The 55,098-nt window shown below is 71.8% G+C and carries 58 protein-coding genes (1 of these 58 only partly in view); 39 read left to right on the top strand and 19 right to left on the bottom strand.

The features are described from left to right. Both DEJ35_RS07740 and DEJ35_RS07735 read left to right on the top strand, forming a co-directional pair. On the top strand, positions 1-93 hold the final stretch of the coding sequence (locus DEJ35_RS07740) for an efflux RND transporter permease subunit (RefSeq protein ID WP_111192505.1). The gene continues 2,022 nt to the left of window position 1, outside the view; the window shows 93 of its 2,115 coding nt (coding positions 2,023-2,115); the start codon falls outside the window, past its left edge; its stop codon occupies positions 91-93. 12 nt (positions 94-105) lie between these two features. Next, a complete protein-coding gene (locus DEJ35_RS07735; RefSeq protein ID WP_111192503.1) occupies positions 106-756 on the top strand; it encodes a GntR family transcriptional regulator in 651 nt (216 codons plus the stop codon). 97 nt (positions 757-853) lie between these two features. On the opposite strand, the gene DEJ35_RS07730 is transcribed toward DEJ35_RS07735, so the two are convergent. Genes DEJ35_RS07730 through DEJ35_RS07720 form a run of 3 tightly spaced genes read right to left on the bottom strand, consistent with a single transcriptional unit; the run spans position 854 to position 5,375 of the window. Next, positions 854-1,630 (bottom strand): IclR family transcriptional regulator, encoded by a 777-nt coding sequence (locus DEJ35_RS07730; protein ID WP_027467181.1) that lies wholly within the window; start codon positions 1,628-1,630, stop codon positions 854-856. A 26-nt stretch (positions 1,631-1,656) separates the two neighbouring features. Then, positions 1,657-3,084 (bottom strand): hypothetical protein, encoded by a 1,428-nt coding sequence (locus DEJ35_RS07725; protein ID WP_111090119.1) that lies wholly within the window; start codon positions 3,082-3,084, stop codon positions 1,657-1,659. 38 nt (positions 3,085-3,122) lie between these two features. After that, positions 3,123-5,375, bottom strand: coding sequence for an FAD-dependent oxidoreductase (locus tag DEJ35_RS07720; protein WP_111192501.1), 2,253 nt, complete (start codon positions 5,373-5,375; stop codon positions 3,123-3,125). 107 nt (positions 5,376-5,482) lie between these two features. On the opposite strand from DEJ35_RS07720, the gene DEJ35_RS07715 reads away from it, so the two are divergent. The 3 genes from DEJ35_RS07715 (at position 5,483) to DEJ35_RS07705 (ending at position 9,237) form a co-directional block, all read left to right on the top strand. Continuing rightward, positions 5,483-6,835 carry an MFS transporter gene (locus DEJ35_RS07715; protein WP_111192499.1) on the top strand — a complete coding sequence of 451 codons (1,353 nt, stop codon included), beginning with the start codon at positions 5,483-5,485 and terminating at the stop codon, positions 6,833-6,835. 78 nt (positions 6,836-6,913) lie between these two features. Next, on the top strand, positions 6,914-8,416 hold the full coding sequence (locus tag DEJ35_RS07710) for an LCP family protein (RefSeq protein ID WP_110858599.1): 1,503 nt from the start codon (positions 6,914-6,916) through the stop codon (positions 8,414-8,416). A gap of 38 nt (positions 8,417-8,454) precedes the next feature. After that, complete coding sequence (locus DEJ35_RS07705) at positions 8,455-9,237, top strand: endonuclease/exonuclease/phosphatase family protein (protein WP_111192497.1); 783 nt, start codon at positions 8,455-8,457, stop codon at positions 9,235-9,237. Between the two features lie 6 nt (positions 9,238-9,243). On the opposite strand, the gene DEJ35_RS07700 is transcribed toward DEJ35_RS07705, so the two are convergent. Continuing rightward, positions 9,244-9,981: a hypothetical protein gene (locus tag DEJ35_RS07700; protein WP_111123795.1), complete on the bottom strand. Its 738-nt coding sequence runs from the start codon at positions 9,979-9,981 to the stop codon at positions 9,244-9,246. Between the two features lie 199 nt (positions 9,982-10,180). Here DEJ35_RS07700 and DEJ35_RS07695 point away from each other — a divergent pair, with 199 nt between their 5' ends. Further along, positions 10,181-11,107: an SDR family oxidoreductase gene (locus DEJ35_RS07695; RefSeq protein ID WP_110858602.1), complete on the top strand. Its 927-nt coding sequence runs from the start codon at positions 10,181-10,183 to the stop codon at positions 11,105-11,107. 150 nt (positions 11,108-11,257) lie between these two features. Here DEJ35_RS07695 and DEJ35_RS07690 read toward each other — a convergent pair whose 3' ends face one another. Next, positions 11,258-11,575 (bottom strand): hypothetical protein, encoded by a 318-nt coding sequence (locus tag DEJ35_RS07690; RefSeq protein ID WP_111123793.1) that lies wholly within the window; start codon positions 11,573-11,575, stop codon positions 11,258-11,260. A gap of 169 nt (positions 11,576-11,744) precedes the next feature. On the opposite strand from DEJ35_RS07690, the gene DEJ35_RS07685 reads away from it, so the two are divergent. Both DEJ35_RS07685 and DEJ35_RS07680 read left to right on the top strand, forming a co-directional pair. Then, complete coding sequence (locus DEJ35_RS07685; protein ID WP_027467173.1) at positions 11,745-12,428, top strand: TetR/AcrR family transcriptional regulator; 684 nt, start codon at positions 11,745-11,747, stop codon at positions 12,426-12,428. A 91-nt stretch (positions 12,429-12,519) separates the two neighbouring features. Next, complete coding sequence (locus DEJ35_RS07680; protein WP_111123792.1) at positions 12,520-12,714, top strand: DUF2795 domain-containing protein; 195 nt, start codon at positions 12,520-12,522, stop codon at positions 12,712-12,714. 125 nt (positions 12,715-12,839) lie between these two features. On the opposite strand, the gene DEJ35_RS07675 is transcribed toward DEJ35_RS07680, so the two are convergent. The 3 genes from DEJ35_RS07675 to DEJ35_RS07665 all read right to left on the bottom strand — a co-directional run bounded on the left by DEJ35_RS07675 (position 12,840) and on the right by DEJ35_RS07665 (position 15,207). Next, positions 12,840-14,357 (bottom strand): threonine/serine exporter ThrE family protein, encoded by a 1,518-nt coding sequence (locus DEJ35_RS07675; protein ID WP_111123791.1) that lies wholly within the window; start codon positions 14,355-14,357, stop codon positions 12,840-12,842. Positions 14,358-14,415: 58 nt separating this feature from the next. Then, positions 14,416-14,670, bottom strand: a complete 255-nt coding sequence (locus tag DEJ35_RS07670) for a hypothetical protein (RefSeq protein ID WP_110858604.1) — start codon at positions 14,668-14,670, stop codon at positions 14,416-14,418. A gap of 96 nt (positions 14,671-14,766) precedes the next feature. Further along, a complete protein-coding gene (locus tag DEJ35_RS07665) occupies positions 14,767-15,207 on the bottom strand; it encodes an OsmC family peroxiredoxin (RefSeq protein WP_027467170.1) in 441 nt (146 codons plus the stop codon). A 253-nt stretch (positions 15,208-15,460) separates the two neighbouring features. Here DEJ35_RS07665 and DEJ35_RS07660 point away from each other — a divergent pair, with 253 nt between their 5' ends. Then, on the top strand, positions 15,461-16,504 hold the full coding sequence (locus DEJ35_RS07660) for an NAD(P)-dependent alcohol dehydrogenase (protein WP_071245854.1): 1,044 nt from the start codon (positions 15,461-15,463) through the stop codon (positions 16,502-16,504). Between the two features lie 106 nt (positions 16,505-16,610). Here the strand turns inward: DEJ35_RS07660 and DEJ35_RS07655 are convergent, their stop codons facing one another. Beyond that, positions 16,611-18,491: a gamma-glutamyltransferase family protein gene (locus tag DEJ35_RS07655; RefSeq protein ID WP_111192495.1), complete on the bottom strand. Its 1,881-nt coding sequence runs from the start codon at positions 18,489-18,491 to the stop codon at positions 16,611-16,613. 248 nt (positions 18,492-18,739) lie between these two features. On the opposite strand from DEJ35_RS07655, the gene DEJ35_RS07650 reads away from it, so the two are divergent. From DEJ35_RS07650 to DEJ35_RS07595, 12 genes are all read left to right on the top strand, one after another. Continuing rightward, on the top strand, positions 18,740-19,930 hold the full coding sequence (locus DEJ35_RS07650; RefSeq protein WP_111192493.1) for a peptidoglycan DD-metalloendopeptidase family protein: 1,191 nt from the start codon (positions 18,740-18,742) through the stop codon (positions 19,928-19,930). Positions 19,931-20,001: 71 nt separating this feature from the next. Beyond that, the gene (locus tag DEJ35_RS07645; protein WP_110858607.1) at positions 20,002-20,460 is read left to right on the top strand and encodes an RNA polymerase sigma factor; all 459 of its coding nucleotides are present in this window, start codon (positions 20,002-20,004) and stop codon (positions 20,458-20,460) included. Next, a complete protein-coding gene (locus tag DEJ35_RS07640) occupies positions 20,457-21,293 on the top strand; it encodes a hypothetical protein (protein WP_111123788.1) in 837 nt (278 codons plus the stop codon). The genes DEJ35_RS07645 and DEJ35_RS07640 overlap by 4 nt, the downstream gene beginning before the upstream one ends. Positions 21,294-21,489: 196 nt before the next feature. After that, on the top strand, positions 21,490-22,293 hold the full coding sequence (locus DEJ35_RS07635; protein WP_111192554.1) for a sulfite exporter TauE/SafE family protein: 804 nt from the start codon (positions 21,490-21,492) through the stop codon (positions 22,291-22,293). Continuing rightward, positions 22,290-22,925, top strand: a complete 636-nt coding sequence (locus tag DEJ35_RS07630) for a DNA alkylation repair protein (RefSeq protein ID WP_181435542.1) — start codon at positions 22,290-22,292, stop codon at positions 22,923-22,925. Before DEJ35_RS07635 ends, DEJ35_RS07630 begins: the two co-directional genes overlap by 4 nt. Positions 22,926-23,073: 148 nt before the next feature. Further along, entirely contained in the window at positions 23,074-23,967 is an 894-nt protein-coding gene (locus tag DEJ35_RS07625; RefSeq protein WP_111192491.1) for an aminoglycoside phosphotransferase family protein, read from the top strand. 146 nt (positions 23,968-24,113) lie between these two features. Continuing rightward, on the top strand, positions 24,114-25,307 hold the full coding sequence (locus DEJ35_RS07620) for a zinc-dependent alcohol dehydrogenase (protein WP_111192489.1): 1,194 nt from the start codon (positions 24,114-24,116) through the stop codon (positions 25,305-25,307). Then, the gene (locus DEJ35_RS07615; protein WP_111192487.1) at positions 25,307-26,356 is read left to right on the top strand and encodes an NAD-dependent epimerase/dehydratase family protein; all 1,050 of its coding nucleotides are present in this window, start codon (positions 25,307-25,309) and stop codon (positions 26,354-26,356) included. The genes DEJ35_RS07620 and DEJ35_RS07615 overlap by 1 nt, the downstream gene beginning before the upstream one ends. Before the next feature lie 196 nt (positions 26,357-26,552). After that, entirely contained in the window at positions 26,553-26,909 is a 357-nt protein-coding gene (locus tag DEJ35_RS07610) for an SHOCT domain-containing protein (RefSeq protein ID WP_111192485.1), read from the top strand. A 14-nt stretch (positions 26,910-26,923) separates the two neighbouring features. Next, on the top strand, positions 26,924-27,160 hold the full coding sequence (locus DEJ35_RS07605; protein WP_146244765.1) for a hypothetical protein: 237 nt from the start codon (positions 26,924-26,926) through the stop codon (positions 27,158-27,160). A 9-nt stretch (positions 27,161-27,169) separates the two neighbouring features. Beyond that, positions 27,170-27,580, top strand: a complete 411-nt coding sequence (locus tag DEJ35_RS07600) for a DUF6314 family protein (RefSeq protein WP_111192483.1) — start codon at positions 27,170-27,172, stop codon at positions 27,578-27,580. Positions 27,581-27,615: 35 nt separating this feature from the next. Further along, positions 27,616-28,281, top strand: a complete 666-nt coding sequence (locus DEJ35_RS07595) for a pentapeptide repeat-containing protein (protein ID WP_111192481.1) — start codon at positions 27,616-27,618, stop codon at positions 28,279-28,281. 60 nt (positions 28,282-28,341) lie between these two features. On the opposite strand, the gene DEJ35_RS07590 is transcribed toward DEJ35_RS07595, so the two are convergent. Continuing rightward, positions 28,342-29,331, bottom strand: a complete 990-nt coding sequence (locus DEJ35_RS07590) for an NAD(P)/FAD-dependent oxidoreductase (RefSeq protein WP_111192480.1) — start codon at positions 29,329-29,331, stop codon at positions 28,342-28,344. 58 nt (positions 29,332-29,389) lie between these two features. On the opposite strand from DEJ35_RS07590, the gene DEJ35_RS07585 reads away from it, so the two are divergent. Then, the gene (locus tag DEJ35_RS07585; protein WP_110858619.1) at positions 29,390-30,010 is read left to right on the top strand and encodes a helix-turn-helix domain-containing protein; all 621 of its coding nucleotides are present in this window, start codon (positions 29,390-29,392) and stop codon (positions 30,008-30,010) included. Between the two features lie 20 nt (positions 30,011-30,030). Here the strand turns inward: DEJ35_RS07585 and DEJ35_RS07580 are convergent, their stop codons facing one another. Then, the gene (locus DEJ35_RS07580) at positions 30,031-30,780 is read right to left on the bottom strand and encodes a glycosyltransferase family 2 protein (RefSeq protein WP_110858620.1); all 750 of its coding nucleotides are present in this window, start codon (positions 30,778-30,780) and stop codon (positions 30,031-30,033) included. Between the two features lie 147 nt (positions 30,781-30,927). Between DEJ35_RS07580 and DEJ35_RS07575 the strand changes: the two genes are divergently transcribed. The 9 genes from DEJ35_RS07575 (at position 30,928) to DEJ35_RS07535 (ending at position 37,597) form a co-directional block, all read left to right on the top strand. Then, positions 30,928-31,749, top strand: a complete 822-nt coding sequence (locus DEJ35_RS07575) for a hypothetical protein (protein ID WP_110858621.1) — start codon at positions 30,928-30,930, stop codon at positions 31,747-31,749. Further along, complete coding sequence (locus DEJ35_RS07570; protein ID WP_051597109.1) at positions 31,746-32,189, top strand: phage holin family protein; 444 nt, start codon at positions 31,746-31,748, stop codon at positions 32,187-32,189. The genes DEJ35_RS07575 and DEJ35_RS07570 overlap by 4 nt, the downstream gene beginning before the upstream one ends. Continuing rightward, positions 32,186-32,758: a DUF3618 domain-containing protein gene (locus tag DEJ35_RS07565; protein WP_110858623.1), complete on the top strand. Its 573-nt coding sequence runs from the start codon at positions 32,186-32,188 to the stop codon at positions 32,756-32,758. The genes DEJ35_RS07570 and DEJ35_RS07565 overlap by 4 nt, the downstream gene beginning before the upstream one ends. Before the next feature lie 79 nt (positions 32,759-32,837). Beyond that, positions 32,838-33,263: a MarR family winged helix-turn-helix transcriptional regulator gene (locus DEJ35_RS07560; RefSeq protein WP_111192479.1), complete on the top strand. Its 426-nt coding sequence runs from the start codon at positions 32,838-32,840 to the stop codon at positions 33,261-33,263. 58 nt (positions 33,264-33,321) lie between these two features. Next, entirely contained in the window at positions 33,322-33,963 is a 642-nt protein-coding gene (locus DEJ35_RS07555; RefSeq protein WP_110858625.1) for an MBL fold metallo-hydrolase, read from the top strand. A gap of 54 nt (positions 33,964-34,017) precedes the next feature. Beyond that, complete coding sequence (locus DEJ35_RS07550) at positions 34,018-34,707, top strand: HAD family hydrolase (protein WP_111192478.1); 690 nt, start codon at positions 34,018-34,020, stop codon at positions 34,705-34,707. Positions 34,708-34,759: 52 nt separating this feature from the next. Further along, positions 34,760-35,242, top strand: a complete 483-nt coding sequence (locus DEJ35_RS07545; protein ID WP_110858627.1) for a GNAT family N-acetyltransferase — start codon at positions 34,760-34,762, stop codon at positions 35,240-35,242. A gap of 52 nt (positions 35,243-35,294) precedes the next feature. Next, positions 35,295-35,915 (top strand): TetR/AcrR family transcriptional regulator, encoded by a 621-nt coding sequence (locus DEJ35_RS07540; RefSeq protein ID WP_258369758.1) that lies wholly within the window; start codon positions 35,295-35,297, stop codon positions 35,913-35,915. After that, positions 35,912-37,597, top strand: coding sequence for an MDR family MFS transporter (locus DEJ35_RS07535; RefSeq protein ID WP_111192477.1), 1,686 nt, complete (start codon positions 35,912-35,914; stop codon positions 37,595-37,597). The genes DEJ35_RS07540 and DEJ35_RS07535 overlap by 4 nt, the downstream gene beginning before the upstream one ends. 168 nt (positions 37,598-37,765) lie before the next feature. On the opposite strand, the gene DEJ35_RS07530 is transcribed toward DEJ35_RS07535, so the two are convergent. Continuing rightward, on the bottom strand, positions 37,766-38,764 hold the full coding sequence (locus DEJ35_RS07530; protein WP_258378446.1) for a LacI family DNA-binding transcriptional regulator: 999 nt from the start codon (positions 38,762-38,764) through the stop codon (positions 37,766-37,768). Between the two features lie 162 nt (positions 38,765-38,926). Here DEJ35_RS07530 and DEJ35_RS07525 point away from each other — a divergent pair, with 162 nt between their 5' ends. Genes DEJ35_RS07525 through DEJ35_RS07510 form a run of 4 tightly spaced genes read left to right on the top strand, consistent with a single transcriptional unit; the run spans position 38,927 to position 43,246 of the window. Then, the gene (locus tag DEJ35_RS07525) at positions 38,927-39,958 is read left to right on the top strand and encodes a nucleoside hydrolase (RefSeq protein WP_110858629.1); all 1,032 of its coding nucleotides are present in this window, start codon (positions 38,927-38,929) and stop codon (positions 39,956-39,958) included. Positions 39,959-39,965: 7 nt separating this feature from the next. After that, entirely contained in the window at positions 39,966-41,396 is a 1,431-nt protein-coding gene (locus DEJ35_RS07520; RefSeq protein ID WP_111057977.1) for an MFS transporter, read from the top strand. Continuing rightward, positions 41,393-42,253, top strand: coding sequence for a ribokinase (locus DEJ35_RS07515; RefSeq protein WP_111090132.1), 861 nt, complete (start codon positions 41,393-41,395; stop codon positions 42,251-42,253). The genes DEJ35_RS07520 and DEJ35_RS07515 overlap by 4 nt, the downstream gene beginning before the upstream one ends. A gap of 51 nt (positions 42,254-42,304) precedes the next feature. Beyond that, positions 42,305-43,246 (top strand): Ppx/GppA phosphatase family protein, encoded by a 942-nt coding sequence (locus DEJ35_RS07510; protein ID WP_110858632.1) that lies wholly within the window; start codon positions 42,305-42,307, stop codon positions 43,244-43,246. Between the two features lie 12 nt (positions 43,247-43,258). Here the strand turns inward: DEJ35_RS07510 and DEJ35_RS07505 are convergent, their stop codons facing one another. After that, positions 43,259-43,867 carry an antibiotic biosynthesis monooxygenase gene (locus DEJ35_RS07505; RefSeq protein WP_111090133.1) on the bottom strand — a complete coding sequence of 203 codons (609 nt, stop codon included), beginning with the start codon at positions 43,865-43,867 and terminating at the stop codon, positions 43,259-43,261. A gap of 81 nt (positions 43,868-43,948) precedes the next feature. Between DEJ35_RS07505 and DEJ35_RS07500 the strand changes: the two genes are divergently transcribed. Next, positions 43,949-44,458, top strand: a complete 510-nt coding sequence (locus DEJ35_RS07500; RefSeq protein WP_111090134.1) for a DUF6328 family protein — start codon at positions 43,949-43,951, stop codon at positions 44,456-44,458. Between the two features lie 42 nt (positions 44,459-44,500). Here the strand turns inward: DEJ35_RS07500 and DEJ35_RS07495 are convergent, their stop codons facing one another. Further along, complete coding sequence (locus tag DEJ35_RS07495; protein WP_111090135.1) at positions 44,501-45,526, bottom strand: Ku protein; 1,026 nt, start codon at positions 45,524-45,526, stop codon at positions 44,501-44,503. 135 nt (positions 45,527-45,661) lie between these two features. Here DEJ35_RS07495 and DEJ35_RS07490 point away from each other — a divergent pair, with 135 nt between their 5' ends. From DEJ35_RS07490 to DEJ35_RS17265, 3 genes are all read left to right on the top strand, one after another. After that, positions 45,662-46,552, top strand: a complete 891-nt coding sequence (locus tag DEJ35_RS07490; RefSeq protein ID WP_111192476.1) for an SDR family oxidoreductase — start codon at positions 45,662-45,664, stop codon at positions 46,550-46,552. After that, entirely contained in the window at positions 46,549-49,083 is a 2,535-nt protein-coding gene (locus DEJ35_RS07485; protein ID WP_111123775.1) for an ATP-dependent DNA ligase, read from the top strand. Before DEJ35_RS07490 ends, DEJ35_RS07485 begins: the two co-directional genes overlap by 4 nt. A gap of 157 nt (positions 49,084-49,240) precedes the next feature. Then, positions 49,241-49,396 carry a hypothetical protein gene (locus tag DEJ35_RS17265; RefSeq protein ID WP_155896954.1) on the top strand — a complete coding sequence of 52 codons (156 nt, stop codon included), beginning with the start codon at positions 49,241-49,243 and terminating at the stop codon, positions 49,394-49,396. A gap of 292 nt (positions 49,397-49,688) precedes the next feature. Here DEJ35_RS17265 and DEJ35_RS17260 read toward each other — a convergent pair whose 3' ends face one another. From DEJ35_RS17260 to DEJ35_RS07465, 5 genes are all read right to left on the bottom strand, one after another. Continuing rightward, complete coding sequence (locus DEJ35_RS17260) at positions 49,689-49,865, bottom strand: hypothetical protein (protein ID WP_181419934.1); 177 nt, start codon at positions 49,863-49,865, stop codon at positions 49,689-49,691. 9 nt (positions 49,866-49,874) lie between these two features. Continuing rightward, positions 49,875-50,849 carry a sugar phosphate isomerase/epimerase gene (locus DEJ35_RS07480; RefSeq protein WP_181435541.1) on the bottom strand — a complete coding sequence of 325 codons (975 nt, stop codon included), beginning with the start codon at positions 50,847-50,849 and terminating at the stop codon, positions 49,875-49,877. Between the two features lie 153 nt (positions 50,850-51,002). Further along, positions 51,003-51,686, bottom strand: a complete 684-nt coding sequence (locus DEJ35_RS07475; protein ID WP_111192474.1) for a fumarylacetoacetate hydrolase family protein — start codon at positions 51,684-51,686, stop codon at positions 51,003-51,005. A gap of 350 nt (positions 51,687-52,036) precedes the next feature. Then, positions 52,037-52,243: a hypothetical protein gene (locus tag DEJ35_RS07470; protein WP_111192473.1), complete on the bottom strand. Its 207-nt coding sequence runs from the start codon at positions 52,241-52,243 to the stop codon at positions 52,037-52,039. A gap of 93 nt (positions 52,244-52,336) precedes the next feature. Then, the gene (locus DEJ35_RS07465; protein ID WP_110858641.1) at positions 52,337-54,793 is read right to left on the bottom strand and encodes a phosphoketolase; all 2,457 of its coding nucleotides are present in this window, start codon (positions 54,791-54,793) and stop codon (positions 52,337-52,339) included. Positions 54,794-55,098 lie beyond the last annotated feature (305 nt).

Raw genomic sequence — 55,098 nt, 5'->3', positions numbered from 1 at the left:
GTCCGCTCGCTGCTCGTGCCGGCGCTGGCCTACGACCTCGGGCACCGGGCCTGGTGGCCGTCGCGCCTCTCGCGCACGAACCCTGACATGTGACACGCTGGACCCATGCCAGTTCCCTCGACGCAGCCCGCTGCCGAGCGCAAGCTCCTCCGTGACACGGTGCAGGACAAGATCCGCGACGCCATCATGGACGGCACGCTCGAGCCCGGGGAACGGCTCAACGACGACGACCTGATCGCCTGGCTCGGGGTCTCCCGGACGCCGATCCGCGAGGCCCTCGCCGAACTCGCCCGGGCCGGACTCATCGAGATGGCGCCGAACCGCTACACCCGGGTCGCGGCGCCGACGAAGGAAGAACTCCTCGACGCGTACCGCACCCTCGGCGTGATCTACGGTGGCGTCGTGCGGCTCGCGGTGCCCCGGTTCACCGACGCGCAGCGCAAGAAGATCGTGAAGATGCTCGACGACGTGCACGCGCGGGTGGGCGCCGACGAGCAGGACCAGGTCGCCCGCGACGGCGCCGGCATCTACTCGATGTGGGCCGACGCGTGCGGCAACCCGTCGCTCGTGCAGCTCTGCAACTCGACGACGGACGGGCTCTCCTTCAAGCTCCGCGTGCCGGAGCTCGCCGAGCTCCTGCCGGCCGAGGTGATCCTGCCCGAGCTGACCAAGCTCAAGGACGCCGTCGTCGCGAAGGACCCCATCGCCGCCGAGCTCGCCATGGAGGCGATCCACCTGCTCCCGTCGCGCGACTAGCGTTCCGGACGCGACCAGGCGACGGCCTGGAGGCGCGTGGCCGCCCCGCCACACGCCTCCAGGCCGTCACCGCGTCACCACGCGACCAGGCGAGCCGTCAGTGCGCGACGGCGCTGATCATCCCGAGACCGACGCTGATGCGGTCGGCGACCTCGATGAGGTCCTCGGCCAGGGACCCGAGGTCACGGTCGCGGAGCTGCGTGAGGCGTCCGGAGATCGAGAGCGCGGCCGCGGTGTCCCCCGAGGCGTTCCTGATCGGCGCTGCGATGCAGAACCGGCCGAGCGCGAGTTCCTGGTTCTCCTCGGTCCAGCCGCGCTTCGCCGAGACGGCCAGGTCGGCGGTCAGGGCGTCGTGCGACGTGATGGTGTGGTCGGTGTACCGCGCCAGGTCCGCACCGAGGAGCCGCTCCCGGTCCACCTGTGACAGGTCGAGCATGAGGGCCTTGCCGAGTGCCGACGCGTGCAGCGGCTGTCGCATCCCGATCATGGTGTGCGACTTCGGGGCCAGTGACCCCTCGAAGTGGCAGAGGTAGATGCACGAGGCGGCGTCGCGCACCCCGACGTTCGCGGTGAGGCCGATCCGGTGCGCGAGTTCCTGCGCCGCGGCCCGGCTCTCCCGGTGCACCGGGTTGTGGTTGAGCCCCTGGCTGGCGAGTTCGAGCACGGCGCGACCGACCGAGTACCCCTGCGAATCGGGATCGCGGCGCACGTACTCGAGCGACTCGAGCGTCGCCAGGAGCCGACCCGTCGTCGATGTGCCGAGGCCGATCGCCCGCGCGATGTCGGAGGCACGCATCGGCCCGTCAGCAGCACCGAGCGCGCCGAGGACCGCCGCGGCGCGCTCGACGCTCTGGTTCGGAGGGGTGGTCGTCATCCCCTCATTCTGGTCTGCGACGGCGATCAGGACACCGTGACGCCGCTGACGAACGCGTTCGAGCGCACCTGCGCAGCTGTCAGCGGCACCCCGCCGAGCACGACGTCCTGGAACGCGACGCCCGAGATCCCGTGGGCGGCGTCCCAGCCCGACAGCGTCACGGAGTCCGCCGTGACGTCGGTGAAGTGGCGGATCGTGATGCCCGTGATCCGACCGCGTTCGTCGCGGTAGCCGGTGTCGTTCGAGTACTGCCCCTTGAGGACCTGCAGCACGATCGCTCGCTTCCCGACCGGCTGCGACTCCACGTGGAAGCCGTCGACCGTGACGTCGGAGACCGTCGCCCAGTCCTGCACGTCGAACTTCAGGGCGACCTCCTTGGCGCGGAGCACGTACGACTGCGTGATCGAGATGTCGGTGAACAGCGACGTCTCCATCGAGGAGCCGAACCGGACGGGGTTGCCGCCGGTGACGTTCCAGAAGGTGGTGTCGAGGGCGTGCAGCCCGCGGGTCTCCGGCTCGCCGTTCGTGGCGGCGTCGAGGGCGTGCCAGCCGAAGCCGTCGTCGCCGCTCATCACGAAGTTGTGCTCGACCGCCATGTCCTGCACGCCGTCGGTGTCGATGCCGTCGTTGTTGATGAGCGTGCCCATCAGGTTCGTCCACGACACGTGGATGCCCGACGACCGGATGTACAGCGTCTGCCACCACTGTGCGTTCCGGACGCCGATGCCGGAGACCGTGACGTCGGAGCTGTCGCGGAACCGGATCGCCATCGTCTTCGCGGTGCGCGAGGTGTCGTCGCCGGCGTCGAGGATCCCACGGCCGAGCACCCGCACGCCGGTGACGCCGTCACCGTCGATGCGACCGTGCACCAGTGCACCGGGAGCCAGGTAGATCGTCTGCCCGGACGTCGGGCGGATGACTCCGGCGTCGTGCTCGCCCGGGCCGAAGTACCGGACCGAGGGGTCAGCGGCGGACGGCACGGTCGTCTCGGCCGGTGTGACGAAGAGGAACAGTGCGCGAACGCCGGGCGTCTCGATCACGAGCGGGTGTGCGTCGCGGATCGTGAACGTGATCGTGGAACCGGAGCGGGTCGTCGCGATCGACAGCGTCCGTGGTGTGACGACCGGTGTGGCCGACGCGGCGAGGCCGGGCATGGTGACGCTGACGGTCGCCGTACCGGCCCCCTTGGCGAACATCGCGACGTCGTGCGAGGTGCCGCTGACCGACTCGGCCCTGACCGGCACGGCCGTCCCGTTCGCCGAGACGGTGTGCGCGGTCGCGGTGGGCGAGGTGGGGTTCCCCGGGTTGGGCTGGATCGTGGCGGTGCCGGCGGTGACCGCTGACGGACTGGCGGCGGTGTCCGCGACCGCAGCCGCGCCTCCCGGCCCGGACGTGCCGACGGCGGCGAGTGACAGCGCGACGACCGTCGCGATGGTGTGTGCGCGCAGGCGCATGGCGATCTCCCTTGATCGTTGTGGGTGCTGCAGGTGGGTCAGTAGACCTTCACGGCGCTCGCCGTGACGAACGGCGACCCGTTCGTGGCGGTCACGACGACGCGGAGCGAGTCGGTCCGCACCGGGGCGAGGTCGTGGACGCGATGCCGGTGCCGGTTGTCCGTGACGGTCTCGAGCTGCCGCCACGAGCCGTCGACGGACACCTCGATGCGGTAGTCACGGGCGAGCGTCGGGACGGCGTCCCAGTGGGTGCGGTGGTGGTGCAGGTTGATGAGGTCGGCGTCGACGTCGTCGTTCCACACGATCCGCACCTGGCGCACGTCGATCGACTCCGTCCAGTCGAGTGTCAGGGCGGCTCGGCCGTCGCCGGCCTCGGACGACCACAGGTGCGGGCCGCCGAAGGGACGCTGGTACCCGTCGACCACCCTGGAGGCCCGCCACGCGTCCGATGCGCCGGCTGCGGTGAACGCGAAGGACCGTCCGCGCAGGGCGCGCGCTTCCCAGTCGGTCACGGGCTGGTCGGACTCCTCGGGGATGTGGTCGTCGAACTGCTCGTCGTCGGCCGTGCGGGCTCGGAGGGCCAGCACCCCGTACGGGTGCCCGTCGGTCAGGACCAGGCGGACGCCGGGGGCACGACGGACGACGACGACCGCGTTGCACGGCTCTCCGGGTCGGAACGCGAGGTCCACCACCGCTTCCCCGGATCCGGCAGCCACCGCAGCGGTGTGGGTGGCGACGTGCTCGATCGGGGCGTAGTTCTGCGGCTTGCCGGTCGTCCAGAGCTCGATCGTGAGCTCGGCCGCGGTGCCGTCGTCGTCGGCGACGGTCCGGAGCGCGAAGGAGCCGAGCGCCGGGTCGGCCGGCAGGACGATCGCGACGTCGCGATCGAGTGCGAAGGTGTCGGCGGTCGCCCACGGGGTGGTGTCGATCGAGGTGAGTTCACTGCTCGCGGTGATCGTCGCCCGGCGGGCCAGGTCGGCGCCGTCGACGGCCCGGACCCCGATGAGCGGGGCGTCCTCGCGGAGCAGTGTCTGCTGGAGCATCTCGACGTGGTCGGCGCCGAGCGTGCGGGGCGTCGTGCCGTGCCGGGCGACGAGGTGTGCGGCGGTGCCGGCGGCCTGGCCCTGGGTGGCGCACGTGGCCATCACCCGCGTGGAGCCGAACGCCACGTGTGACGCGGAGATGTTCCGGCCGGCGAAGAGCAGGTTCGCGACGTCCGCGGAGTAGAGGGAACGGAAGGGGATGTCGTAGGTGCCGTCCGTGTACCGCTGCTGCGCGCCTGCGGTCTCGGCGTACACGCCCTCGACGGGGTGCAGGTCGATCGACCAGCCGCCGAACGCCACCGCGTCGGGGAAGGTCCGCTGCGACAGCAGGTCCTGCTGGGTGAGCGTGTGGTCGCCGATGAACCGGCGGTACTCCCGTTTGCCGGGGATCGCACCCACCCAGTCGAGCGTGAGGGTCTCGGCGTCGAAGGCGCCGGAGTTCTTGATGTGGTCCCAGATCCCGTAGACGACGCCCCAGAGCTCATCGCGGATCCGCTCGTTCTCGGCGACGGTGTCGAGCGCACCGCCCCACTCGATCCACCAGTAGTTGCAGCCGTTGTCCCCGGTCTTGATGGCCCGGTTGGCCAGGATCGGTGTCGTCGTCAGGTCGACGGCGATCGACGGTGGCACGAACTTCTCGGGCCGACCGGTGTCGTGCGTCGAGAAGAAGATCGAGCTGCCGAGCAGTTCGTCGTCGGGCTGTTCCGGCGCCCACGCCTCACCGTGTTCGGCGCGTCCCTCGCGGCCGATCCGGAACGACGCCCCGGCGAGTGCGCCGACGAGGCCGTCGCCCGTGCAGTCCAGGAACACCGGCGCGGTGAAGGTCGTCTCGATCTCGGACCCCATCGTCCACCCCGTGACGGAGGTGATCCGGGTGGCGCCGTCGTCGTCGGTGGTCGTGACGATCCGGACGTCGGTGTTGAGGTGCAGGCGCACGTTCGGTTCGGCGCGCACGAGGTCGAGCACGACCTGGTCCCAGTAGATCGCGTTGCCCTGCGGGTTCCGGTACTGGTTCTCGAGGAAGAGCTCGCCCATGATCCCGGTCTCGCGGGCGAACCGATGGGTTCCGTGCGCGGTCGCCCCGACCACCCACACCCGGATCTCGCTCGAGGAGTTCCCACCGAGTACGGGGCGGTTGGTGACGAGGGCGACGCTGGAGCCGAGGCGTGCGGCGGCGACCGCGGCGCACACGCCGGCGAGACCGCCTCCGACGACCACGACGTCGTGGTGCTGTTCACGGGACTGCATGGCGGCGACGGTATCACTCTCTGGCGCTTCCTTCCCACTGTGTGGCAAAGTGTGCCCGACAAGTGCTATCGTCAACGAACTCTCGACAACGAAGTGTGAGGTCACCCATGAGCGACGGAACCCGAACGCGCACGAGCGCGGACGACGCCGGCCCCCCGGACGCCCAGGCAGCACTGGGCGACGACGCGCGCCGACAGGGCATGCGGAAGGTGATCGTCGCCGCGGGCGTCGGCCACTTCGTCGAGTGGTTCGACTTCGGCCTCTACGGCACCCTGGCCACGGTCATCTCGCTGTACTTCTTCAAGCAGGGCGACCCCCAGGTGGCGTTGCTCTCCGCGTTCGCCGTGTTCGGTGCCGGCTTCGTGATGCGCCCGCTCGGTGGTCTGTTCTGGGGCTCGCTCGGCGACCGGGTCGGCCGGAAGACCACGCTCGCGACGGTCATCCTCATCACGAGCGGAGCGACGGCCGTGATGGGCATCCTGCCGACCTACCAGAGCGTCGGCCTGCTCGCACCGATCCTGCTCGTGCTGGTCCGGCTCGTGCAGGGCTTCGCCGCCGGTGGCGAAGGTGCCGGCGCGACGACGCTCCTGGCCGAGTTCGCGCCCTCGAACCGACGGGGCTTCGTGACGAGCTTCATCGACGTCTTCGGGTTCGCGGCCTTCATCGTCGGTGGCGGGCTGGTGTTCCTGTTCACCGCGCTCGCGGGCGACGACGCGCTCGAGACGTGGGGGTGGCGCGTCCTGTTCCTCATCGCGGTCCCGCTCGGACTGGTCGGCCTGTACCTCCGGAGCCGGCTCGAGGACACCCCCGAGTTCCGGGCACTCAAGGCGAAGGGCGAGGTCGCGGCGAACCCGTTGCGTCGCTCGCTCCGCACCGGGTGGAAGGCCCTGCTGTTCTGCATCGGCTTCGTCGTCCTCAAGGCGGTCGGCCACTGGATCCTGCAGACCTTCATGCCGTCGTACCTGCAGGCCGACCTCGGGTACTCGCCGCTGGTGTCGTACGGGGTCGTCGTGATCGGCTTCCTCGTGATCGCGGGACTCGTGCCGTTCTTCGGTCTGCTGTCGGACCGGATCGGCCGGAAGCCCGTCATGCTCGCCGGCTGCACCGGCTTCCTGGTGCTGACCTACCCGACGCTGATGCTCATGGACGCCGGCAACTTCTGGGCGGCCGCGGGCGCGATGGTGCTGCTCGGCCTGTTCATGGCGGCGTTCGACGGTGCCGTCAGCGCGGCGATGGCCGAACTCTTCCCGACCGCGATCCGTTACGGGTCGATGGGCATCGCCTACAACATCAGCGTCGCGCTCTTCGGCGGCATCACGCCGTACTTCGCCACGTGGCTCATCAGTGCCACGGGCAACACGTTCGCGCCCGCCTTCTACGTCATGGCGGCTGCGGCGATCACGGGGATCACCGTGCTGCGGGCCCGTGAGACGAACAAGCAGGGCCTCGCCGTCCGGTGAGGGACGCGACAGCGGGCATGGGGTGACCTGCCAGGCGCATCCCATGTCCGTCGTGCGCGCGCCGGTTATGGTTTCCCGGTGAGCAACGAACCCGAGCAGACGACCGAGCCCGCACGCCGCGGTGCCGCGACGCCGCGCCACGGGCGCCAGAAGCGACGCGCTGGCGTCGTGTTCCCGGCGGTGGCGGGGGTGCTCACCATGGCCCTCCTGCTGAGCGGCGGGTACGCGGCGTACGCGTACAACCAGCTGTCCGACGGCGTCACGATCGTCAACGCGATCACCGGCGACAAGGACGAGAAGAACGACGTCGACGGCAAGGCGCAGAACATCCTGCTCGTCGGCGACGACCACCGACCGGACAACGCGACCCCGGAGCAGCTCGCCGAGCTCAGCACCGAGGACGACGGCGGCGCGACGAACACCGACACGATGATCGTGCTGCACATCAACGCCGACGGCAGCCAGGCGACGATGATCTCGTTCCCCCGCGACTCGTACGTCGACATCCCGGACGTCGGCAAGGGCAAGCTCAACAGCGCGTTCTACTACGGCACGCTCAACGGCGGTGGGGACACCGGCGGTGCGAAGATGCTCATCAAGACCATCGAGAACCTGAGCGGGCTGCAGATCGACCACTACGTCCGGGTCTCGCTGCTCGGCTTCTACCAGGTCGTGAAGGAACTCGGGCCGGTGGAGGTGTGCCTCAACCAGGCCACCAACGACCCGTTCTCCGGGGTGAACCTGCCAGCGGGCAAGTCCTCGCTGGACGCGAAGGAGGCGCTGTCCTTCGTGCGACAGCGCCACGGCCTGCCGAACGGCGACCTGGACCGCAACATCCGTCAGCAGTACTTCCTGTCCCAGGAGGCACGGAAGGTCACCTCGGCGGGCACGCTGCTCAACCCGGTGAAGATGGGCAACATCCTCAAGGCCGTCGGGGGATCGATCCAGACCGACACCAACCTGATCGACCTCGCCTCGCAGATGCGGAACCTCCGGCCCGCGAACATCCAGTCGGCCACCATCCCGACCCTCGGGACCCCGACGATCTACGTCAACGGATCGGCGCTCTCCATCGTCGAGGTGGACACCGTCGGGCTGCCGGCCTTCGTGCAGGGCCTGGTCGGTGAGCCCGAGGCCTACACCGCCGCCGGTCCGGCGCAACCGGCGAACACGTCCGTCACCGTGCTGAACGGCAGTGGTGCGCAGGGTGCGGCCACCGCCGCGGGGCAGGTCCTGACGGCTCGCGGGTTCCAGGTCGCACCGGCCGGGTCCTCGTCCACCACGAAGGTCACGCAGGTGCAGTACCCGGCCGGCCAGGAGTCGCAGGCGAAGGCCGTCGCGGCCGTCGTGCCGGGCGCCGTCGCCGTCCGGACCAACGCGGTCACCGGCGTCACGCTGGTGCTCGGCACCGACGGCAAGACCGCGAAGCCGGTCGCGACCGAGCCGAGCGCCGCGCCCTCGACGCCGGCGGACAGCGGCTCGGGCTCGGGCTCGAAGCCGGCGGAGCAGCCCGCGAAGGAACCGTCGCCGAAGTCGACCGACGTGCACAACTACGGCACCGAGGGCACCTGCATCAACTGATGGGAACCGGCCAGGCGAGGCGTCGGTAGGTTCGTGGAGTGACCAGCGCCGCACGCCCGATCGTCCTGATGACCTACAACATCAAGAACCCGGACCCCGCGCACGACTGGCCGGCCCGCCTGCCGATCGTGCTCGAGGTGATCCGCCGGCACGACCCAGACCTGCTCTGCGTGCAGGAGGCGTTCGCGCACCAGATGGACGACCTGCGCGCCGGGCTGCCGGACCACGCCGACGTCGGGCAGGGGCGCGAGGGCGGCGACGCCGGGGAACACGCGGCCGTCTTCTACCGTCGCGACCGGTTCCGCCCGTCGGACGAGGGATCGTTCTGGCTGTCGGACACCCCGGACGAGCCGGTCTCGAACACCTGGGGCAGCCTGTACCCGCGGATCGCGAACCACGCCCGGTTCCTCGATGCCGAGGGACCCGCGTTCACCCTGCTCACCACCCACCTCGACCACGAGCCCGGACCCCACGGTGACGAGGTCCGGGGCCGGAGCGCCGCCCTGATCGCGGAACGGCTCGCCGGGGAGACCGGTCCGGTCGTCTTCGCGGGCGACTGCAACGAGCCCGCGGGGAGCGGTACCGCGTCGAGGGTGTTCTCGGAGGCCGGGTTCGCCGATGCCTGGCTGACCGCGGGGGATCCGTCCGACCGGACCGCGACGTTCAACGACTGGCAGCCGCCGGTCGACTCCGGGGAACGGATCGACTGGGTGCTCACCCGCGGTGTCAGCGGCGTGGACCGCGTCGTGATCGACCACGACGGACCGGAGACCTGGTTCGCCAGCGACCACTTCCCGGTGGTGGCGACCCTGCGCATCTGACCCGCGTCAGCAGCTCCGGCGTGCGTGGACGGGCATCGGGGAACCGAGCACCGTGACCGTCGTCTCGTTCGTCAGCGCGGACACCCCGTTCGTGCCGACGTCTGTGGTGTCCTGGGCATCGTCGTCCGTCGCGGGAGCCTCGTTCCAGCCCTCCTGCAGCAGGAGCTGCCAGGCGCGGGAGTCGTCGGAGCCGTAGGACACCCGGTGCGACCGGGGCGCGTCGGCGATCTGCTCGTCCAGGTCGTCGCCCACCTGGATGCCGTCAGGGCCCGTCAGCTCGATCCGGGCACCCGAGCGGCTCCGCACCGAGTCACGCAGGATCCGGACCTCGACGGCGTTGCCCGCTCGGGCGTCGGAGCGCAGGGCGGCCACGCGGATGGCACCACCCCAGGTGTAGGTCGTGCCGGCGGGGAAGCAGGCGCCACCGTCGCCCTCGGCCGTCTGTGTCCGCGACGGCGTGCCGAGCAAGCGGTCGAGCACGGACACGGTGAGCCGGGAGTCGCGCATCGACGATTCCACGACCGTCTTGCCGCCGTTCCGGAGCACGAGGGCCTCGGCGTCGAGCTCGATCGAGTCGACCCGTCGGAGCTTCGCGTCCGACACCCGGACCGGTGCGGCATCGTGGGACGTCTCCGCCGCCACGGCTGCGTCCGCGCCCACCCCTGGCGTGCCGTCGAACGCGAGCGCACCGGCCGAGAAGGCCAGCACGGCGGCGCCGAGCGCGAGCAGGGTCCGAGGAGTCACCGTTCGACGGTAGGGCCTCCACCGGGACAGAACGACAGGTGTTACCGAATCGGAGCCTGCCCGTCACCGGACCGTGACAAACGAGCATCACGCACCTGCCGGCCCTGGAGCGGTGCGGCCGGCGGGCGCAGGCCGCTCCGCGCGGCGGGGGACAGCCTCCTGGACGGCCCGCAGTGACCCCCTGCGTACCGTCGGCGGCATGACGGACCAGCAGAACGACCAGACCGGGCCTGACCAGTACGTGATGCAGGACCCCACGAAGATGTACGCCGACAAGAAGCCCGACGAGCAGTACCTCGAGGGTGCCGGCACCGACGCGGAGATGGCGCAGAACGTCCCCGCCGACCACGGTGAGGACACCTACCGCGGCTCGGGTCGTCTGACCGGCCGCAAGGCGCTCGTCACCGGTGGCGACTCCGGCATCGGTGCCGCCGTGGCCATCGCCTACGCCCGCGAGGGTGCGGACGTCGCGATCTCGTACCTGCCCGAGGAGCAGGAGGACGCCGACCGCATCGTCGGGCTCATCGAGGCCGCCGGGCGCAAGGCCGTCGCGCTGCCGGGTGACATCACCTCGCTCGAGGTCTGCGAGCAGCTCGTCGCCGACGCGGTCGAGCAGCTCGGTGGCCTCGACATCCTGGTGAACAACGCCGGCAAGCAGCAGAACGTCGACGACATCACGAAGATCTCCGACGAGGAGTTCGACGAGACCTTCAAGACGAACGCCTACGCGACGTTCCGGATCACGAAGGCCGCCGTGCCGCACCTGCAGCCCGGCTCCACGATCATCAACACGACGTCGATCCAGGCGTACGCCCCGTCGCCGCACCTGGTGCACTACGCGGCCACGAAGGCGACCGTGAACAACATGGCGAAGGGCCTGGCGGCGCAGCTCGCGCCGAAGGGGATCCGTGTCAACGCGGTCGCCCCGGGGCCGATCTGGACGCCGCTGCAGCCGGCCGGTGGCCAGCCGCCGGAGGCGCTGCCGAGCGCGGGCGAGCAGACCTACCTGGGCCGCTGGGGGCAGCCGGCCGAGCTCGCGCCGGCCTACGTGTTCCTGGCGAGCGGGGAGTCGTCGTACGTCGTGGGCGAGACGCTGCACGTCGACGGCGGGATGCCGACGCCGTAGGGCGCCTGTTCCTGACGGGGACCTGACGGGAGGCGCGGTGCCGGTGGGTGCCGCGCCTCCCGTCGTCCGTGTGCTCCGGTCCACGGCTTGTGGTCGCGTCGACTGCTCCTGGTCACGTCGCCGGGTCCGCTCCGGATCCGGCCCGTGGCGTCAGCAGCTGACGGAGCGAGCCATCCGCTCGAGGAGCTCGCGTGCCGACATCGCGGCGGCCAGCTCGACCTCGACGGGGTTGATGCCGATCGCCTGCTCGAAGGCGCGACGGCGGGCCTGGTCGGCGATCGGCACCTCGGGGCGCTGGGGCAGCACGGCGATCGCTCGCGCCGCCGCCTCGAACGCACCGGCGGGACGTCCGAGCTGTTCCCACATGGCCCGGACGTCGTGCGCCACCTGATCGGGGTCGCTGCCGAACTCGAAGCCGGTCGAGGCCATGGTCGCGAGTCCCTGGGCAGTGGGGTCGTTCGGGGTCATGTCGGCATGGTCGCACGGACGGCCGCGAACGGGCTCGACGTCGTGGTCTGTCCCCCCTTGTGCCGACACCCGTACCGGGGATTCTGGTGTCCCCCGTTCTGCGTTTGGATGGAGGTGCCCCGGACCAGGGGTGACACGGACAGGACGTCCGGGGACGACGGAGGGCACGATGCTCGAACACACCAGCGCCGACACGCAGGCCGCGGCGGCCGCGGCGGCCACGCTGCACCTGCGGATCACGATCGTGGGTGCCACCGTCGACCTGCTCCGGGACGTCCCCTTCCACGAAGCCCGGCCCGTGCAGGTCGCCGAGCGGATGGGCATCAGCGTCGCCGAGCTGGAGCAGCACTTCCCGTCGTGGGACGGCCTGGTCCTCGCCGCGCTCGACCGCTGGAACGGCGCCCGGATGGACGAGGTCACGCACGAGGTCGGCGACGGCTCGACCGTGGACCTGCTCCGTGCCATCGTCGCCTCGAACGCCGAGGACCCGGCCCTGATGCGCCTGCTCGTCGCCCTGCTGTCCGTCGCGGGCAACCCGGCGCACCCGATGGCGACATACCTGCGGTCGCGGTACCAGCTCTTCTTCGCGCAGATCAAGCGCGGTCTGGAGCACGACGTCGCGATCGGCCGTGCCCCGCACACGATGGACCCCCGCCGCGGCGCCGAGCAGCTCATCGCCCTGTACGAGGGGCTGCAGCTGCAGGCCCTGCTGCGCGCCGAGCTCGACCTGGTGGCGGCGTTCGACCGCGCGGTCGCCCGGCTCGAGCGTGGCTGGATGGAGCGGTACGAGCCGCAGGCCGCCCGCCGTCTGGCGATGTGGGACGACGACGACTCGGGCAGCTGGGAGATCTGACCGGCGGTTCGTCCGCGGAGCGCGTTCCTTGCGCCGTCGTGCAGCGCCCCGCGGGTACTCCGGGAGTCGCAACCTGACGGAAGGAACCGACATGGCAGCACCGAACCCCATCCAGGTCCAGAAGTACCTGAGCGGCATCGACTACCCGGCGTCCAAGGAGGACGTGGTCTCGACGGCCGAGCAGGAGGGCGCCCCGGACGACGTCCTCGAGGCGCTCCGTGCGATCCCGGACGGCGAGTACGACGCCCCGACCGCGGTGTCGAGCGCGGTGTCCGACGCCGGCTGAGCGCGGCACGCCCACTCGGTGAGCAGAAGAGGTCGGGTGCGTCCATCGCACCCGACCTCTTCTGCTCACGAAGCGCAAGCGCAGCTCACGAAGCGCAAGCGCAGCTCACGAAGCGCAAGCGCAGCTCACGAAGCGCCGCCGGAGCGCGATCCGCGCGGCACCGAGCCGTCGCCGGGGTCGTACCCGGTGTCACGGATGACGCGCAGCGCCGTGGTGTCGTTGTGGACCGAGTGCACGACGACCCGACGCGTCCGGCGGAGCGCTCGCCGGGCACCCGGTGTCGCGAAGAGTCCGCCGAGCACCAGGCCCGCGCCGATCCCCAGTGCCACGGACACCGCCGCCACGAAGTCGAGCGCGGCGCTCGACGACCCGGACATGAAGTTCAGCAGGGCGTTCGAGACGGCGACACCGGGCAGCAGCGCCCCGCAGAACGCCGGCACCGCGATCGCCGCCACGGCCGTGCGCATCCGGACGGCCGCGTAGGTCGAGAGCACCCCGAGCAGCACCGCCGCCAGGAACGTCGCCCCGAGGAGCGGCAGCCCGGCCTGCCGCAGCGCCCACAGCGCGGCACCGGCGGCGACCGAGAACACCACGGCGACCGGGATCACCCGGGCGCTCGCCTGCTGCACGAAGCAGTTCGCGCCCGCCGACACCACGGTCAGCGACAGCGACGCCCAGAGCGGCAGGGTCTGCGTCACGATGCCGGACGGGTCGACCTCGATCTGCAGCCAGTGCGTCATCGCGATCCCGGCCGGCACCCCGACCACGATCGCCGCGATGACCAGCCCGATGTAGAACGCCCGGGCCACGGCCATCGCCCGGAACCCCGAGATGGCGTCCTGCGCCCAGGTCACCAGGGACGGGTGCGGCAGCAGGAGCACCACGAGCGCCGCCACCATCGTCGCGGCGCCGTTCGCGTTGAGCACTCCGGCCCAGATGGCCAGCGTGCCGATCGCCGACGCCACCGCGCCCTGCGCCCCGGACACGAAGAACTGCGGGTAGCCCCGGTCGGTGAGCCAGCGCCCGGAGACGATGATCCCGAGCATCAGCACGAACGCCCCGAGGCCGGCCCGCCAGCCGCCTCCGGCCTGCACGGCGATCGAGATGCCGAGGATCGACAGGCCGACGTCGGACAGCCACATCGGCCAGCGCGGTGGGAGTCGCAGCACGGCGACCAGGGCGTTCACCGCCGAGGTCATGTCGCGGTCGTCGTGGATCAGGTCGTCGACGATCTGGTTCGCGCGGGCGAGCTTGTCGAGGTCGGAGCCGTCCGACCGCACGGTGCGGACCTTGACGAGCGGCGGGACGTCGGCCGGGGCGTACTGGATCGTCACCGAGCTGCCGGAGAAGTCGAGGTCGAGCGGCGCGAGGTTCCACTTCGTCGAGACCGCGACGACGGCCGTCTCGACGCTACGGGTGTCGGCACCGGAGGCGAGCATGACCTCGGCCAGGTCGAGGCAGAAGTCGACGATCTGGGTCGCCGTGTACTGGTCGCGCCCCTTGGCGTCGGGCTCGACGTGCTCGTAGATCGTCCCGCGCAGGCGGGCTCGTGCGTCGCGCAGGTCGTGCTGCGCGAGACTGCGGCGGCGTGGCCGGGGCGGGCGGCCCGGCTTGTGCGGGCCCGGGGGGTGCTGCTCGGCCATCACGCCATGGTGTCAGTTGACGGCGGCCGAGTCCGGGCGTCCCCTGGACGCGTCCGGATCAGCTCCGGCGGCGCGTGCTCAGACGACCGAGGGCGAAGGCCGCGACGACCGCGCCCACCAGCACGAGGACCGGTCCGGCGGTCAGCTGCCAGGGGCGGACGCCCGCGACGAACGCGTAGTCGGACAGGGGCGCGTACGCGAACCAGCCGGACGACGACGGCGGAGCCGTCAGCGCGAACACGATCCCGACGACGACGGCCAGCAGGCCGAGCCAGAGGGCGACGAGGGTCGGGGTGGCGAGGAATCGGGGCACGGCACCCAGCGTAGGTGGGCGACGGACTGGAGGCCCGTGGCGACCCCGCCACGGGCCTCCAGTCCGTCAGGTGGTGACGGTTCCTGCGTTCCGCGCTTACTGCTCGAAGGTCGCGTGCAGCGTGATCTCGACCCCGGTCAGCGCCTTGCTGACGGGGCAGGTCGCCTTGGCGTCCTCGGCGGCCTTGAGGAAGGCCGCCTCGTCGATGCCGGAGACCTCGCCGCTGACGGTCAGGACGATGCCGGTGAGGCGGAAGCCGCCGGCCGGGTCCGGACCGAGCGAGACGTCGGCCTTGACGTCGAGGGCCTCGACCGTGCCGCCGGCCTCGCCGAGGACCGCGGAGAACTGCATGGCGTAGCAGGCCGAGTGGGCGGCGGCGATGAGCTCCTCGGGGCTCGTGGTGCCGCCGGCGTCCTCGGCGGTGCGCTTCGGGAACGAGACGTCGTACGTGCCGACCTTCGAGCTCGAGAGTTCGACCTGGCCGGAACCGTCCTCGAGGCCGCCGTTCCAGGCGGTGCGTGCGGTGCGAGTGGGCATGCCCGCTCCTTTCGTGTGGGGGAGCGGCCCCGAACGGGACCGCCGTTCCCGAGTCAATCGGAGAACGATCGTTCTCGCAACGGGCTCACGGGGAAGACGCAGGGTTCGGCCGCGCGCGAGCCGAGCGACATGCGTTGCGCAAAACAACAGGTGTACGATAGCGGAACCGGATCGTTCGATCCGCCGCGACGCCGCACCCCTCCTGACGCCCGACGGATCCCCGTCGACCCGTCGTCCACACCAAGGAGAACCCATGCGCGCCGTCGTGTTCGAGCAGTACCAGACCTTCCCGTCCCTGACCGAGGTCCCGAAGCCCGCACCCGGGCCGGGTGAGGTCCTGCTCAAGGTCGCCGGCGCCGGTGCCTGCCACTCCGACGTCGCCGTGTACCGCGAGTTCCAGCAGGGGCAGCCGGGAGCCCAGGCCCCCGCGTTCGTGCTCGGCCACGAGAACTCCGGCTGGGTCGAGGCCGTCGGCGACGGGGTCACCGGCTTCGCCGAGGGTGATGCCTACCTGGTGTACGGGCCGGTCGGCTGCGGGCACTGCTCGTACTGCTCGAAGGGGCAGGACACCTACTGCGAGAACGCCGCGACGAACCCGTACATGGGCATCGGCCTCGGACGTGACGGCGGCATGGCGGAGTACGTCAGCGTCCCGGCGCGGAACCTCGTGCCGCTCGGTGACGCCGACCCGATCGCCGCCGCACCGCTCAGCGACGCCGCGCTCACGCCGTACCACGCGATCAAGAACTCCCTGCCGAACCTGGCCGGGGGCGGTCGCTTCGCGCTCGTCGTCGGGCTCGGTGGCCTCGGGCAGATCGCCGTGCAGATCCTGACGGCGCTCACCGGTGCCACGGTCATCGCGACCGACATGAAGCAGGACGCGATGGACCGCGCTGCCGCCCGCGGCGCGATCACCGTCCCCGGCGGCCCGGACCAGGCCGAGCGCATCCGCGAGATCACCGGCGGACGCGGCGTCGACGCGGCCTTCGACTTCGTCGGTGCCACCCCCACGATCAAGGTCGCGCAGGCATCGATGGCGGTCGGCGGGCGGTTCACCGTCGTCGGGATCGCCGGTGGCACCACCGAGTGGAACTTCTTCGCGACGCCGTACGAGTCGACCATCACGAACACCTACTGGGGCACGATCGAGGACCTGCACGAGGTCGTCGCGATGTACCGCGCCGGGCAGATCGTCCCCGACGTCGAGCGGTACGCGCTGTCCGACGCACTGGAGGCGTACCGGAAGCTCGAGGCCGGGGAGCTCTCGGGTCGCGCGGTGGTCGTCCCGACGCTCTGAGGCGCGGGAGCACCTGGTCGAATCGGGCGTACCTGGTCGGAAGTTCTGACCAGGTACGCCCGATTCCACTTTGTAGCGCGGGCGTTCTGGGAAGGAACGCGCGCGGTCAGCGTCCCGCGGCGTAACCCTGCGCGCCCCGCGGGTTCGCGGCGGCACCGAGTACCCCGGTGTCCGGGTCGCGGGTGACGCACGACAGTCGGCCCAGGCTCCAGTCGCCGCCGCGGGTCACGACGTGTCCGCGGGCCTCGAGTGCCGCGATGACCTCGTCTCCCAGGCGGTCCTCGACGACCAGGCCCGCGGGCTCCCACGTGCGCGGCCAGAACGACCCAGGGAACGACGTGGTGTGCAGCGCGGGTGCGTCGATGGCCTGCTGCGGCGAGTACCCGCCCACGATCCAGCGCAGCAGGAACAGCAGCTGCCACTGGTCCTGCTGGTCACCACCGGGGGAACCGAGCGCGGCGACCGACTGACCGTCGCGGAGCACCAGGGTCGGGGTCAGCGTGGTGCGGGGGCGCTCACCGGGGCGCAGGGTCGAGGCCGTGCCCGGTTCGAGCCACGTCATCTGCAGGCGGGTGCCGAGGCAGAACCCGAGCTCGGGGATCGTCGGCGACGACTGCAGCCATCCGCCGGACGGGGTCGCACTGACGATGTTGCCCCAGCGGTCCACGACGTCGATGTGGCACGTGTCGCCGCGGGTCTCGCCGTCGGCGGTCACGAACGGCTCACCGCGGTCCTCGAGCGGGGCGGCCGGCGGGACCTCGGTGTCGGCTTCGGTGTCGCGGGCGACCTGCACGGTCGGTTCGCCCACCCCGACCGAACCGGCGGAGTCGTACGAGGTCCGGACCGGCGGCAGCGTGTGCTCGACCCCGGCGATCGTGCCGGGTCGGAGCTCCGCCGAGGCCCGCTCGCCGATCAGCGCACGGCGCTCGTCGGCGTAGGCGTCGGAGAGCAGGACGTCCATCGGGACCTCGCCGTCGCCGTAGAACGCCTCACGGTCGGCGAGGGCGAGCTTCTGCGCCTCGACGATCGTGTGCGCACCGAGCTCGGTCGACGGGTCGAGCAGGGCGTCGTCGAGCGGTTCCAGCAGCCGCAGGGTCTGGAGCAGCGCCGGCCCCTGGCCCCACGGCCCGGTCTTGGCGATCGTGCAACCGCGGAACTCGGCGGTCGTCGCGGGTTCGTACGTCGCGCGGAACGCCGCCAGGTCGGACGCCCGGATGACACCGGCGTGGTCGGTGCCCGAGGCGTGCCGGTGCGGTTCGCGGACGAACCGGTCGATCGCCTCGGCGACGAACCCCTCCGCCCACTCGGACCGGGCCGCATCGATGCGGCCGGTCCGGCTGCCGGCACCCGCACCGGCCTCGACCAGCCGGTCGAGCACCGCAGCGAGTGCCTCGTTGCGCACCAGGTCCCCGGGGACCGGCACCGTGCCTCCCGGCAGCCACTGCGTGGCGGAGGTGGGCCAGTGCTGCTCGAACAGCTCGCGCACGGCGGTGATCGTCCGGACCACCGCGGGTGCGACCGGGTGGCCGTCGCGGGCGTACCCGACCGCGGGGGCGAGGACGTCGGCCAGTTCCCAGGTGCCGTGGTCTCGGAGCAGGAGCAGCCACGCGTCCACCGCGCCGGGGACGGTGGCGGCCAGCGCGCCGGAGCCGGGGACCAGGTCGAGGCCCTCGGCGCGGTAGTGCTCCGGGGTCGCGCCCTCGGGCGCGGGGCCCTGACCGACCAGCACCGTCGGCACGGGGTTCGCGGCCGTCGCGAAGACCGCTGTCAGGTCACCGCCGGGGCCGTTCAGGTGGGGCTCCACGACCTGCAGGACGAAGGCCCCGGCAACGGCCGCGTCGAAGGCGTTGCCGCCGCGCTCGAGCACCGACTGGGCGGTCGCCGTCGCGATCCAGTGCGTCGAGGCCGCCATCCCGAACGTGCCCTGCAGGTCCGGACGGGTGGTCTGCGCTGCGGGCGGGACGAAGGCGGGGTTGAGCGTCGGCATGACACCATCTTGCGCGCTCCGGGCGTCCCGGCACCGGATGACAGCTGCCGCAGCCTGCCGCCCTCCGGCTCGTGCCCCGTCGCGTACCCCCGGAACTGGGGTTGCCCCACCGCGTCAAGGGGGTTGTTTCTCCCCCCGGAAAAGGTGACCATCGTTCGGCGGCGCGTAACCGACGTGCCGCCGAACGGTCGCGCAGGGGCGCGTCCGCCACCCGGACCGCCTCCCTGCGGTCCCAGCTCAGGGAACTCATGCGCCGCACTTCGTCGTCTTCGGCCCGCCTCCGCCCAGTCCGCGCTCGGGTCGTCGCAGCGCTCGTCGCGCTCGCCGCCGTCGCGACGGGGCTCGTGAGCACCGCCACCCCGGCTGCCGCCGCCCCGATCGTCTACACGGGCACCGTGGCCGCGGGCAAGACGCTCTGGCCGGGCGACTCGGTGACCTCGAACAACGGGCAGTTCCAGCTCGTCATGCAGGGCGACGGCAACCTCGTCGAGTACGGCATCGGTCGCAAGGTGCTCTGGGCGTCGAACACGTCCGGCAAGTCCGGGGCCTTCGCGCAGATCCGGGCGAACGGCACGCTCGCCATCGTGCACAACAACGTGCGGATCGCGCTGTGGGGCGGCGCCGGGCACGTCGGCCGGAACTTCGGGGTCCGGCCGGACGGCACGATGCGCATGATCAACACCGCCAACAAGAGCGTCGTCGAGTTCCCCACGTACCAGGACAGCGTCGCCGCGGGGAACCTCATCCTGCCGGGGACGGTCCTGCGGTCCGACTCCACGAACGCCCGGACCCTCACCATGCGCGCCGACGGCGTGCTCGCGCAGGTCGTCAACGGCAAGCAGGTCTGGGCGACGAAGACCGCCGGGAACGTCGGGGCCTACGCCTCGGTGCAGGCCGACGGCAACTTCGTCGTCTACTCGGCCGCGAACAAGTGGCTCTGGTCGAGCGCCACGAGCCGTGCCGGCGGCGGACGGCTCCTCGTGCAGGTCGACGGCAACGTCGTGCTCTACGGCAAGTCCGACACCCGGGCGTGGTCGACCCGGCCCGTGACCGGGCTGCTGTGGCCGGTCGCCAGCACCAAGATCTCCGGCCGGTACGGTGACGATCGTGGCGTCGGACACGTCCCGCGCTACCACCAGGGCACCGACTCGTCCGTGGGGATCGGTACGCCCGTGTACGCCTCGGGTACCGGGACGGTCACCACCACCGTCGCGAACCACGCGTCCTACGGCAACTACGTCGTCGTCACGTACGGCAACACCACCGTCCTCACCGCGCACCTCAGCAAGATCGGAGTGAAGAAGGGGCAGATCGTGTCGAAGGGCAACGAGGTGGGCAAGTCCGGCAACACCGGGCAGTCCACCGGACCCCACGTGCACGTCGAGGTGCGCCAGGCCGGCTCGCTCATCGACCCGCTCTCGGTGCTGCACTTCCGGTGATGCGGCCGAACCGGGCGCTTCGGCTGTCAGGATCGCCGATCTCGCGACACTCCTGAAGTGAAGGGAGTGTTGTGACGATCGACGACTCACGCCTCGTGCGCCAGATGGTCGCCGGGGACCGTACCGCACTGGCGACCGCGTTCGACCGGTTCGCCCCGGTGCTGACGCGCTACGCGTGGGCGGTCTCCGCGACGCCGACCGACGTCGAACGCGTCGTGCAGGAGTCGTTCCTGTCGCTCTGGCAGCACGCCGACGGCCTGTACCTGCCCACCGGTCTGCTACTGCCGTGGCTCCTGGCCGTCTGCCGGTCACACGCCCGGACGAGTGGTGCCGTCGACAGCGGCGGCGCTTCGCCGTTGCGCTGGGTCGAGGACGACCTGCTCGCCCTGCCCGAGACCGACCGACGACTCGTCGAGCTCTGTCTCGTCGAGGGGCGGACGTGGTCGGAAGCCGCACAGCACCTCGGACTCCGCCCGCAAGGACCCACGCCACGGCGTGGGTCCCGAGCGACGAAGGAGGTGCAGCGATGAACTCCGAGCCCCCGATCGGAGACGACCTGCAGCGCATGCTCGTCTCGATGAAGCAGAACGTGCTCGAGCGGGCCGAACCGCGGAAGCGCCGTGGACGTCGCACCGGCATCGTCATCACCGTCATCGCCCTGCTCGCCGTGGGTACGGCGGGTGGTGGCGTCGCGCTCGGGCTCATCCCGACGTCGTCCACCGAGCCCGAGCCCACGCCGAGCGCCACCAGCCAGCCGAGCCAGACCGTCACGCCGTCGTCGGCGCCGGTCGTCGGTGAACCGACGCCCACGCCCACGCCCACGCCGACCGCCCCGCCGTACTCGGCGACGGACTGGTCGACGTGGACGATCTCTGCGGATGCCGTCGGGCCGGCGACGCTCGGCAGCCCCGCCGGGTCCGACGACGCCGCACTGCGGGCGGCGTTCTCGCCTGCGCCGCCCCTGATCGACGACACGGGGACCGTGATCTACCCGTTCGGTTGCCCGAACACGAACTCCCGGATCTGGGACGGACCCGGCGGCGAGCGCGTCGTCGAGGTCGTCGCCGGCGGCACGGTCGGTACGGTCGTCATCCAGCAGGGGCAAGATGCCGCACCAGGACAGCAGGTCGGCCCGAAGACGCTCGAGGGGGTCGGTCTGGGCAGCACCCTCGCCGAGGTCAGGGGCGCCTACCCGGACCTGGTCCAGACACGGACGGACGCGGCGGGTGGTACCCGTGACACGTTCTGGGCAGTCCGGTCCGGCGAGCGGTACATCGTCTTCCAGTTCGGCGAGGGGAGCGACCGCGTGGCGACCGTCTTCGTGGCCGGCACGAGCGAGCCGGTGGCCGACTACTGCTCCTGACGCCGCTCCGGAGCACCCTGTCCGTCCGTACGCCGAGACCATCCGCGAGGCCAGGCAGCGCTTCGCGAGCTGACGTTCGCTTCGTGAGCAGGAATGGTCGGATCGCCCTCGGGAAGCCGACCGTTCCTGGACTCCGAGCGCGGGCGACCCCGCATCGTGCGAGGGAGCGGCGGCGAGCGCGTCTAGCCTTGCGGTGATGAGGAAACGCGGCGGAACGGTGCTCGTGTTGGTGGCGATCGGGGTCCTGGCTGGGGTCCTGTCCGGGCTGTTCGGCGTCGGCGGTGGGGTCGTCGTGGTGCCGGCGCTCATGGCCTTCGCACAGATGGACCAGCGTCGGGCCTCGGCCACCTCGCTCGTGGCGATCGCCCCCGCGGCCGTCGTCGGTGCGGTCACCTACGCCGTGCAGGGCGAGGTGCACTGGCTCGCGGCCCTGACCCTGGCGGTCGGCAGCGTCATCGGCGCGCCGATCGGTGCCCGGCTGCTCCGTGCCCTGCCGCTCCGCGTGCTGCCGTGGATCTTCGTCGGGTTCATCGCCGTCGTGCTGGTGTCGCTGTTCACCACGGTGCCGACCCGCGGCGGCGAGGTGCACTTCGGGGTCGTCGAGGCGATCGTCCTGCTGCTGCTCGGGCTGCTGTCGGGGGTGCTGTCCGGGCTCGTCGGGGTCGGCGGCGGGGTCGTCATCGTGCCGGGGCTCGAGGTCGTGCTCGGCGCCGGCGACCTGCTGGCGAAGGGCACGTCACTCCTCACGATGGTGCCGACGTCGGTGTCCGGGACGGTCGCGAACCTGCGGCGTCGCGCGGTCGACCTTCGGGTCGGGCTGACGGTCGGCATCACCGCCGCCGTCTGTTCGCCGGGTGGCGCCGTGCTGGCACGCCTGGTCGACCCGCAGGTCGGCACCTGGCTGTTCGCGGCGTTCCTGGTGGTCGTCGCGGTCATCGTGCTCAGCCGCGGGCGTCGGAGGGCACCACAGAACAAGGCGAGCGACGGGGAGGTCGCGTGACGGGCCTCCCGGCAGGCCGTGACGCGGAAGCCGTGCTGGCGGCGTTCGCCCGCACCACCGGCGACGTCGCCGCGGCCCGCCGGGTCGCGCGGCAGTTCCACGACCTCGACGAGGGGGAGCGCTCGGCGCTGCTCTGGAGCGAGGACGACGGCGCGAAGCTCGTCGCCGTCCTGCTGCTCGTGCAGGCGATGCGGGCGCAGCCGGACCCGGAGCTCACCGACGAGTACCTGTCCGCGGCGAAGGCCGAGCGGTTCGAGGACCCGGTGCTCGTCGACCTGGCCGCCGAGGAACTCGTCGGCGCGCCGTTGGTGGGCGCCTCGACCGGTCCGCTGTTCGCGCTGGCGAAGTCCGACGTCGCGATGGTCCGCCGGATCGCGGTCGTGGCGACCCTGGCGTTCGTGAAGCAGGGCGACGCCGAGGTGCCGCTCGGGATCGCCGGTCGCCTGGTGCGGGAGCGCAGCGAGACGGTGCAGTCGGCACTCGGGTTGGTCCTGCGCGAGACGGGGAAGCGGGCGTCCGAGCCGGCACTCGTGGCGTTCCTCGAGCAGAGCGGCCGGTTCCTCAGCCCGGCCGCCCGCCGGACCGCGACCGAGCACCTGCCGCCGGGGGAGCGTGACCGGCTGCGGGGATGACGGAGCCCGCGGTCGCGCGCGACGCGATGCTCGCCCCAGAACCCGCCTGAGGCGACCACCGGGAGGCCCGGTGCGGGTCCGTCCCGCCGCTCGCCGCCCGCGCGCACCGACCCCACCGCCGTGCCGCTTTGGCGCCTAGGCTGCGGGCATGCACACCGAGGTGCCCCGGATCGACGCCGGACTCGTCGAACGACTCGTCGCGGAGCAGTTCCCCGACTGGGCCGACCTGCCCGTGCGCGAGGTCGACCACCAGGGCTGGGACAACCGCACCTACCGGCTCGGGGACGCCCTGTCGGTGCGACTGCCGAGCGCGGCCGGCTACGTGCCCGCGGTCGAGAAGGAGCAGGACGTCCTGCCGTACCTCGCCCGGCGGCTGGACGTCGCCGTGCCGGAACCCGTGGCGCTCGGGGAACCGGGCCAGGGGTACCCGTTCCGGTGGTCGGTGCGCCGGTGGCTCGACGGGGTGCCCGCTGTGCAGGTCGACGACCTCGACCACGAGCGCTTCGCGGCCGAGGTCGGTGCCGTGCTCCGGCAGCTCCGGAGCATCCCGGCGACGGGCGGCCCCACCGCCGGCGCGCACTCGTTCCACCGCGGGGAGCACCCGTCCGTGTACGACGCCGAGGTGCGGGCCGCGCTCGACACGCTCGCCAGCGGCAGGGCCGGCCGCTCCGTCGTCGACCGCGGCGCGTGCGAAGCGGTCTGGGCCGAGGCCCTCGCCAGCCGGTGGGACGCGCCGGCCGTCTGGTTCCACGGTGACGTCGCCCCGGGCAACCTGCTGGTCGACGACACCGGGCGGCTGTGCGCGGTGATCGACTTCGGCACGTGCGGCGTGGGGGACCCGGCGTGCGACCTCGTGCTCGCGTGGACGATGCTGGACGGCCCGGCGCGACGGGTGTTCCGGCAGGCCGTCGACCTGGACGACGACACGTGGGCGCGCGCACGGGGATGGGCGCTGTGGAAGGCGCTCGTCATGCTCGCCGGCAGCGCCGGTCCGGGCGCTCGCGACGAGCACGAGCGGGTCCTCGCAGCCGTCCTCGCCTGAGGTCGCGGTCACGGCTGGCCACCCGCGCCGACGTGCGCGAGGGGGACGCGGTGCTGGGAGCGTCCACGGGGCGGGCGCGTACCGAGGAGGGGAACGCGAGTCGTGCCTCCAGGCCGGCTCGAAGCGACCACGAGAGGAACGCAGGCGTGCGCGCACTGACCTACCAGGGCACCGAGAAGGTGTCCGTCGAGACCGTCCCCGACCCGACCATCCAGGAGCCGACCGACGCGATCGTGCGGATCACCTCCACGGCGATCTGCGGGTCCGACCTGCACCTGTACCGCGTGCTCGGCCCGTACATCGACCGTGGCGACGTCCTCGGCCACGAGCCGATGGGCATCGTGGAAGAGGTCGGATCCGGCGTCACGAACCTGAAGGTCGGCGACCGGGTCGTCATCCCCTTCAACATCTCCTGCGGCCACTGCTGGATGTGCCAGCACGGTCTGCAGTCGCAGTGCGAGACCACCCAGGTGACCGAGTACGGCACCGGCGCCTCGCTGTTCGGCTACACCAAGATGTACGGCCAGGTCCCCGGTGGCCAGGCCGAGTACCTGCGCGTGCCGCACGCCGACTACGGCCCCATCGTCGTTCCGGACGACGGCACCCCCGACGACCGCTGGCTGTTCCTGAGCGACATCCTGCCGACCGCGTGGCAGGCCGTGCAGTACGCCCAGGTGCCCGAGGGTGGCACGCTGGCCGTGCTCGGCCTCGGCCCGGTCGGCCAGTTCGCCGCCCGCATCGGCAAGCACCTCGGCTACCGCGTGCTCGCCGTCGACCCCGAGCAGGTCCGCCGAGACCTGGGGGCGAAGCACGGCGCCGAGGTGTTCGACCTGACGAAGGACCTGGTGCCCGAGCTCGTCGACCTGACCGACGGCCGCGGCCCCGATGGGGTCGTCGACGCCGTCGGCATGGAGGCCCACGGCAACCCGATGGCGGGCTTCGCACAGCGCGCCGCCGGCCTGCTGCCCGACAAGCTCGCGCAGAAGGCGATCGAGACCGCCGGTGTCGACCGGCTGGCCGCCGTGCACGCGGCGATCGACCTGGTCCGCCGCGGTGGCACCGTCTCGCTGAGCGGTGTCTACGGCGGCATGGCCGACCCGATGCCGATGATGACGCTGTTCGACAAGCAGATCACCATCCGCGAGGGCCAGTGCAACGTGAAGCGTTGGATCGACGACATCATGCCGCTCGTCTCCGACCCGTCGGACCCGCTCGGCACGCTCGACCTGACCACCCACCGCGTCTCGCTCGAGGAGGCCCCGCACATGTACGGGGTCTTCCAGAAGAAGCAGGACGACTGCGTCAAGGTCGTGCTCGACCCCGCGATGGCCGCGGCCTGATGCGCATCGTCGTCGTCGGCGCGACCGGCAACGTCGGGACGGCGGTGCTCCGTCGGCTCGCAGCCGTGCGCGCCGACGGCGACGGTGACGCCGTTGGCGTCCGGATCGTCGGCGTCGCCCGGCGGCTGCCGGACCTGCACGCCGAGCCGTACGCCGCTGCCGTCTGGCACGCCGTCGACGTCGGTGCCGCGGACGCCGTGGACCAGCTCACGGCCGTGTTCCAGGGCGCCGATGCCGTCGTCCACCTGGCGTGGGCCCTCCAGCCGACGCACGACATCCCGGCGCAGCACCGCACGAACGTGACCGGGACGGCGAACGTCCTGGCAGCCGTCGCGCGCGCCGAGGTGCCCCAGGTCGTCGTGGCGTCCTCGGTCGGCGCGTACCGCGGGGTGGACGTCGACGGCAAGCACACCCCCGTGGACGAGAGCTGGCCCGCCGACGGGATCCCGACGGCGACGTACTCGATCCACAAGGCAGCCAACGAAGCGGCGATGGACGCGTTCGAGGCCGACCACCCCTCCGTGACCGTCACCCGGCTGCGTCCGGGGCTGATCTTCCAGCGGGACGCCGCCGCCGAGATCCGGGGGCTGTTCCTCGGACACCTCGTGCCCATGTCGATCGTGCGGTGGATCCGCTGGCTCGTGCTGCCGCTGCCGTACCCGTTCGTGTTCCAGGCCGTGCACGCCGACGACGTCGCCGACGCCTACTGGCGCGCGGTCGATCGACGGGCAGCGGGGGCGTTCAACATCGCGGCCTCGCCCGTGCTCAACCCGCCGAGACTGGCCCGGGCCTTCGGCATGCTCGGTGCCGTGCGGATCCCGCTGCGGTTGCTGCGCGGGATCGTGACGGTGACGTGGCGGCTGCGGTTGCAGCCGACGGACGCCGGGTGGATCGACATCGCCGCCGGCGTGCCGATCATGCGGACCGACCGTGCCCGGTCGGTGCTCGGATGGGAGGCCCGACACACCTCCGAAGAAGCGTTGCGTGCACTCGTGGCCGGGTTCGCGGACGGTGCGAACGTTCCGGGGTCGGGGCCGCTCCGCGGTTGAGCGGGCTGGGGCTGGCCGGGGGGGCGCCGCCTGGTCGTCCCGGGCGTACCGGGTGGTTTCGGGCGTAGCGGGTCGGAAGTTCTGACCAGGTACGCCCGGTTCCACATTCCATCGCGGGCGTTCTGGGAAGGAACGCCCGCTCGTGTTCCCCGTCTCGCGCTACGCTTCGCTCGTCGTTGTGAGAAGGGGGAGTGCGATGGTGCTCAATTGGTCCGCGTTCAGTGAGCTCGAGGGGCCGGGGGAGTCGGGGATGCCCGACCTGTTCGACGGCTGGTTCGGCATCGCGTTCGGGGTCGTCGCGGCGCTGACGATCCTCACGACCCTGTCGATCGTCATCCTGACGCTCTACCGGGGCAAGCGGATGGCCGACCGTGGTCAGAACCCCCTCACCATGCAGGAGGACATCGCGTACCAGGCGATGCAGAGCCGTACGTTCGCACCGAACAAGCCGCTCGAACAGCGCCTCGCCGAACTCGACGACCTGCACGCGCGCGGCGTGATCTCCGACGAGGAGCACCGCAGCGCCCGAGCCGAGGCCTTGCGCGGACGATGATCGCCTCCGAAGAAGTGCGCAACCCCCTGATCCCGCCGGTCTACGACCTCGTCTGGACCCTGCTGATGGCGCTCGTCGTCGTCGCGGTCATCGCCGCCGTGTGCATCGCGGTGGTCCGCAGTCGGCGCCCGCACGGTGCCCGGCGGACCTCGCCGGAGCAGCGGCTCCTCGAACTCGACGAGCTGCACGCCCGCGGTGTCATCACCGACGACGAGCGCAGAGCCGCACGGGCCGAGGCCCTGCGCGGCTAGCCTGGGCGGGTGCTGCTGCCGACGGACCTGCTCGGGGTGTGGGAACTCCACCGCACCGTGCACGACCGCCGTGCCGGGGCCGCGGGGACTGTCACCGGGACCACCACCTTGACCCGGGTCGGCGACGACGAGGTTCGCTGGGACGAGTCCGGCGTGATGACCTTCGACGGCCGGTCCACCCCGGTGTCCCGGACTCTCATCCTCCGGCGCGGTCCCGACGGCGGCTGGACCGTGCACTTCTCCGACGGTCGGGTCTTCCACGACTGGGTCTGGGGCACGAGCGTCGCCCACGCCTGCGCTCCGGACGACTACACGGGTGCCTTCGACGGCGACGAAGACCGCTGGACGGTGCGGTGGGAAGCGCGGGGCCCCGCGAAGGACTACCGGCTGGACAGCGTCCTCACCCGACCGCGGTCGTGACCCCCGGGGTCGGCGGTCACCGCCAGACTGGGGGCATGGCACGCTCCTCCGGCACCGACGCCCCGCGCATCACCCTGACCGAACCGACGAACCTCGAGGACTGGACGCCAGCTCCCGATGACGTCCTGACGGGGGACCGCATCGAGGGCAAGCGCATCGACGTCCTCGATCTGGCCGGCGAGCGACTTCCCGACCTGGAGATCGAGGAGTGCGTCATCGACACGTTCCGGGGCGACGACGCGGACTTCCGTGGGCTCCGGGTCCGCGACTCGCTCATCGACTCGCTCGACGCCCCGATCCTGCGGGCGTCGAGCAGCTCGTGGCGCGAGGTCCGGGTCTCCGGCGGTCGGGTCGGCTCGGCCGAACTGTACGACTCCGGGTTGAACGGCGTCGAGTTCGTCGGCATGAAGTTCGGGTTCGTGAACCTGCGCGGCTCGACGATCACCGACGTGGTGTTCCGCGACTGCGTCATCGACGAGCTCGACATCGCCGACGCGAAGCTGCTGCGGGTGTCGTTCGACGGCAGCAGCATCCGCGCCGCCGAGGGGTCGAACACCCGCATCGACCACGTGGACCTGCGTGGAGCGGACCTCGATCGGGTCGAGCGGCTCGAGGGGTTCCGCGGGGCCACGATCGGCGCCGACCAGCTGTACACGCTCGCGCCGCTGCTGGCTGCACAGGCCGGCTACCGCGTCGACTGACCCACGCCGAGTTTCGCGCTCACCGACACTGCACGCCCGACCGGCCCCGCGAACTGTCGCTCAGCCCGAAACAGTGCCCGAAACAGCGCCGACCCCGGCCAGCGCCGCGGCCAGGTCGGCCTGCACCAGGTCGCCGTGCACCGCAGCGCCCGTCTGGGTGCCGGCAGCCGCCGACGCGATGACCGTCGCCATCGGGGCCGTCACGTTGCCGGCCGCGTAGACCCCGCGCACCGCGGTCTGCCCGGCGGCGTCCACGGTCAGCGCGGCCGCGAAGCGGTGGTCGCCCATGAACTGGTCGGTGGCGGCGAGGCCGAGCCCGGACAGGAAGTCCACCCGCGCCTCGGGCCGGCTCGCCGTGGCCAGGGCATCGAGATCGACGAAGGAACCGTCGCCGAGCCGGACCCCGGTCAGCCGGTCACCCTCGGAGACCACGGCGGCGACCGGTCCCTCGACGACTGCGATGCCGCGTGCGGCCAAACCGGCCAGGGTCGTGTTGTCCATCAGTGCCGGGTCCGTCAGGAACGCGGTGACCCGATCACTCAGCGCCCGGAACATGAGCGCGTGGTGTGCGGCGTTCGGCGTCGTGACGAGCACCCCGATCCGCTGGTCGCGGATCTCCCACCCGTGGCAGAACGGGCAGTGCACGACCCCGCGCCCCCACTGTTCGGCCAGGCCCTGGACCTCGGGCAGGACGTCCACGGCGCCGGAGGCGACGACCAGTCTGCGTGCCGTGACGACCGCGCCGGAGTCCAGCGTGACCGAGAAACCGACCGGGTCGTGGCCGTCACCGGTCGTGGCGGACGTGGCCACGGTCCTCCCGGCCGTGACCTGGACGCCGTAGGCGGCGACCTCGGCGCGACCGATGCGGATCAGCTCGGCGGGCGCGACGCCCTCGTGGCCGAGGTAGTTGTGCGCGCCGGCCGCCGGGGCGTTGCGCGGCTCGCCGGAGTCGACGACGAGCACCGAGCGCCGCGAACGGCCGAGGATGAGGGCGGCGGAGAGGCCGGCGGCCGAGCCGCCGATGACGATGACGTCGAAGTGTTCAGGCATGCGCTGATCATGCGGCCGGTCATGAGTAGACAGCAACGAACTTTGCCGGTGTGGCAACATGGCCGGCATGGGACACAGCACCCGGGATGCGGCCGCCACGCGCACGACGGCCGACGTCGTCGACGGGGTCGGCCCCCGACTGCGCGCGCTGCGCGCCCACCGCGACGTCACACTCGCGGCACTGTCCGATCAGACGGGGATCTCGGTGAGCACCCTGTCGCGGCTCGAGTCCGGGCAGCGGAAGCCCACGCTGGAACTGCTGCTGCCCCTCGCCCGGGCGTACCAGGTGCCCCTCGACGACCTGGTCGGCGCACCGCAGACCGGCGACCCGCGCGTGCACATGAAGCCCGAGGTGCACGGCGGCCGCGTGGTCGTGCCGCTGACCAAGCGGACCGGCGGGGTGCGCTCGTTCAAGCAGCTGTTCCCGCCGAACACCCCGGGCGGGGACCCGTCGCTCAAGACGCACGAGGGCTACGAGTGGCTCTACGTGCTGTCCGGACGGCTCCGGCTGGTGCTGGGGGAGCACGACCTCGACCTGGGTCCCGGTGAGGTCGCCGAGTTCGACACCCACACACCGCACTGGATGGGCAACGTGACCGACTCGGTCACCGAGGTGCTGTGCCTGTACGGGCCGCAGGGCGAGCGGGCGCACGTGCGGTCCCGACCCGCCGCTCGGTGAGCGGCTGACCGAGGGCGTCGTCAGCGGCCGCGCCACCACCGCCGCGACCGCGACCGCAGCCGTCGTGCCCACCGGCGCACCGGGTTCGCCCGCCGGCCGTTCACGCGGAACGTGTGGAAGGCGCGTCGCGTCCGCACCCAGACGGACGGGAGGCCCGACAACGGTCGCGCGGACACCTGCACCGTGAGCACGGGGTCGGCCACCACCCGCCAGGCCGGGTCGAGCTGCATACTCAGGTCGACGTCGTCGTGCACCTCGGCGTCGTCCCGGTGCGCTCGCCCGCCGACCGCGGCCCAGGTCGACCGGCGCATCGCCATGGCGGACCCGAACAACGGTGGGTGTCCGAGCGCACCCCGCATCAGCACGAAGTACGGGCCCATGTACACGGCGTCCCACAGTCGGCGCACCACGGGGCCACCGCCCCGGGGCCGGCCCGGACCGGTGACCGCGACGACATCGGGGTCGGCGAGCAGGCGGACGGCGTCGGCGATCCAGGACGGCGGTGGGACGGAGTCGGCGTCGAGCCGCACGACGACGTCGCCGGTCGCCCGGTCGTAGCCGCGCGCCGAGGCCCGGGCGATCCCGCGCACCGGCTCCGTCAGCACGACCGCACCGGCGTCCCGGGCGATCGCCGCGCTGTCGTCGGTGCTGCCGTTGTCGACCACGACGACCTCGTCGGCCGGCCGGGTCTGGGCCGCGAGGGCGGCGAGGCACCGGCGCAGGTGCACGGCATCGTCCCGCACGGGGATCACGACCGAGACACGGGGCATCCGTCGATCCAACCGGCTGTCGCCTGTGCGGATTGCCGGACCGCGTTTCCCGGCATTCCTGGGTCCTGACCCAGAGGGCAGCGCGCACGTTCGATGGCGAAACGCCCCCGGTGCACGCCGGGGACGACGACAACCGGAAGGCCGACCATGACCACGAACCCACCCGGGAACGACTCCGGGACGCCCATCCACGACCGCACCGCAGCCTCCGAGGGGCACGAGGTCGCCCCCGGCGTGACGGTGCCGTCGTACGCCAGCGGCACCCCCGCCGCGCGACCCACCGACCCCGGTGCGCCCCAGACCTACGACCCGTACGGCGACAGCGCCGCCGAGGTGCCGTTCGACGCACCCCTCGACGCCGTCCCGGCCGACGAGCAGCTCCCCGCCGTCCCGTCCGCCGCTTCCGCCGGCGGCGCTGGCAGCGCCAGCGGCTCCGGCAGTGACTCGGGCAGCGGCTCCGGCAAGGCCGACGCGGCGAAGGGCGCCGCGCAGGACGTCGCCGGCGACGCCAAGGAGAAGGCCGCGAACGTCGCGGGCACCGCCAAGGAGCAGGCGTCGAAGGTCGCCTCCGAGGCGACCGACCACGCCAAGCAGCTCTACGGCCAGGCGTCCGAGAACCTCAAGCAGCAGGCCGGCGAGCAGCAGCAGCGCGCTGCCGGCGGACTCCGCTCCCTCGGCGAGCAGCTCGGGCGCATGGCCGAGAACGACGACGAGCAGGGCGTCGCCTCGAAGGTCGTCCGCGACCTGTCGGGCCGCGCGACCTCGGCCGCCGGGTTCCTCGAGAACCGCGACCCGGGCTCGCTGCTCGACGAGGTGAAGACCTTCGCCGCGAAGCGCCCCGGCACCTTCATCGCGATCGCCGCGGGCGCGGGCCTGCTGGCCGGCCGCCTGACCAAGGCGCTCGCGACCGAGGTCAAGCACGAGAAGGAGGCCGGCGACGGCACCACCGGATCGGGGAGTGGCGTATGAGCCAGTCCGTCCCCGGCGCGACACCCCTGGGCGAACCGACTCCCGAGGAGCGCGCTGCGACCACACCGCTCGGTGAGCTGCTGTCCGACGTGTCGCGCGACCTCTCCAGCCTGTTCCGGCAGGAGGTCGCCCTCGCGAAGGCCGAGCTGACCGACTCTGCGAAGAAGGCCGGCAAGGCGGGCGGGATGTTCGGCGGCGCCGGACTCACCGCCGTGTTCGCCCTGCTGTTCCTGTCGATCGCCGCGTGGTGGGGCCTCGGTTACCTGATCGGCAACGCCTGGTCCGCCCTGATCATCGCCGTCGTCTACGCGATCGTCGCCGCGATCCTGGCCGTCCGCGGGCGCAAGGAGATCAAGGAGATCAAGGGCGCCCCGCAGACGGTCGAGACCGCCAAGGAAGTCCCCGAGACACTCAAGCCCAACACCGGGAGGAAGCCATGAGCACCCCAGACGAGATCCGCGCCGACATCGAGCGCACCCGCGGCGAACTCGGCTCCGACGTCGACGCCCTCGCCGACAAGGTCAGCCCGTCGTCCATCGCCCACCGCCAGAGCGAGAAGGTGAAGGGCCGGTTCCAGGACGTCCGCGAGTCCGTGATGGGCGCGGCCCAGTCAGCCCGCTCGAGCGCCTCCGGTTCCGCCTCGGGCGCGACCGGCCAGGCGAAGGACGTCGCCCAGAAGGGCGTCGAGAAGGCGAAGGGCAATCCCTTGGCCGTCGGCCTCATCGCGTTCGGCGCCGGTTGGCTCGTGTCGTCGCTCCTGCCGACCACCGAGAAGGAAGAAGAACTCGCCGGTGAGCTGAAGGACAAGGCTGCACCGCTCGTCGACGAGGTCAAGGAGCAGGCGAAGGACGCCGGTTCGCAGCTCGGCGACGTGGCGAAGGGGCACGCGCAGGACCTCGCGGGCACCGCGCAGGAAGCCGCGCAGACGGTCAAGGGCGAGGCGCAGGGGGCCGCGTCCGACGTCAAGGACAACGCGCAGGGTGCGGCGGACGACGTCCGCAGCAGCTGAGCGGAACCCGATGACGGACGGGAGGCACGGTGCCAGCTGGCACCGTGCCTCCCGTCCGTGAAGCGGTAGCGTTCCGGGCATGGACCCGATCGACGAGCTCGCTGCGGAGCTCCGACAGTCCATCGGCCGGGTCGTGCGTGCCGCACGACGCGAGGCGGACGCGCTGCCGGCCACGCACACCACCACCCTCGGGTTCCTGCACCGCGAGGGCCCGATGATGATCGCGGAACTCGCGCGCCGCCGCGGGGTGAAGCACCAGGGGCAGTCCCGCACGGTCGGCGAACTGGCCGAGCTCGGCTACGTCGACCGGACGGCGTCGGACACCGACCGCCGAGCGTCGGTCATCCGGATCACGGACGCCGGTCGGGCCGCACTGCAGCGGGACACGGACGCCCGCACGGACTGGCTGGCCGCCGCGATCCGCGAGGAGACCGACGCCGAGGAGCGTGCGCTGCTGCGCCGCCTGCCCGAGCTGTTCGAGCGGGTCGCCCGCCGGGCCGACTGAACGACCCTTCACCTTCCCGGCAGCCGCAGAAGTACAACACCGCTGTACAGTTGTGCGCATGGAGTTGACGAAGTACAACCACGCCACCGTCGTCCTCGAGCAGGACGGCGTCACCCTCGTCATCGACCCCGGGGTGTTCACGCCCGAGGCCGTCGACCTCGTCCGCGGGGCCGCGGGCGTCCTCGTCACGCACGACCACCCCGACCACTTCGACATCGACGCCCTGCGTGCGGGGCTCGCCGGGAACCCGGACCTCGTCGTCCGCGGTCCGGAGACCGTCGTCGAGCAGCTCGGTGAACACCACGGCCGGGTCGCAGCGGTGCGCGACGGCGACACGATCACCGTCGGACCGTTCTCCGTCCGGGTCTTCGGCGAGCAGCACGCGGTCATCCACCCCGACATCCCGTCCACCGCGAACGTCGGCTACCTGGTGGACGACGCGGTGTTCCACCCGGGCGACGCGTACCTCGAGCCCGGTGTCCCGGTGCCGACCCTGCTCCTGCCGACGAGCGGGCCGTGGACGAACACCGCCCAGGCCGTCGACTACGTGCGAGCCGTGGCGCCGGAGCGGGCCGTGCAGATCCACGAGGCGATGTTGAGCGAACTCGGCCAGCAGTCCGCCGCGCGCTTCCTCGGACCGGACGGTCTCGGGCCGGTACCCGTCCTGATCCTGCCGGCGGGGGAGACGATCACCGTCTGACGGACGCGGGCCGCCCCTGGGAGCCGATCCGGGCCTCCCGAGCAGCATGGTGGGATGGCCGACGCACCCACGACAGCAGTCCTCTTCGACATCGACGGCACCCTCGCCGACTCGAACTACGCGCACATCGACGCGTGGTGGCGGGCGTTCCTGGCGGCGGGGGAGTCCGTCGACGCCTGGCGGATCCACCGCGCGATCGGGATGGACTCGGCGAAGCTGCTCGAGACGCTGCTGCCGGACGCGTCCCAGGAGACCCGCGACACCGCGAAGCAGTTCCACACCGCCTACTACGCCGAGCAGACGCCGCGGCTCCGGCTGCTGCCGGGTTCGCGCGAGCTCCTGCAGGCCGTCGCCGAAGCGGGGCACGCCGTGGTCCTGGCGACCAGTGCGCCCGAGCACGAACTCGCCCGCCTGCGCGAACTGCTCGACGCGGGTGAGTGGGTCACCGCCGAGACCAGCTCCGAGGACGTCGAGCAGGCGAAGCCGGACCCCGGCATCATCCGGGTCGCGCTCGGCAAGGCCGGGGTCTCCGCCGACGACGCCGTGATGGTCGGGGACGCCATGTGGGACGTCGAGTCCGCCGGCAAGGTGGGGGTCCGGTGCGTCGGTGTGATGACCGGCGGCATCGGCGGTGACGAGCTCCGCGGTGCCGGGGCGGCCGAGGTGTACGACGACGCGGCCGCAGTGCTCGCCGCGTTCCGCGCCGGCGAGGGCCCGATCGCGGCCCTCGGCCAGCGCGCCTGACGGGCGCCGTCGGTTTCCGCGTCGTCGGTCGCCCGTGCCAGGATCGACGTTCGTGATCACGATCGAACGCGTGTCCTGGGACGACCCCCGCAGCGTGGTGCTCCGCGCCCGCATGGACGACGAGATGCACGAGCGCTACGGGTCGGCGAACGCCGGCGAGGACCCGGCGGTCACCGCCGAGCGGGGCCGTGCGCTGAGCGTCGACCCGTCGACCGTCGTCACGTCGATCCTGGCCGTCGACGAGTCCGGTGAGCCGGTCGGGCACATCGCCGTCCGGCGTCTGGGTGACGAGGTCGAGCTGAAGCGGCTCATCGTGCTCGCCTCGGCGCGCGGCAAGGGTGCGGCCACCGCGCTGCTCGACGAGTGCGAGCGCGTCGGCCGCGAACTCGGCGCCCCGCGGCTCATCCTGCAGACCGGCGACAAGCAGCCCGACGCCGTCGCGCTCTACCGCAAGACCGGGTGGGACCAGATCGCGGTCTACGAACCCTACGTCGCGACCATGCCGTGGTCGTTCTGCTTCGAGAAGGCCCTGTAGCCCGGCCCCATCCCGTATTGCACTTTCAGCAGGAGAGTGCAATTCTTGCTCGGTGAGCACCACCGAACGCACCCGCGCGCTGCGCCGACGCATGATCGTCGAGGCACGTCGGGCGACGGTCGAACACGGGCTGCACGGCTTCACCATCGAGCAGCTCTGCGAGACCGTCGGGGTGTCGCGCCGCACGTTCTTCAACCACTTCGGGTCGAAGGACGACGCCGTGCTCGGCATCGAGCTCAACGCCGACGTCGAGGCGATCGACGCCTACGCCGCGGGCGGGGTCGTCCCCGGCGAGCTCGATCCCCTCGGGTCGATCGTCGCGCTGGCGATCGACCAGTTCCACCGGGTCGGCATCGCCCGCGCCGACGAGGCCCTGGTCCGCCGGGTGTTCGAGCGAGAGCCGGCACTCGTCGCACGGTTCCTGTCGGCGACCGACGTGCAGCTCGCCCGGATCACCGTGGCCCTGCGGCGACGGTTCGGGTGGGACGACCCCGCCGACCGCCGACCGCGCCTGGTCACCGAGGCCGCGGCCGCCTTGATGAAGGCCACCGCGACCGAGTACTTCGACGACGCCTTCGACGAGGCCACGGGGCCGACGTTCGACGCGCTGCTCACCGAGAACCTCCGCCTGCTCAGGGCGGTCACCACGACCGAACGGGAACACACCACATGAGCGCCACCGCGCCGGGCACCACCAAGCGTGCCCGCCCAGGCTCCGACGGCCCGCTGCTCCTGACGCAGCGTCGCATCTGGATCATCTTCTCCGCCCTGATCGCGGGGATGCTGCTCTCCAGCCTCGACCAGACCATCGTCTCCACCGCGATGCCGACCATCGTCGGCGAGCTCGGCGGCGTCGCGCACCAGGCCTGGCTGACGACCGGGTACCTGCTCGCCTCCACCATCGTGATGCCCGTCTACGGCAAGTTCGGCGACGTCCTCGGCCGCCGCAACCTGTTCCTCATCGCGATCGCGCTGTTCACCATCGCGTCGGCCGGGTGTGCGTTCGCCACGGACTTCACGCAGCTCGTGGTGTTCCGCGCCATGCAGGGGCTCGGCGGCGGCGGTCTGATGATCCTGTCGCAGGCGATCATCGCGGACATCGTCCCGGCCTCGCAGCGCGGCAAGTACCTCGGCCCGCTCGGTGCGATCTTCGGCCTGTCCGCCATCGGTGGCCCGCTGCTCGGTGGCTTCTTCGTGGACCACCTCACCTGGAACTGGGCGTTCTACATCAACATCCCGGTCGGCATCGCGGCGTTCTTCGTGGCGTGGTTCGCGCTGACCCTGCCGAACAAGAAGGCGACGAAGCGCATCGACGTCCTCGGCGTGCTCTTCATGTCCGCCGCGACCACGTGCCTGGTGTTCTTCTCGGAGTTCGGTGGCAGCAAGGACCACGGCTGGGACGCCCCCGAGACCTGGGCCTGGTTCGCCGGTCTCGTCGTCTCGGCAGCGCTCCTGGTGTTCGTCGAGTCCCGTGCGCAGGACCCGGTGCTCCCGCTGTCGTTCTTCCGCAACCGCACCTTCCTGCTGGCGACCGGCATCGGCCTCGTGCTCGGCATCGGCATGTTCGCCGCGATCGGCTTCGTCCCGACCTTCCTGCAGATGGCCTCTGGTACCTCGGCCGCGGTCTCCGGCCTGCTGATGCTGCCGATGATGGCCGGCCTGATCGGCACCTCGATCGCCTCGGGTGTCCTGATCACCAAGACCGGGCGCTACCGGATGTTCCCGATCGTCGGCACGGTCCTGGTGGCCATCGCGATGCTCGCGATGACCCAGCTGGCGGCGGACACCCCGATCTGGCTGATCTGCGCGTACCTGTTCGTCTTCGGTGCGGGGCTCGGCCTGATCATGCAGGTGGTCGTCCTCGTCGCGCAGAACGCCGTGCCCGCCGAGCAGGTCGGTACCGCCACCTCGACGAACAACTACTTCCGCGAGGTCGGTGCCTCGCTCGGGACCGCCGTCTTCGGTGCGCTCTTCACCGCGCGGCTCACGACGTCGCTGACCGACGTGTTCCGCGGTGCAGGCGGGTCGGCGACCGATGCGGCGTCGTCGGCGGGGAGCATCGACCCCGCGACGGTTGCGAAGCTGCCCGAGGCGGTGCAGGACGGCATCGTGAACGCCTACGCCGACTCCCTGGCACCGGTGTTCTGGTACCTGCTGCCCTTCATCGCGGTGGCGTTCCTGCTCGCACTCTTCCTGCCGCAGATCACGCTGTCCGACACGGCCGGCATGGTCGCCCGTGGCGAGGCCGTCGGCGGCGACGAGGCCGACGAGCTCGAGCGTGCGCAGCGTGCGGCGCGTGCGGAGCACGCGGCGGCACCGGAAGGTTCCGCACCGGGGCGGGACACCGACCGGTAGACGCCACCGACCGACGGACGGGAGGCCCGGTGCCAGCTGGCACCGGGCCTCCCGTCCGTCGTCTGGTTGCGGCCACCGCGCGCCGTCACTTCGGGCCCAGCGACACCTTTCGCCGTCGGGACCCCGTGGAGTGTCGCCTGACGCGAAACGCCGCGTCGGCACGGGGCGCTACGCGCCGGTGCTCGCGCGCGGCACGAGCCGCGTCGGCAGGGCCGCTGGCTCGGCGGCCGTGCCGTCGAGCGTCGCGAGGAGTCGCAGTGCCGCAGCGCGACCGAGGTCGGCACCGGGCAGCGCCACGCTCGTCAGGGCCGGCGCGGTGACCGACGACGACGGCAGGTCGTCGAAGCCCGCGACCGCGAGTGCGCCGGGGACGGCGATGCGGAGCGCGCTGGCGACCCGCAGGACTCCGTAGGCCAGGGTGTCCGCGGCCGCGACGACGGCGGTGACGTCGTCGTCCTGCCAGGCCTCGATGACGTGCTCGGTGGCCGAGGCCGCGGCCTCCACGGTCAGGTCGGCGCGGGCGGTGACCTCGGAGACCGTGATGCCGGCGTCCGCACAGGCCTGCTCGAACAGTCCACGGCGGACGCCGAACGTCGCCGCCCGTGAGGTGCCGTCGAGGTAGCCCACGTGCCGGTGTCCCTGCTCGTGCAGATGGGCGACGAGGTCCTGCACGCCGGTGGAGAGGTCGTAGTTGACTGCCTCGGGCCCACCGGGGGCGTCGAGCAGCACCACGGGGACGTTCGCCGACATCGGCTCGTCGGCGGCCGGGGCGTCGACCAGGATGCCGGCCGGCCGGAGCCGTTCGAACCGCCGGACGTCGGCCGCGACGGGCTGTGCACCCCGCTCGGTGACGGAGAGCACGAGCTGGAACCGGTCGCCCAGGGTGTCGCGGACGCCACGGATGACCTCGGCGAAGAACGGGTTCGACAGGTCCGGGGCGATGAACACGACGAGGTCGCCGCTGCCGCGCGCGAGTGAACTGGCGGCGTGGTCGACGACGTAGCCGAGGTCGTCCACGGCGTCGCGGACCCGCGCGGCGATGGGGGCGGAGACCCGCCCGCGGTCCTTGCCGTTCACGACGAGGGAGACCGTGGCGATGCTCGTGCCCGCACGCTCGGCCACCATCGCGGCGGTCACACGACGGCTCGGGGCGGCGGGGGAGGGCACTCGTCGATGCTAGCGAGCGTGGTGGTCGAACTTGACGTCAAGCGTTTGACGTGTTTCGATGTCAAACGCTTGACGCGCCACGACGCCAGCGCTCTGCCGGCCCGTGGATCCCCACCACGTCGAGCACTCACCTCGATTCCCCGAAGAAGTGGAGCGCCCAGCGTGCCCGATGCGACCCAGCCCGCCGCGAAGATCATCCTCGACTGCGACCCCGGCCACGACGACGCCGTGGCGCTCCTGCTCGCCCACGGCAGCCCGGCCATCGAGCTGCTCGCCGTGACCACCGTCGTCGGCAACCAGACCCTGCCGAAGGTCACCCGCAACGCCCTGGCCGTCGCCCGCATCGCCGGCATCACCGGGGTGCCGTTCGCCGCCGGAGCCGCCCGCCCGCTGCTGCGCCAGATCGAGGTCGCACCGGACATCCACGGCGAGAGCGGCCTGGACGGCCCGATGCTCCCCGAGCCGTCGTTCGACCTCGACGAGCGCCACGCCGTCGACCTGATCATCGACACCGTGATGGCCCACGAGCCCGGCATGGTCACCCTCGTGCCGACCGGCGGCCTGACGAACATCGCCCTCGCCGCCCGCAAGGAGCCCCGCATCGTCGAGCGCGTCAAGCAGGTCGTGCTCATGGGCGGCGGCGTGCACGTCGGCAACTGGAGCCCGGTCGCCGAGTTCAACATCGTCATCGACCCCGAGGCCGCGGCCATCGTGTTCGAGGCCGGCTGGGACGTCGTGATGGTCGGCCTCGACCTGACGCACCAGGCCCTCGCCACCCCCGAGGTCGCCGCGCGCATCGCCGGCGTCGGCACCGCCCCCGCCGCGTTCGTCGGCGAGCTGCTCGACTTCTTCGGCCAGACCTACAAGGACGCCCAGGGCTTCGACGCCCCGCCGGTCCACGACCCCTGCGCCGTCGCGTACGTCATCGACCCCACGATCGTCCGCGCCGTGAAGGTCCCGATCCACGTCGAGACGCAGGGCGCGCTGACCCTGGGCATGACCGTCGCCGACTTCCGCGCCCCCGCACCCGAGGACTGCCGCACGAGCGCCGCGATGGAGCTCGACCACGGCCGGTTCTGGGACCTCGTCGTCGACGCCCTCGAGCGCATCGGCGAGACGGCCGACACCGGCTGGACCCCACGTGCCGCCGCCGACGCCGTCGAAGCCGGCATCACCACGACCCCGGAGCGCTGAAACCCCCATGACCACCACCTCGACGAAGAAGTCGATCGGCGCCCTCACCGCCGCGCTCCTCGCCGCGTGCATCGCGTTCCAGCTGAACGCGAGCATGCTCAGCCCCGCCCTCGTCACGATGGCGCGGGAGCTCAACACCGACGACGCCACCATCGGCCTGTCGCAGACCCTGTACTTCACCCTCGCGGCGCTGTTCTCGCTGTTCCTGCCGCGGCTGTCCGACATCGTGGGCCGCAAGCGCGTGCTGATCGGCATGCTCGCCGTGATGCTCGTCGGCAGCATCGTCGCCGCGCTCGCGGTGAACGTGCCGATGCTGTTCGCCGGTCGCATCATCCAGGGCGTCACCGGTCCGGTCGTCCCGATCTGCCTGCTCGTCCTGCGCAACGAGATCAGCGACCCGAAGCGCTACGGCGCCGCCCTCGGGCTGCTGACCGCGGTGAACGGCGGCATCGCGGGCGTCGACGCCCTGGCGGGCGGGTGGATCGCGACGAACTTCGGGTTCCGCGGGATCTTCTGGGTCATCGCCGTCGTCACCGTGATCGCCCTGCTCCTGGTCGCCGTCTGGGGTGTCGAGTCGAAGCCCTCCGCCGGTACCCGGATGGACTGGATCGGTGTCGTCCCCCTCGTGGTGAGCGTCGGTGCGCTGCTCACGGCGTTCAACGAGGCCGGCAAGCTCGGCGCGGCGAACCCCGTGCTCGTGGTCGGTGGCGTCGTCGTCGCGCTCGTCGCCTTCGCCGTGTTCTGGGCCGTCGAGTCGCGGGTGCGGGAACCCCTGGTCGAGACCCGGTTCCTGAAGCGCCGTGCGACCTGGGCGCTCCTGGCGACGACGTTCCTCACCATGACGGGCGTCTTCGCGGTCGTCAACGGCCTGGTCACCTCGCTCGCGCAGAACGGTGACGCGGGCTTCGGGATGGAGCCCGACCTGGCGTCGCTCGTGTTCCTCACCCCGTACGCGCTGGTCGGCTGGATCGTCGGACCCTTCGCCGGCCGACTCGCCCCGACCATCGGGTACCGCGCCGTCCTGCGCGTCGGCCTGATCGGAAGCATCGTCTCGACCGTCCTGATGGCGCTCGTCGGCGTGCACTCGCTGCCCGTGCTGGTCACCGCGACCGTGCTGATCGGCATCACCTACGCCGGCATCGCGAACATCATCCTGAACGGCCTGGGCATCGTGCTGTCGCCGGAGTCGAACCCCGGGTTCCTGCCGGGCCTGAACGCCGGTGCGTTCAACCTCGGCGCCGGGGTCAGCTTCGCGGTCCTGCCCGCGCTGCAGATCGCGCTCGGCGTCGGCGGTTCCGCGGGCACCGCCGGGTACTCCGGTGGCATGCTGCTCGGGGCCGCGATCACGACCGTCGCGCTCGCGATCTCGTTCCTCATCCCCCGTCCGGAAGGCGCCGAGACCACGTCCGTCGCCCCGCAGAAGGAGACCGTCCGTTGACCGAGAGCATCGTCGTCGTCGGGTCGCTCAACGCGGACCTGGTGGTCCGCACCGAGCGCTTCCCCCAGCCCGGTGAGACCCTGCAGGGCTCCGACCTCGCGATCCTGCCCGGCGGCAAGTCCGCCAACCAGGCGGTGGCTGCCGGGAGGCTCGGGGGCACGGTGCGCATGATCGGTGCGGTCGGCGACGACGGGAACGGTGCGCTGCTCCGCGACTCCGTCGCGGCTGCGGGGGTCGACACGACGCACGTCGCGATCCGGGAGGGCGTCGCGACCGGCACCGCCGTCATCACTGTCGACGCCGCAGGCGAGAACACCATCGTGATCTCCGCCGGGGCGAACGGCACGCTGACGCCGGACGACGTGCCGGCCGACGTCTTCGCCGGCGCCACGGTGCTGGGGCTCTGCCTCGAGGTCTCGATCGACGTCGTCCTCGCCGCCGCCCGTGCCGCGCACGCCGCCGGGGTCACGGTGCTCACGAACCTGTCACCGTTCGGCGCCGTGCCGGCCGAGCTCCTCGAGCTGACCGACGTGCTGCTGGTGAACGAGCACGAGGCCGCGGCGCTCGGAGACCACGGCGTCGCACGGTCGATCGTCACCCGCGGCGGTGCCGGCTGCGTCGTGCACGACGGGGATGCCGAGCCGGTGTCGATCGACGCCGTGCGGGTCGAGCCGGTGGACACCACGGGTTGCGGCGACGCCTTCATGGGTGCGGTGGCGCTGCGTCTGGCCGCGGGGGACACCCTCGTCGACGCCGCTCGGTTCGCGGTGGGGGTCGGGGCGTACGCCGCGACCAAGCCGGGCGCTCAGGCCTCGTACCCGACCACCGCCGAGCTGGAGGCGTTCCTGCGGGCGTGACCCCTGCCTCCCGGCCGTGTGTTGACTGCGCGGCCCACTAGCGTTGTGCCCATGCGCGTCGGAGTCCTCGACATCGGGTCCAACACCGGCCACCTGCTCGTGGTGGACGCCCACGGCGGCGCCGCGCCGCTGCCGGCGTCCTCGTTCAAGCAGCCGCTGCGGCTGGCCGAGCACCTGGACGCCTCGGGCGCGGTGACCCAGCAGGGGATCGACGCACTGACCACGTTCGTCGCCGACGCCGTCCGCGTCGCCGAGGAGCGCGGCTGCGAGGACATGCTCGCGTTCGCCACCTCGGCGGTGCGCGACGCCGGCAACTCCGAGGCCGTGCTCGCCCACGTCGAGTCGTCCACCGGGGTCGAGCTGGCCGTCCTGTCCGGCTCGGACGAGGCACGACTGACCTTCCTGGCCGTGCGCCGCTGGTTCGGCTGGTCCGCCGGGCGCCTGGCGGTCTTCGACATCGGCGGTGGCTCGCTCGAGATCGCCGGTGGTGCCGACGAGGCACCGGACGTCGCGTGGTCGATGCCGATCGGCGCCGCACGCCTGGCGCGCTCCTACTTCGCCGCCGGCACCCCGACCGAGGACGACGTCCGCCGCATCCGACACGAGATCCGCGTCGAGATCGCCCGGGACGCCGGACGGCTGCTCCGCTCGGGCCGCCCGGACCGGGCCGTGGCGACCTCGAAGACGTTCCGGTCGATCGCCCGGATCTGCGGAGCCGCGCCGTCCGCCGCCGGACCGCTCGTGCCCCGTGCCCTCGACGGCGCAGTGCTGCGGCAGCGCCTGCCGGAGCTGCTCACGATGTCGGTCGACGAACTCGCTGCGCTGCCGGGCGTCTCGGCGAGCCGCGCACACCAGGTGGTGCCCGGGGCGCTCGTCGCCGAGGCGTGCCTGGACATCTTCGACCTGCCGGGCCTCGAGATCTGCCCGTGGGCACTGCGCGAGGGCGTCATCCTCGAGCGGCTCGACCAGCTGTCGGTCCTCGGGACCCCGTAGCGGCCCGTCGATCTAGCCGCGCTGCCTCGGCGGTGCGAGCAGCCACGGACGGATCAGCTTCGTCACGAACGGCAGTACCCAGAACGTCATGATCGGCGTGAGCACGACGGTCGTGATGAGCACCCGGGGCAGGATCGCGACGTGCGCGAACGCGGGGACGAGCCAGGCCGTCAGGTACGTGAACGCGAGGTTCACCGGGAAGAAGCCGAGCCAGATGCTCACGGACTGCTTCCACCGTGGGGGAGCGCTCGAGGCCGGGGCGTCCTGCGGGACGTCGAACCACCCCTCGATGCCGGTGCGCTTCTCGACGCGGGACTCCACCACCAGGTCACGGCCCAGGTCGAGCCAGCGCAGCCGGTCGTCGGAGTTCTCCCACGTGGCCAGGGAGTCGTGGTCGGCGAACCGGTAGAGCATGTGCCACTCGCGGGACTGCGCCCGGGAACGCACCCACCCGGAGCCGAGGAAGCCGGGGTAGCGGTTCGCCAGGTTCACCCCGGACTGCACCCAGCGGGTGACCTCGGGGATCCGGTCCGGTTCGACCAGGCGGGTGATGGACACGGTGACGGGTGGGCCTGCGGTCTCGGATGACGACTGCAGGCTCCCAGGCTCTTGTGGAGTCATCCGACCAGTGTCCCCGATCGGTGTTACCGGCTCGTGTCGCAGCTCGTCAGTCGTCGACGCCCCGTTGGGTAGGTTCGCGGTATGAGCGAGACCGAACGCGGCCGGCACGAGACGCCGACGGAACGGTGGGACCGGAACTGGGCCGACATCCAGCAGGAGCTCCGGATCGTGCAGACCGGGACGCAGATCCTCGCCGGGTTCCTGCTGACGCTGCCGTTCCAGCAGCGGTTCACGGACCTGTCCGACCGGCAGGAGACGGTCTACCTCGTCCTGGTCGTCCTGGCGGTCGTCGTCACCGTGGTGGCGCTGTCCGCCGTGGCGACGCACCGGCTGGTGTTCCGGCAGCGTCAGAAGCACGACCTGGTCCGCGCCGGCAACGTCATCCTGCTCGCCGCACTCATCGCGAGTGCGCTGCTCTTCTCGGGAACGGTCTACTTCGTCTTCGACGTGGTGCTCGGTGGTCCGGGCGGTGTGATCGGCGGGGTCGCGGTGTTCGTGGCGACGGCGGCGCTGTGGACGGCCCTGCCGTTCGGGTTGCGCCGGAGCGAGCGGAACGTCGACCAGGAGCACGAGCGTTCGTCGTCCGGCTGAACGGGTCCTCCGAGGCGAGGAACGGGGCACCCCCCGGAGCGGTCAGCTCGCCTGCTTCTTGGCGGCGGGCTTCTTGGCCGGCGCCTTCTTGGCCGGGGCCTTCTTCGGCGCCGACTTCGCGGGGGCCTTCTCGGCCGTGCTCTCCGCGGCCTTCTTGGTCGGCGCCTTCTTCGCCGGCGCCTTCCTGCCGGAGCCGGAGGAGCCCGAGCCGGACGTGCCCGAGCCGGAACCCGACGACGACCGCGAGGTCGACGACGAACGCGACCCCGAGCCTCCCGTCCGCTTCTTGTCGACGGACGCACGCAGGGCGGCCATCAGGTCGAGCACGTCACCGCCCTCGTCGTCGTCGTCCTCGTCGGCCTGTGCGCCGAAGGTCTTCTCGGTGTCGATGTCGTCGCCCGCCTCGAGCTTGGCGTCGATCAGCTGCTGCAGTTCCTCCTGGTAGGAGTCGGTGTAGCGATCGGGGTCGAAGTCGGTGGACATGCTCTCGACGAGCGATGACGACATCTTCAGCTCGTTGGCGCTGACCTTCACCGACGTGTCGAGCGTCTTGAAGTCGGCCGCGCGGACCTCGTCGCCCCAGAGCAGCCCCTGCAGCAGGATGACCTCGTCGTGCACCCGGAGCACCCCGAGCCGGGTCTTCTGGCGCAGGGTGAACTGCACGATCGCCAGGCGGTCGGTCTTCGCCAGGGTCTCGCGCAACAACACGTACGCCTTCGGCGAGCGCGAGTCGGGCTCGAGGTAGTAGGTCTTCTCGAACATCATCGGGTCGACCTGCTCGACGGGCACGAACTCGAGCACCTCGACCTCGTGCGACTGCTCCTCGGGGAGCTGTTTGAAGTCGTCCGCCGTGAGCACCACGGTCTTGTCGCCGTCGTCGTAGGCGCGCTGGATGTCGGCGTACTCGACCTCGTGGCCGAACTCGCACACACGTTTGTACCGGATGCGGCCCTTGTCCTCGTCGTGGACCTGGTGCAGGGACACGTCGTGCGTCTCGGTGGCCGCGTAGACCTTGACGGGCACGTTGACGAGCCCGAACGCGATGGAGCCCTTCCAGATCGACCTCATGCGCACATGATGCCCGCCCGCACGCGTGCGTGCCCGGAGCCGACGGTTCCTCCACAGGTGCGTCGTCCGGGGGGTCGTTCCACGGATGTCCGGTTCGCTGGACCGCCGCGAGGCCGGCGCGAGCACGATGGGCCCATGAGCCAGCTCGACAAGCAGGACCCGCGCGACCAGTTCCCCCGTCCGCCGTTCCCCGCGCAGACCCAGCAGGGGTCCGGGCTGGCGAGTGCGATGGACCCCGCCCCCGACCACGGCGAGACGAGCTACCTGGGCACCGGGCGGATGCGCGGGTACCGGGTGCTCGTCACCGGCGCGGACTCCGGCATCGGACGTGCGGCGGCGATCGCGATGGCGAAGGAGGGCGCCGACGTCGCCCTGAACGCCCTGCCCGAGGAACGCGAGGACCTCGAACAGGTCCGCGACGTCATCGGTGACCTCGGGCGCAAGGCGGTGCTGCTGCCCGGCGACCTGACGGACGAGGCCTTCTGCGACGTCCTGGTGCAGGACGCCGTCAGCGAGCTCGGCGGCCTGGACGCGCTCGTGCTGGTCGCGGGCCACCAGCAGGTGCACGAGGACATCACCGTGCAGAGCACCGAGGACTTCGACCGCACGATGAAGGTCAACCTGTACTCGCTGTTCTGGCTCGTCCGCGCTGCCGTCCCGCACATGGCGCCGGGGAGCTCGATCGTCACGACCAGCTCGGTGTCCGCGTACCAGCCGCAGGACCGCATGATCGACTACGCCGCGACGAAGGCCGCGATCATCACCTACACGAACGGGGTCGCGCGGCAGCTCGCGAGCAAGGGCATCCGGGCCAACACGGTGGTGCCCGGGCCGGTGTGGACGCCCCTGCAGCCGATCAGCTACCCGGGCGACGAGATCGCGGCGTACGGCCAGGACACCCCGTTCGGCCGTCCCGCCCAACCCGTCGAGCTCGGCAGCGCCTACGTCTACCTGGCCGGGCCCGAGTCGTCGTACACGTCCGGCACGACCCTGACGGTGGCGGGAGCGACCGGGGTGGCGCTGTGAGTCCCGCCTCGCGCAAGACCGTCGTCCTCGTCGGGGACCGGCGGCTCGCGCTCACCAACACCGACAAGGTGCTCTACCCCGAGACCGGCACCACGAAGGGTCGGGTGATCGAGTACTACGAGCGGGTCGCGCCGTGGATGATCCCGCACGTCAAGGACCGCCCCGTGACCCGGAAGCGCTGGGCCAACGGTGTCGAGGGCAAGGTCTTCTTCGAGAAGAACCTGCCCGACTCGGCCCCCGACTGGGTGCGGCACCACACCATCCACCACTCGGAGCACGACAACGAGTACCCGATCGTCGACGACCTGCCGACCCTGGTGTGGATGGCGCAGCAGGCCGCGCTCGAACTGCACGTCCCGCAGTGGCGGTTCGGCCCGCGCGGCGCGCAGCAGAACCCGGACCGGCTCGTCCTCGACCTCGACCCGGGCGAGGGTGTGGGGCTGCCCGAGTGCGTCGAGGTCGCCGTGGCCGCGCGCGAGATCCTGCACGGCATGGGACTCGACCCGTACCCGGTGACCTCCGGCTCCAAGGGCATCCACCTGTACGCGGCCCTCGACGGTAAAGCGACGACGGCGCAGGTCTCCGACGTCGCCCACGAACTGGCCAAGGCCCTCGAGACGGACCTGCCGGACCTGGTGCTGTCGTCGATGAGCCGTGCCGAGCGGAAGGGCAAGGTCTTCGTCGACTGGTCGCAGAACAACGGCAACAAGACGACCATCGCCCCGTACTCGCTGCGCGGCCGCGAGCGGCCGACGGTCGCAGCGCCCCGCACCTGGAAGGAGCTCGAGGAACGCGGGCTCGCGCAGCTCACGTTGGACGAGGTCCTCGAACGCCTGGAGGCCCGTGGGGACTTCCTGCACCCGGTCGCCTCCGCCTCGCTGGCCGTCGGGCGCGACGACCACGGTCACTGGGACAGCGACCGGACCGAGCGCGCGAACGACGCCGAGCAGCCCGCACGGGACCGCCTCGCCGCCTACCGGGCGAAGCGTGACGCCTCGAAGACTCCGGAGCCCGTGCCCGAGGGTGCACCCACCGTGCGGAAGGACGGCACACCGACCTTCGTCATCCAGGAGCACCACGCCACCCGCGACCACTACGACTTCCGGCTCGAGCACGACGGGGTGCTGGTGAGCTGGGCCCTGCCGAAGGGCGAGCCCACCGACCCGGGCAAGAACCACCTGGCCGTGCAGACCGAGGACCACCCGCTCGAGTACGGGTCGTTCGAGGGCACGATCCCGAAGGACGAGTACGGCGGCGGCACGGTCACCATCTGGGACGACGGTACCTACGAGCTCGAGAAGTGGCGCGAGGGGCAGGAGGTCATCGTCACGCTGCACGGCCGGGCGGGCGGCGCTCGCCGCCTCGCGCTGTTGCACACCCGCGGCCGTGGCGGTGGGGACGAGAAGAACTGGCTCATCCACCGCACGAAGGAGCAACCCGAACGGCTGGCGGACGCCGGCGGCTCTGCGGGGCCGGCGGTGGCGCGACGGGCGGACCGGCCGTCGGACGGGCACGGCGATGCACACCGCGCCGGGCAGCGACGGATCAGCGGGGCCGCGGACGCCGAGACCCCGCCGTCGGAACGTCGGACGATGCAGGCGACCCTGGCCAAGGGCGAGCCCCGGCTGGACCCGACGGACTGGGCCTTCGAGATGAAGTGGGACGGGGTGCGGGCGCTGGCGACGGTCCGCGACGGGTCGGTGACCCTGCGCAGCCGCAACGACAACGACCTGACGGCCCAGTACCCCGAGCTGCAGGAACTGGGCGAGCGGGCCGGCGTGGACGGCGTGTTCGACGGTGAGATCGTGGCCGTCGACGATCGTGGCCGACCCTCGTTCCAGCTGCTCCAGAACCGCATGGGCCTGACGAAGGCGCGCGAGGTCCGGAGCGCGCAGGAGACGACGCCCGTGCGGTTCCTGCTGTTCGACGTGCTCGAGGCGGACGGGCACGAGCTCACGCGGCTCGGCTACGACGCCCGGCGGCAGGCACTCGAGACGGTCGTGGAACCCGGCGGTGCGATCGACGTGCCGCCGGCGGCGCAGGGCGACCTCGACGCGGTGCTGGCTGCGTCGCGCGAGCAGGGCCTCGAGGGCGTCGTCGCGAAGAAGCGGTCGTCGAAGTACGCCGAGGGCCGGCGGTCCGAGGCCTGGCTGAAGCTCAAGCACCACGCCACGCAGGAGGTCGTCGTCGGTGGCTGGAAGCCGGGCAGCGGGCGGCGCGCCGGCGGGATCGGGTCGCTGTTGCTCGGGGTGCCCGGCCCCGACGGGCTGGAGTACGTCGGCAAGGTCGGCACCGGGTTCCGTGACCGCGACCTCGACGAGATCGCCGCTGTCCTCGCACCGCTGGAACGGAAGACCCCGCCGTTCGTCGACGTCCCACGACCTGACGCTCGGGATGCGCACTGGGTCACGCCGAAGCGCGTCGGCGAGGTCGAGTTCGCCGAGTGGACCGGCGACGGACGGCTCCGGCAGCCGTCCTGGCGGGGGTGGCGGGTGGACAAGGACCCGGACGACGTCGTGCGGGAGACCTGACGCGCGCTTCGCCTTCAGGCCACATGCGTGCGCATGGGGTCAGCCGCTGGCGAACATCCGTCCCCCGTCCGGAGCCTGCGCGGGGGACAGTATCGGCACCGCTGGCCACGATCGGCCATCGGCTGTTACGTTCGCCGGGACGAAGGGGGCTCCGAGGATGAACTCGAGCAAGTACCTGCCGCCCTACACGGCTGCAGAACGCGTCGCGATCACGGGGGACGACCTGTCGCAGCGGTCCGTCGAACCGGGCACCGGCACCACGGAGACCGAGGTCCGGTACGCGGACTTCCTCGCCGACGAGGACGACGACTGACCGGGGCGGCCTGAACGCCCGACCGTTCGACGGGTCCGACAGACCCGACGGCCCGCACGCTGGATCAGGAAGCGCACGGACCGTCGCCGAGGCACGTGACCAGCCGGTTCAGGGAGACCGGCCACGAAGCCCCGCACCGGGCTCGCCGCAAGGCCACCGGTGGGTCCACTGGTGAGACGGACCGAGTGGCCGGATCGTCACACGAGCGGCAAGAAGAATCGCCGGGCGACCTCGATGGTCGCCCGGCGATCTCGTCTGTCCGGAGAGATCCTGTTGTCGGATCAGTACGGGGTCAGGCCGCGGGTGCAGGGCCGTCGGCGGGCACCGCGCGGTCGGCGACGGGTGCGTCCTCCTCGATGAGCTCGTCCTCTTCCGGTTCGCTCACCTCGGCCGCGGCGGCCTTCGCCTCATCGATGGACTCCTGGGAACGGCGGAGCAGGTCGTCGTCGTGTGCTGCCTGATCAGTCATGCCAGCAACCTACGCGGGCGTCCCTGTGTCGGCGTCCCGACGGCGGGCACCGTGCGTCGGGTCGTGCCGGCCGGTGTGCGGTGGCTCGAAGTCCACCGCGGACGTCGGCGCGGGCGTCGAGGGCATCGCCGGAGCGGCCGGGGCGCCGTACGCATCGGCGGCGTCGAGCACCGCACGGGTGGCGGCGACAGCCGTCCGGAGCGCATCGCGGACGGGCATCGCCCGGTGCGCCGGCGTCCGGACCTCGACGCCCCACGGCTCGGCGAACCCGAGTTCGCGCACGGTCCGGACGAAGCCGGGCAGATCCCACGCTCCGGCACCGGGCAGGTACCGTGCCGTCCGGGACTCCTCGGCGAGGGTCATCCCGCTCGGGGTGTGCAGCAGTCCGTCGCTCAGCTCGACGGCTGCGAGGACCCCCGGTGCGACGCCCTGCCGGATCGACGCGAGGGTGGAACCGCCGCGGAGCGCGTGCATGGCGTCGACGAGCAGGCCGCCGTTCGGGTGTCCGGCAGCGGCGACGAAACGGGAGGCCCGTTCGATCGTGGGCAGGTTCGACCACGGTTCCGGTTCGAGCACGAGCTGCGCTCCGACCGCCTCGGCCTGGTCGGCGAGCACGAACCAGTCGCCGGCCATCGTCGCGGGGGAGGCTCCGGGCAACGAGGTGTCGGCGCGCGCCACCACCTGCCAGGCGCTCAGCGTCGCCGCGGCCTCGAGCACGACACCTCGGTCGGCGTCCTCGTCCTGGGTGCGGCTCGTGCACGTCCACCAACGGTCCAGCGGTCCGAGCTGGACCCAGACGATGCCGGCGGCGTCGAGCATGCGCCGCAGTTCGGCGAAGCCCGTCGTCGCGCGGACCTCGTGCAGGTCGTCGAGGGACAGCGACAGGCCGGCGAACCCGGCGGCGCCCACGGCGTGCACCCGGTCGCGGACGCTCTCGTCGCCCGCCCACGTCCAGGACGTGGCGAGCAGGTCGTGTTCCAGCACGGTGGTACCTCCGGCAGTCCCGGGGTGTCCGCGTCGCCCCGTCGCGATGCGCCGCCCCGTGTACGCCGCGGGCCCCACCCGCGACGATGCCCAAGACTTACCCGTGCTGCCTGCGAACGCTCCCAGCCCGTCGACACATCGCCGACACGTGCTTCAGACGATCCGGGTCCGGACCTCGCCGACGCCGGCGATCGTGCCGACGAGCACGGCGCCGCGTTCGAGCACGCCGACACCGTCAGGAGTGCCGGTCATCACGAGGTCGCCGGGCGCGAGCGCCACGGACCGTGACAGGGCCGCGATCGTCTCGGCGACCGACCAGATCCGGTCGGCCAGGTCGCCCGACTGCCGGAGTGCCCCGTCCACCGTCAGCTCGATCGCGCCGGTGGTCGGGTCGACCTCGGCCGCCGGGGTGATCGCTCCGATCGGGGCCGAGGCGTCGAAGCCCTTCGCCGTATCCCACGGCCGCCCGAGTCGCTTCGCCTCGGCCTGCAGGTCGCGGCGGGTGAGGTCGATCCCGACGGCGTAGCCCCAGACGTGTGTGAGGGCGTCGGTGACGGCGATGTCCGTGCCGCCGGTGCCGATCGCGACGACGAGCTCGACCTCGTGCTCCAGTTGCTGCGTCAGCGGCGGGTACGGGGTGTCGACGCCGTCGACCACGACGGCGTCGGCCGGCTTCGTGAAGAAGAACGGCGGCTCGCGGTCCGGGTCGTGGCCCATCTCGCGAGCGTGCGCCGCGTAGTTCCGGCCGACGCAGAACACGCGGCGGACGGGGAAACGCGCGCCCGTCGTCGTGGGCACGGTCGGGAGGCTCGGGGCCGGGATGACGAGTTCGGTCACGGTCCCAGCGTGGCAGGCTCGCAGGGCATCGGTTCAGCTCTCGCCGAAGGGCGCCTTGTACCGGAGCTTCCGCGCCCGGGCGCGCTCCTGCCGTTCGCCCCATTCGATCCGCGCCTGGCGGAGTTCGTCCTCGGCGCCCTTCGCCCGCATCCGGGACCGTAGTGCGGGTCTGCCAGCAGTGCGGGCGTCGTCAGTTCGCGTCCGTCGAGCCAGCGCTTGAAGTCCTTGTCACTCAGCTTCGAGATCATCGTTCGCTCCTTCGTTCGTCGCTGCGGTCAGGTCGTCGAGTGCCTGGCCGACCCAGCGGTCGTCGGCGGTCGTCCAACCGCGGGTCACCAGCGCAGCGGACATCACACCGGCAGCCGCGCGCTCTCCTTCGTCGTCCGAGGTCGCCCGTCGGCGACCCGTGACCAACGCTGCCACCACAGGTCGCGGTGCACCGAGAACTCTGCATTTCGCCGTCCTGCGCGCCCGTCGAGCACCGAGGCGACGAGCGCACCCAGCGCGACGGGTGCGCTCGTGACCGACACGATCGCACTGGTCCAGCCGATGTCCATGCCGGAACCCTGACAGCACGGAACCGGCCACGCGGCGGGCGTGACCGGTCCTGTGGAGGGTGCTCCGGGCCTCCTGGGCTGTGGAGGAACGCGTCAGTTGCCGGGCGCAGCCGCCTCGGTCTCGCCCGCACCCGGGTCGCCGCCGGTCCCGCCGCTGGCCGGCTCGTCCTGGGGCCAGCCCGCGAACTCCCAGCCCGCGAGCGACGGGTGGTCCTCGCCCTTCGTGTACGCGAACGTCCGCGCAGCGTCACGCGCTTCGGACAGCTTCGTGAGCAGGTCGGCGTGCGCCTCGGCATCCACCCGCGTCAGGGCGTCGTGGGCCAGGGCGAAGCGGTCCATCTCGTTGCGCATCAGCATGTCGAACGGCGAGGTCGTCGTCCCCTGCTCGAGGAACCCGTGCACGTGCAGGTCGTCGTGCCCGTTCCGGCGGTACGTCAGCTGGTGCACGAGGGTCGGGTACCCGTGGAACGCGAAGACCGTGGGCGTGCCGGGCAGGAAGAGCGCGTCGTACTGCTCGTCCGGGATCGGGTGCTCGTGCTTGCGCGGGTCACCGAGCGCCAGCAGGTCGACGACGTTGAGCACGCGGACCCCGACGCCGGGAGCGTGCTTCCGGATGATGTCGGTGGCGGCGATCGCCTCGACCGTGGGGACGTCACCGGCGCAGGCGAGCACGACGTCGACCTTCCCGACGGCCTGCTCGGTGCCGGCGAAGTCCCACACGCCGAGTCCGGCCTTCGCGTGCGCGACCGCGTCGTCGAGGGACAGGAAGACCGGCTCCGGGTGCTTGCCCGCGACGATCACCTCGATGCGGTCCGTGGTCTCCATCGCGTGCGCGGCGACGGCGAGCAGCGTGTTGGCGTCGGCCGGCAGCTTGATCCGGACGAGGTCCTGCTGCTTCGACGCGACGACGTCGAGGAACCCGGGGTCCTGGTGGGAGAACCCGTTGTGGTCCTGTCGCCAGACGTGCGACGAGAGCAGGAGCGACAGGTTGGACACCGGCACCCGCCAGTCGATGTCGGTCGAGGACTCCAGCCACTTCGCGTACTGCCCGACCATCGAGTCGATGATGTGGGCGAACGCCTCGTAGGTGTTGAGCATCCCGTGCCGACCGGACAGCACGTAGCCCTCGAGCATCCCCTCGAGCAGGTGCTCGGACAGGACCTCGGTGACCCGCCCGCGTGCGGCGAGGTGCTCGTCGCCGGCGGCGCGCTGAGCCCGCCAGACGCGCGAGGTCACGTCGAACACGGCGTCGAGCTTGTTTGAGATCGTCTCGTCCGGGCCGAAGAGCCGGAAGGTCGAGGCGTTCTTCTCGATGAGTGCGGCGAGCCAGGGGCCGAGCGTGCCCGTCGCGGACGCCGTGGAACCGACCTCGACCGCGTACGGCTCGAGCGGCGGCCGGTCGAGCGCGGTTCGCAGCCGACCGCCGTTGCCGTGCGGGGTGGCGCTCATCCGCTCGTCACCGGTCGGGCGGATCGTGGTCATGATGCCGACCGGGTGGCCGTCCGCGTCGAAGAGCTCCTCGGGGCGGTACGAGCGCATCCACTCCTCGAGCTGGGCACGGTGGCCGTCGTCCTCGCGCACCGCGGGCAGCGGCACCTGGTGCGCGCGGAAGGTCCCCTCGACCTGCTCGCCGTCGACCTCCTTCGGGCCGGTCCAGCCCTTCGGCGTGCGCAGGACGATCATCGGCCAGCGCGGACGCAGGTCGGCGGCACCGGCGGGCTGCCCCGCGGCGGCACGGGCGGCCTGGGCGCGGGCGGCGGCCTGGATGTCGTCGATGCCGGCGAGGGCACGTCGTAGGGCACCGTCGAACAGGGCGTGCACCGCGTACGGGTCGTCGTCGACGCGGCGGGAGTCGACCACGATCGGGTCGTAGCCGAGCCCGCGGAAGTACGCGGTGAGGTCCTCGTCGGGGATGCGGGCCAGGACGGTCGGGTTCGCGATCTTCCAGCCGTTGAGGTTGAGGATCGGCAGCACGGCGCCGTCGGAGACCGGATCGAGGAACGTGTGCGCCTGCCACGACCCGGCGAGCGGACCGGTCTCGGCCTCACCGTCACCGACCACGCACGCGACGACGAGGTCCGGGTTGTCGAGCGCCGCACCGTAGGCGTGCGACAGCGAGTAGCCGAGCTCACCGCCCTCGTTGATGGAGCCGGGGGTCTCCGGGGCGGCGTGCGAGGGGATGCCGCCGGGGAACGAGAACTGGCGGAAGAACCGCTGCAGGTCGACGTCCTGGTACAGCTCGTTCCACGTGCCGTCCAGCCAGGCGTTCGCGTTCATCGCCGGGCCGCCGTGCCCCGGGCCGCAGATGTACAGGAACTCGCGCCCGGTCTCCGTGATCAGCGCGTTGCAGTGCGCGTACACGAGGTTCAGTGCGGGGGAGGTGCCCCAGTGGCCGAGCAGCCGCGGCTTGACGTCGTCCGGTTCGATCGGCCTGGTGAGCATCGGGTTGTCCAGCAGGTAGATCTGCCCGACCGTCAGGTAGTTGGCGGCGCGCCACCAGGCGTCGACCGCCCGGAGCCGGTCGGTGGTGGAGATGTGTGCTGGAGCCATGGGTACACGGTACGAAACACCGGGTTGCGGCACCTCAGGAAACTCGTCCCAAACCGTTCGGGCGGGGGTGCCGAATCACTTGCACAGGGCAAAAGCCCAGGGCGCTCTCCGGTCACAGTTGGCCGGTCTACAGCTTGCTCACAGCAAGCGTGCGCACAGCGTGCACGTTCGGCCACCGGCCGGAGCGCCTCCAGAGCAAAGGACTGATCACGATGCGTAAGAGCCTCAAGACCTCCATCACCCTCGCCACGACCGGCGCCCTCGTCCTCGGCGGTGCCGCGTTCGGGATCTCCTCCGCACAGGCC

Origin of the sequence: Curtobacterium sp. MCPF17_051 (assembly GCF_003234595.1) — a bacterium.
Lineage (GTDB): Bacteria > Actinomycetota > Actinomycetes > Actinomycetales > Microbacteriaceae > Curtobacterium > Curtobacterium flaccumfaciens.
This window is presented reverse-complemented; position numbering and strand designations above follow the sequence as displayed.

Bases quoted from the DNA above. Each gene is read 5' to 3' on its own strand.
- DEJ35_RS07735 (WP_111192503.1), top strand. From the start codon at position 106: ATGCCAGTTCCCTCGACGCAGCCCGCTGCCGAGCGCAAGCTCCTCCGT.
- DEJ35_RS07730 (WP_027467181.1), bottom strand. From the start codon at position 1,630: ATGACGACCACCCCTCCGAACCAGAGCGTCGAGCGCGCCGCGGCGGTC.
- DEJ35_RS07725 (WP_111090119.1), bottom strand. From the start codon at position 3,084: ATGCGCCTGCGCGCACACACCATCGCGACGGTCGTCGCGCTGTCACTC.
- DEJ35_RS07720 (WP_111192501.1), bottom strand. From the start codon at position 5,375: ATGCAGTCCCGTGAACAGCACCACGACGTCGTGGTCGTCGGAGGCGGT.
- DEJ35_RS07715 (WP_111192499.1), top strand. From the start codon at position 5,483: ATGAGCGACGGAACCCGAACGCGCACGAGCGCGGACGACGCCGGCCCC.
- DEJ35_RS07695 (WP_110858602.1), top strand. From the start codon at position 10,181: ATGACGGACCAGCAGAACGACCAGACCGGGCCTGACCAGTACGTGATG.
- DEJ35_RS07690 (WP_111123793.1), bottom strand. From the start codon at position 11,575: ATGACCCCGAACGACCCCACTGCCCAGGGACTCGCGACCATGGCCTCG.
- DEJ35_RS07685 (WP_027467173.1), top strand. From the start codon at position 11,745: ATGCTCGAACACACCAGCGCCGACACGCAGGCCGCGGCGGCCGCGGCG.
- DEJ35_RS07680 (WP_111123792.1), top strand. From the start codon at position 12,520: ATGGCAGCACCGAACCCCATCCAGGTCCAGAAGTACCTGAGCGGCATC.
- DEJ35_RS07675 (WP_111123791.1), bottom strand. From the start codon at position 14,357: ATGGCCGAGCAGCACCCCCCGGGCCCGCACAAGCCGGGCCGCCCGCCC.
- DEJ35_RS07665 (WP_027467170.1), bottom strand. From the start codon at position 15,207: ATGCCCACTCGCACCGCACGCACCGCCTGGAACGGCGGCCTCGAGGAC.
- DEJ35_RS07660 (WP_071245854.1), top strand. From the start codon at position 15,461: ATGCGCGCCGTCGTGTTCGAGCAGTACCAGACCTTCCCGTCCCTGACC.
- DEJ35_RS07655 (WP_111192495.1), bottom strand. From the start codon at position 18,491: ATGCCGACGCTCAACCCCGCCTTCGTCCCGCCCGCAGCGCAGACCACC.
- DEJ35_RS07650 (WP_111192493.1), top strand. From the start codon at position 18,740: ATGCGCCGCACTTCGTCGTCTTCGGCCCGCCTCCGCCCAGTCCGCGCT.
- DEJ35_RS07640 (WP_111123788.1), top strand. From the start codon at position 20,457: ATGAACTCCGAGCCCCCGATCGGAGACGACCTGCAGCGCATGCTCGTC.
- DEJ35_RS07635 (WP_111192554.1), top strand. From the start codon at position 21,490: ATGAGGAAACGCGGCGGAACGGTGCTCGTGTTGGTGGCGATCGGGGTC.
- DEJ35_RS07625 (WP_111192491.1), top strand. From the start codon at position 23,074: ATGCACACCGAGGTGCCCCGGATCGACGCCGGACTCGTCGAACGACTC.
- DEJ35_RS07615 (WP_111192487.1), top strand. From the start codon at position 25,307: ATGCGCATCGTCGTCGTCGGCGCGACCGGCAACGTCGGGACGGCGGTG.
- DEJ35_RS07610 (WP_111192485.1), top strand. From the start codon at position 26,553: ATGGTGCTCAATTGGTCCGCGTTCAGTGAGCTCGAGGGGCCGGGGGAG.
- DEJ35_RS07595 (WP_111192481.1), top strand. From the start codon at position 27,616: ATGGCACGCTCCTCCGGCACCGACGCCCCGCGCATCACCCTGACCGAA.
- DEJ35_RS07590 (WP_111192480.1), bottom strand. From the start codon at position 29,331: ATGCCTGAACACTTCGACGTCATCGTCATCGGCGGCTCGGCCGCCGGC.
- DEJ35_RS07585 (WP_110858619.1), top strand. From the start codon at position 29,390: ATGGCCGGCATGGGACACAGCACCCGGGATGCGGCCGCCACGCGCACG.
- DEJ35_RS07580 (WP_110858620.1), bottom strand. From the start codon at position 30,780: ATGCCCCGTGTCTCGGTCGTGATCCCCGTGCGGGACGATGCCGTGCAC.
- DEJ35_RS07575 (WP_110858621.1), top strand. From the start codon at position 30,928: ATGACCACGAACCCACCCGGGAACGACTCCGGGACGCCCATCCACGAC.
- DEJ35_RS07570 (WP_051597109.1), top strand. From the start codon at position 31,746: ATGAGCCAGTCCGTCCCCGGCGCGACACCCCTGGGCGAACCGACTCCC.
- DEJ35_RS07565 (WP_110858623.1), top strand. From the start codon at position 32,186: ATGAGCACCCCAGACGAGATCCGCGCCGACATCGAGCGCACCCGCGGC.
- DEJ35_RS07560 (WP_111192479.1), top strand. From the start codon at position 32,838: ATGGACCCGATCGACGAGCTCGCTGCGGAGCTCCGACAGTCCATCGGC.
- DEJ35_RS07555 (WP_110858625.1), top strand. From the start codon at position 33,322: ATGGAGTTGACGAAGTACAACCACGCCACCGTCGTCCTCGAGCAGGAC.
- DEJ35_RS07550 (WP_111192478.1), top strand. From the start codon at position 34,018: ATGGCCGACGCACCCACGACAGCAGTCCTCTTCGACATCGACGGCACC.
- DEJ35_RS07535 (WP_111192477.1), top strand. From the start codon at position 35,912: ATGAGCGCCACCGCGCCGGGCACCACCAAGCGTGCCCGCCCAGGCTCC.
- DEJ35_RS07520 (WP_111057977.1), top strand. From the start codon at position 39,966: ATGACCACCACCTCGACGAAGAAGTCGATCGGCGCCCTCACCGCCGCG.
- DEJ35_RS07510 (WP_110858632.1), top strand. From the start codon at position 42,305: ATGCGCGTCGGAGTCCTCGACATCGGGTCCAACACCGGCCACCTGCTC.
- DEJ35_RS07505 (WP_111090133.1), bottom strand. From the start codon at position 43,867: ATGACTCCACAAGAGCCTGGGAGCCTGCAGTCGTCATCCGAGACCGCA.
- DEJ35_RS07500 (WP_111090134.1), top strand. From the start codon at position 43,949: ATGAGCGAGACCGAACGCGGCCGGCACGAGACGCCGACGGAACGGTGG.
- DEJ35_RS07495 (WP_111090135.1), bottom strand. From the start codon at position 45,526: ATGAGGTCGATCTGGAAGGGCTCCATCGCGTTCGGGCTCGTCAACGTG.
- DEJ35_RS07490 (WP_111192476.1), top strand. From the start codon at position 45,662: ATGAGCCAGCTCGACAAGCAGGACCCGCGCGACCAGTTCCCCCGTCCG.
- DEJ35_RS17265 (WP_155896954.1), top strand. From the start codon at position 49,241: ATGAACTCGAGCAAGTACCTGCCGCCCTACACGGCTGCAGAACGCGTC.
- DEJ35_RS17260 (WP_181419934.1), bottom strand. From the start codon at position 49,865: ATGACTGATCAGGCAGCACACGACGACGACCTGCTCCGCCGTTCCCAG.
- DEJ35_RS07470 (WP_111192473.1), bottom strand. From the start codon at position 52,243: ATGGACATCGGCTGGACCAGTGCGATCGTGTCGGTCACGAGCGCACCC.
- DEJ35_RS07465 (WP_110858641.1), bottom strand. From the start codon at position 54,793: ATGGCTCCAGCACACATCTCCACCACCGACCGGCTCCGGGCGGTCGAC.